Annotated in this window: 49 protein-coding genes and 5 pseudogenes (1 of these 54 running past the window's edge); 30 read left to right on the top strand and 24 right to left on the bottom strand. The window is 68.4% G+C overall.

The window, feature by feature from the left end; translation table 11 throughout:
• The 4 genes and pseudogenes from BT364_RS43585 to BT364_RS34160 all read left to right on the top strand — a co-directional run.
• A pseudogene (locus BT364_RS43585) lies at window positions 1-177 on the top strand (IS3-like element ISRhosp5 family transposase); the annotation flags it as partial.
• A gap of 74 nt (window positions 178-251) precedes the next feature.
• Entirely contained in the window at window positions 252-1,430 is a 1,179-nt protein-coding gene (locus BT364_RS42040; protein ID WP_072489086.1) for a hypothetical protein, read from the top strand.
• Window positions 1,431-1,432: 2 nt separating this feature from the next.
• Window positions 1,433-2,551, top strand: a complete 1,119-nt coding sequence (locus BT364_RS34155; protein ID WP_072489087.1) for a glycosyltransferase family 2 protein — start codon at window positions 1,433-1,435, stop codon at window positions 2,549-2,551.
• Window positions 2,529-3,092, top strand: a complete 564-nt coding sequence (locus BT364_RS34160; RefSeq protein ID WP_072489088.1) for an AAA family ATPase — start codon at window positions 2,529-2,531, stop codon at window positions 3,090-3,092. Before BT364_RS34155 ends, BT364_RS34160 begins: the two co-directional genes overlap by 23 nt.
• Before the next feature lie 33 nt (window positions 3,093-3,125).
• Here the strand turns inward: BT364_RS34160 and BT364_RS34165 are convergent.
• A pseudogene (locus BT364_RS34165) lies at window positions 3,126-4,065 on the bottom strand (cytochrome P450); the annotation flags it as partial.
• Between BT364_RS34165 and BT364_RS44445 the strand changes: the two are divergent.
• The 3 genes and pseudogenes from BT364_RS44445 to BT364_RS34175 all read left to right on the top strand — a co-directional run.
• Window positions 4,056-4,136 (top strand): annotated as a pseudogene (locus BT364_RS44445) (IS5/IS1182 family transposase); the annotation flags it as partial. The pseudogenes BT364_RS34165 and BT364_RS44445 sit on opposite strands and share 10 nt — an antisense overlap.
• Before the next feature lie 73 nt (window positions 4,137-4,209).
• On the top strand, window positions 4,210-5,586 hold the full coding sequence (locus BT364_RS34170; protein ID WP_072489089.1) for an IS1380 family transposase: 1,377 nt from the start codon (window positions 4,210-4,212) through the stop codon (window positions 5,584-5,586).
• Window positions 5,587-5,983: 397 nt separating this feature from the next.
• Complete coding sequence (locus BT364_RS34175; protein WP_256260346.1) at window positions 5,984-7,648, top strand: IS1182 family transposase; 1,665 nt, start codon at window positions 5,984-5,986, stop codon at window positions 7,646-7,648.
• Between the two features lie 127 nt (window positions 7,649-7,775).
• Here BT364_RS34175 and BT364_RS34180 read toward each other — a convergent pair whose 3' ends face one another.
• Genes BT364_RS34180 through BT364_RS34190 form a run of 3 tightly spaced genes read right to left on the bottom strand, consistent with a single transcriptional unit; the run spans window position 7,776 to window position 9,156 of the window.
• On the bottom strand, window positions 7,776-8,156 hold the full coding sequence (locus tag BT364_RS34180) for a hypothetical protein (protein WP_143166596.1): 381 nt from the start codon (window positions 8,154-8,156) through the stop codon (window positions 7,776-7,778).
• Window positions 8,153-8,443, bottom strand: coding sequence for a hypothetical protein (locus BT364_RS34185; protein ID WP_072489091.1), 291 nt, complete (start codon window positions 8,441-8,443; stop codon window positions 8,153-8,155). Before BT364_RS34185 ends, BT364_RS34180 begins: the two co-directional genes overlap by 4 nt.
• A gap of 32 nt (window positions 8,444-8,475) precedes the next feature.
• Complete coding sequence (locus tag BT364_RS34190) at window positions 8,476-9,156, bottom strand: vWA domain-containing protein (RefSeq protein WP_072489092.1); 681 nt, start codon at window positions 9,154-9,156, stop codon at window positions 8,476-8,478.
• 366 nt (window positions 9,157-9,522) lie between these two features.
• Here BT364_RS34190 and BT364_RS34195 point away from each other — a divergent pair, with 366 nt between their 5' ends.
• Window positions 9,523-12,465: an AfsR/SARP family transcriptional regulator gene (locus BT364_RS34195; protein ID WP_256260347.1), complete on the top strand. Its 2,943-nt coding sequence runs from the start codon at window positions 9,523-9,525 to the stop codon at window positions 12,463-12,465.
• A gap of 147 nt (window positions 12,466-12,612) precedes the next feature.
• On the opposite strand, the gene BT364_RS34200 is transcribed toward BT364_RS34195, so the two are convergent.
• Window positions 12,613-12,870 carry a hypothetical protein gene (locus BT364_RS34200; RefSeq protein ID WP_072489094.1) on the bottom strand — a complete coding sequence of 86 codons (258 nt, stop codon included), beginning with the start codon at window positions 12,868-12,870 and terminating at the stop codon, window positions 12,613-12,615.
• Window positions 12,871-13,283: 413 nt separating this feature from the next.
• On the opposite strand from BT364_RS34200, the gene BT364_RS41205 reads away from it, so the two are divergent.
• Window positions 13,284-13,544, top strand: coding sequence for a hypothetical protein (locus BT364_RS41205; protein WP_143166597.1), 261 nt, complete (start codon window positions 13,284-13,286; stop codon window positions 13,542-13,544).
• Between the two features lie 15 nt (window positions 13,545-13,559).
• On the opposite strand, the gene BT364_RS34205 is transcribed toward BT364_RS41205, so the two are convergent.
• Window positions 13,560-14,627 carry an IS110 family RNA-guided transposase gene (locus BT364_RS34205; protein ID WP_072489095.1) on the bottom strand — a complete coding sequence of 356 codons (1,068 nt, stop codon included), beginning with the start codon at window positions 14,625-14,627 and terminating at the stop codon, window positions 13,560-13,562.
• A gap of 183 nt (window positions 14,628-14,810) precedes the next feature.
• Here BT364_RS34205 and BT364_RS34210 point away from each other — a divergent pair, with 183 nt between their 5' ends.
• Both BT364_RS34210 and BT364_RS34215 read left to right on the top strand, forming a co-directional pair.
• Window positions 14,811-14,948 (top strand): hypothetical protein, encoded by a 138-nt coding sequence (locus BT364_RS34210; RefSeq protein ID WP_371268679.1) that lies wholly within the window; start codon window positions 14,811-14,813, stop codon window positions 14,946-14,948.
• Window positions 14,949-15,385: 437 nt separating this feature from the next.
• Entirely contained in the window at window positions 15,386-17,029 is a 1,644-nt protein-coding gene (locus BT364_RS34215) for an alpha/beta hydrolase (protein ID WP_072489096.1), read from the top strand.
• Window positions 17,030-17,114: 85 nt separating this feature from the next.
• Here the strand turns inward: BT364_RS34215 and BT364_RS44450 are convergent, their stop codons facing one another.
• The 3 genes from BT364_RS44450 to BT364_RS34230 form a co-directional block, all read right to left on the bottom strand.
• Window positions 17,115-17,375 (bottom strand): integrase core domain-containing protein, encoded by a 261-nt coding sequence (locus tag BT364_RS44450; protein WP_072489097.1) that lies wholly within the window; start codon window positions 17,373-17,375, stop codon window positions 17,115-17,117.
• Between the two features lie 73 nt (window positions 17,376-17,448).
• Window positions 17,449-17,646, bottom strand: a complete 198-nt coding sequence (locus BT364_RS44455) for a hypothetical protein (protein ID WP_371268680.1) — start codon at window positions 17,644-17,646, stop codon at window positions 17,449-17,451.
• 56 nt (window positions 17,647-17,702) lie between these two features.
• Window positions 17,703-19,385 (bottom strand): helix-turn-helix domain-containing protein, encoded by a 1,683-nt coding sequence (locus tag BT364_RS34230; protein ID WP_371268681.1) that lies wholly within the window; start codon window positions 19,383-19,385, stop codon window positions 17,703-17,705.
• A 52-nt stretch (window positions 19,386-19,437) separates the two neighbouring features.
• Between BT364_RS34230 and BT364_RS34235 the strand changes: the two genes are divergently transcribed.
• Window positions 19,438-20,568: a serine hydrolase domain-containing protein gene (locus tag BT364_RS34235; RefSeq protein WP_107408382.1), complete on the top strand. Its 1,131-nt coding sequence runs from the start codon at window positions 19,438-19,440 to the stop codon at window positions 20,566-20,568.
• 179 nt (window positions 20,569-20,747) lie between these two features.
• Here BT364_RS34235 and BT364_RS43590 read toward each other — a convergent pair whose 3' ends face one another.
• The 4 genes from BT364_RS43590 to BT364_RS34255 form a co-directional block, all read right to left on the bottom strand.
• Window positions 20,748-21,101 carry a hypothetical protein gene (locus BT364_RS43590; RefSeq protein WP_256260348.1) on the bottom strand — a complete coding sequence of 118 codons (354 nt, stop codon included), beginning with the start codon at window positions 21,099-21,101 and terminating at the stop codon, window positions 20,748-20,750.
• 202 nt (window positions 21,102-21,303) lie between these two features.
• The gene (locus BT364_RS34245; protein ID WP_072489100.1) at window positions 21,304-23,361 is read right to left on the bottom strand and encodes a trypsin-like serine peptidase; all 2,058 of its coding nucleotides are present in this window, start codon (window positions 23,359-23,361) and stop codon (window positions 21,304-21,306) included.
• 215 nt (window positions 23,362-23,576) lie between these two features.
• Window positions 23,577-24,716: a hypothetical protein gene (locus BT364_RS34250; RefSeq protein WP_072489101.1), complete on the bottom strand. Its 1,140-nt coding sequence runs from the start codon at window positions 24,714-24,716 to the stop codon at window positions 23,577-23,579.
• Window positions 24,717-24,771: 55 nt separating this feature from the next.
• Window positions 24,772-26,391, bottom strand: coding sequence for a hypothetical protein (locus BT364_RS34255; protein ID WP_079179785.1), 1,620 nt, complete (start codon window positions 26,389-26,391; stop codon window positions 24,772-24,774).
• A 229-nt stretch (window positions 26,392-26,620) separates the two neighbouring features.
• Here BT364_RS34255 and BT364_RS34260 point away from each other — a divergent pair, with 229 nt between their 5' ends.
• The 3 genes from BT364_RS34260 to BT364_RS34270 are packed head-to-tail and all read left to right on the top strand — an operon-like array spanning window position 26,621 to window position 30,833.
• Window positions 26,621-27,040, top strand: a complete 420-nt coding sequence (locus tag BT364_RS34260) for a hypothetical protein (RefSeq protein WP_072489102.1) — start codon at window positions 26,621-26,623, stop codon at window positions 27,038-27,040.
• Window positions 27,037-28,977, top strand: a complete 1,941-nt coding sequence (locus BT364_RS34265; protein WP_072489103.1) for a GMC family oxidoreductase — start codon at window positions 27,037-27,039, stop codon at window positions 28,975-28,977. The genes BT364_RS34260 and BT364_RS34265 overlap by 4 nt, the downstream gene beginning before the upstream one ends.
• Window positions 28,977-30,833, top strand: a complete 1,857-nt coding sequence (locus BT364_RS34270) for a peroxidase family protein (protein ID WP_072489104.1) — start codon at window positions 28,977-28,979, stop codon at window positions 30,831-30,833. The genes BT364_RS34265 and BT364_RS34270 overlap by 1 nt, the downstream gene beginning before the upstream one ends.
• A 573-nt stretch (window positions 30,834-31,406) precedes the next feature.
• Here BT364_RS34270 and BT364_RS39530 read toward each other — a convergent pair.
• On the bottom strand, window positions 31,407-31,634 hold the full coding sequence (locus tag BT364_RS39530; protein WP_079179786.1) for a LexA family protein: 228 nt from the start codon (window positions 31,632-31,634) through the stop codon (window positions 31,407-31,409).
• Between the two features lie 600 nt (window positions 31,635-32,234).
• On the opposite strand from BT364_RS39530, the gene BT364_RS34285 reads away from it, so the two are divergent.
• The 3 genes and pseudogenes from BT364_RS34285 to BT364_RS43600 form a co-directional block, all read left to right on the top strand.
• A complete protein-coding gene (locus BT364_RS34285) occupies window positions 32,235-33,944 on the top strand; it encodes a sensor histidine kinase (RefSeq protein ID WP_079179787.1) in 1,710 nt (569 codons plus the stop codon).
• A 74-nt stretch (window positions 33,945-34,018) separates the two neighbouring features.
• A complete protein-coding gene (locus BT364_RS34290) occupies window positions 34,019-34,672 on the top strand; it encodes a response regulator transcription factor (protein ID WP_072489105.1) in 654 nt (217 codons plus the stop codon).
• A 279-nt stretch (window positions 34,673-34,951) separates the two neighbouring features.
• Window positions 34,952-35,117: pseudogene (locus BT364_RS43600) on the top strand (IS630 family transposase); the annotation flags it as partial.
• A 197-nt stretch (window positions 35,118-35,314) separates the two neighbouring features.
• On the opposite strand, the gene BT364_RS34300 reads toward BT364_RS43600, so the two are convergent.
• Window positions 35,315-36,013: a substrate-binding domain-containing protein gene (locus tag BT364_RS34300; protein ID WP_079179788.1), complete on the bottom strand. Its 699-nt coding sequence runs from the start codon at window positions 36,011-36,013 to the stop codon at window positions 35,315-35,317.
• 76 nt (window positions 36,014-36,089) lie between these two features.
• On the opposite strand from BT364_RS34300, the gene BT364_RS34305 reads away from it, so the two are divergent.
• From BT364_RS34305 to BT364_RS34340, 8 genes are all read left to right on the top strand, one after another.
• Window positions 36,090-36,857: an IclR family transcriptional regulator gene (locus BT364_RS34305; RefSeq protein ID WP_072489106.1), complete on the top strand. Its 768-nt coding sequence runs from the start codon at window positions 36,090-36,092 to the stop codon at window positions 36,855-36,857.
• A 100-nt stretch (window positions 36,858-36,957) separates the two neighbouring features.
• The gene (locus BT364_RS34310; RefSeq protein ID WP_072489107.1) at window positions 36,958-38,166 is read left to right on the top strand and encodes a 4-hydroxybenzoate 3-monooxygenase; all 1,209 of its coding nucleotides are present in this window, start codon (window positions 36,958-36,960) and stop codon (window positions 38,164-38,166) included.
• A gap of 26 nt (window positions 38,167-38,192) precedes the next feature.
• Window positions 38,193-39,218 (top strand): amidohydrolase family protein, encoded by a 1,026-nt coding sequence (locus tag BT364_RS34315; RefSeq protein ID WP_072489108.1) that lies wholly within the window; start codon window positions 38,193-38,195, stop codon window positions 39,216-39,218.
• Between the two features lie 15 nt (window positions 39,219-39,233).
• Window positions 39,234-39,923, top strand: coding sequence for a 4-carboxy-4-hydroxy-2-oxoadipate aldolase/oxaloacetate decarboxylase (ligK, locus tag BT364_RS34320; RefSeq protein ID WP_072489109.1), 690 nt, complete (start codon window positions 39,234-39,236; stop codon window positions 39,921-39,923).
• 2 nt (window positions 39,924-39,925) lie between these two features.
• Window positions 39,926-40,846: an amidohydrolase family protein gene (locus tag BT364_RS34325; RefSeq protein ID WP_072489110.1), complete on the top strand. Its 921-nt coding sequence runs from the start codon at window positions 39,926-39,928 to the stop codon at window positions 40,844-40,846.
• A gap of 23 nt (window positions 40,847-40,869) precedes the next feature.
• On the top strand, window positions 40,870-42,177 hold the full coding sequence (gene ligA / locus BT364_RS34330; RefSeq protein WP_072489111.1) for a protocatechuate 4,5-dioxygenase subunit alpha: 1,308 nt from the start codon (window positions 40,870-40,872) through the stop codon (window positions 42,175-42,177).
• Window position 42,178: 1 nt separating this feature from the next.
• Window positions 42,179-43,153, top strand: a complete 975-nt coding sequence (locus BT364_RS34335; protein ID WP_072489112.1) for a Gfo/Idh/MocA family oxidoreductase — start codon at window positions 42,179-42,181, stop codon at window positions 43,151-43,153.
• Window positions 43,150-44,175, top strand: coding sequence for an aldo/keto reductase (locus tag BT364_RS34340; RefSeq protein WP_079179789.1), 1,026 nt, complete (start codon window positions 43,150-43,152; stop codon window positions 44,173-44,175). Before BT364_RS34335 ends, BT364_RS34340 begins: the two co-directional genes overlap by 4 nt.
• 126 nt (window positions 44,176-44,301) lie before the next feature.
• On the opposite strand, the gene BT364_RS34345 is transcribed toward BT364_RS34340, so the two are convergent.
• From BT364_RS34345 to BT364_RS34360, 4 genes are all read right to left on the bottom strand, one after another.
• Entirely contained in the window at window positions 44,302-44,760 is a 459-nt protein-coding gene (locus tag BT364_RS34345) for a MaoC family dehydratase (RefSeq protein WP_072489113.1), read from the bottom strand.
• Between the two features lie 67 nt (window positions 44,761-44,827).
• Entirely contained in the window at window positions 44,828-46,387 is a 1,560-nt protein-coding gene (locus tag BT364_RS34350; RefSeq protein WP_072489114.1) for an acyl-CoA synthetase, read from the bottom strand.
• Window positions 46,388-46,397: 10 nt separating this feature from the next.
• Window positions 46,398-47,285, bottom strand: a complete 888-nt coding sequence (locus tag BT364_RS34355; RefSeq protein ID WP_072489115.1) for an amidohydrolase family protein — start codon at window positions 47,283-47,285, stop codon at window positions 46,398-46,400.
• A 1-nt stretch (window position 47,286) separates the two neighbouring features.
• Window positions 47,287-48,198, bottom strand: coding sequence for an SDR family oxidoreductase (locus BT364_RS34360; protein WP_072489116.1), 912 nt, complete (start codon window positions 48,196-48,198; stop codon window positions 47,287-47,289).
• Between the two features lie 171 nt (window positions 48,199-48,369).
• On the opposite strand from BT364_RS34360, the gene BT364_RS34365 reads away from it, so the two are divergent.
• Window positions 48,370-48,783, top strand: a complete 414-nt coding sequence (locus tag BT364_RS34365; RefSeq protein ID WP_072489117.1) for a MarR family winged helix-turn-helix transcriptional regulator — start codon at window positions 48,370-48,372, stop codon at window positions 48,781-48,783.
• 171 nt (window positions 48,784-48,954) lie between these two features.
• Here the strand turns inward: BT364_RS34365 and BT364_RS43605 are convergent.
• From BT364_RS43605 to BT364_RS34390, 4 genes and pseudogenes are all read right to left on the bottom strand, one after another.
• Window positions 48,955-49,805, bottom strand: a pseudogene (locus tag BT364_RS43605) (transposase family protein); the annotation flags it as partial.
• 123 nt (window positions 49,806-49,928) lie between these two features.
• Complete coding sequence (locus BT364_RS34380) at window positions 49,929-51,824, bottom strand: amidohydrolase (RefSeq protein ID WP_143166598.1); 1,896 nt, start codon at window positions 51,822-51,824, stop codon at window positions 49,929-49,931.
• A complete protein-coding gene (locus BT364_RS34385) occupies window positions 51,821-53,293 on the bottom strand; it encodes a sodium:solute symporter family protein (protein WP_072489120.1) in 1,473 nt (490 codons plus the stop codon). Before BT364_RS34385 ends, BT364_RS34380 begins: the two co-directional genes overlap by 4 nt.
• Window positions 53,290-53,514: a hypothetical protein gene (locus BT364_RS34390; RefSeq protein ID WP_072489121.1), complete on the bottom strand. Its 225-nt coding sequence runs from the start codon at window positions 53,512-53,514 to the stop codon at window positions 53,290-53,292. Before BT364_RS34390 ends, BT364_RS34385 begins: the two co-directional genes overlap by 4 nt.
• Before the next feature lie 104 nt (window positions 53,515-53,618).
• Here BT364_RS34390 and BT364_RS34395 point away from each other — a divergent pair, with 104 nt between their 5' ends.
• Together BT364_RS34395 and BT364_RS44460 are read left to right on the top strand one after the other, a co-directional pair.
• Window positions 53,619-54,665, top strand: a complete 1,047-nt coding sequence (locus tag BT364_RS34395; protein WP_072489122.1) for an Lrp/AsnC family transcriptional regulator — start codon at window positions 53,619-53,621, stop codon at window positions 54,663-54,665.
• Window positions 54,640-55,329 (top strand): transposase, encoded by a 690-nt coding sequence (locus tag BT364_RS44460; protein WP_072489123.1) that lies wholly within the window; start codon window positions 54,640-54,642, stop codon window positions 55,327-55,329. The genes BT364_RS34395 and BT364_RS44460 overlap by 26 nt, the downstream gene beginning before the upstream one ends.
• Window positions 55,330-55,861: 532 nt before the next feature.
• On the opposite strand, the gene BT364_RS34410 is transcribed toward BT364_RS44460, so the two are convergent.
• A complete protein-coding gene (locus BT364_RS34410; protein WP_072489125.1) occupies window positions 55,862-56,530 on the bottom strand; it encodes a PP2C family protein-serine/threonine phosphatase in 669 nt (222 codons plus the stop codon).
• A gap of 781 nt (window positions 56,531-57,311) precedes the next feature.
• On the opposite strand from BT364_RS34410, the gene BT364_RS34415 reads away from it, so the two are divergent.
• Window positions 57,312-57,671: the 5' portion of a hemerythrin domain-containing protein gene (locus BT364_RS34415; RefSeq protein WP_072489126.1), read on the top strand. It continues 204 nt past the right edge of the window; the window shows 360 of its 564 coding nt (coding positions 1-360); the start codon lies at window positions 57,312-57,314; its stop codon lies off the right edge, out of view.

The raw sequence follows: 57,671 nt of genomic DNA on the forward strand, positions 1-57,671 counted from the left end.
GCCCTCAAGCGTGAGACGCTCCGTGGCACCCGCCGCTTCGACGGGGCCCGCGCCTGCCGCCTGGCCGTCTTCCGCTGGACCACCCGCTACAACACCCGCCGACGGCACTCGGCGAACGGACAGCAGGCACCGATCGCCTACGAGCAACAGTCAGCTACCCTGACACTCGCCGCATAACGATACGAACAGGTGTCCACTCATCGGGGACAAGGCCCGGGCTCATTCTCGGGGAGGGTGCCACGGACTTCGAGGTGCCGGAGAACACGGCCGCGATGCTGCGCGACATCGACTTCGTCATCACCCTCGATCTGCACAGTCTGCTCCCGGACCGAGGTGCTGAGCGGCTCGTGGCCAGCCTGCTGCATCCGTTGAATCGAGCACGTACCGACGCGTCGTCCTCCCGGCTGGTCTCTGGCCACGCGATGCTCCAGCCCCGCCACGTTCCTGCCCTGTCGGCGCCCCACACCTTCTACCACCAGTACGTCTACGGAATGCCGCTGCCTGCCGCCTCCCTCAGACTTCGCCCATCGATGTACCAGCGCCTGTTCAAGGAGGACTTCTTTCTGGGGCAAGGCATCTATGAGGCCCGCGTCTTCCATCACGCGTTGGAGGGGCGCATCCCGGAGAACTCGGTGCTCAGCCACGACAAGCTCGAGGGAATGCACGCGGGGGCCAACGCCGTACCAGGCATTGTGATGCATGATGACGGGGCGGCGGGGTATCGCGAGGACCGGCACCGATTCCACCGGTGGATCAGAGGCGACTTCCACTTGCTGCCGTGGATCCTCGGGTCGACGGCCGGTGGCCGCAGAAGAATGTCCGCCCTGCACCGCTGGATGATGCTCGACGATCTGATGAGTCATCTCCGTTTGGTGTCGGCGACGCTTTCCCTCGTCCTGTGCTGGATGGTGGCCGGGGCCGGCCTCGCGGCTGCGTGGACTTTCTGCCTGACGCTCTTGCTGGCCGAGTCGATCTATCTGCGTCCGCTCGTGGTGCTCTTCGGCAGGAAGGCGTCCGTGACTCAGGGCCGCCGAAATCAACCGTTCTCCGTGGAGGCGCGCAAGAGGCTGCATGCCGCGGTGACCGCCGTGCGAATGCAGTGCGTGAGATGGGCGCTCACCGGCGTCTTCATGCTCGACCGGTCGATCATTTCGTTGGACGCCGCAGTACGTGCGATACGCCGGACGCGGGTCGGCCGTGGGGTACTGCAGTGGGCGAGTTCGGCATCCGTCAGCCGCAGCCTTTCACAGGGAACGAGCCTTCCGGCGTGGAAGGACATGTGGAGGGCATCGGTGATCGCCGTCGGTCTGCTCATGCTCGTGGCGTTCTTCAACAGGACCGCTCTGCTGCCCGCCGCGCCGTTTCTGATCGCCTGGGTGTGTGCTCCGCAAGTCGCCTATCTGAGTTCTCTCCCGAGAAAGGAAGTCTGATCATGCGGAATCATGGACTCAGTGTCGTGACACCCACGTTTGGGAACCCTGAACTGGTGGACGCGATGCTGGAATCCTGTGTTGCGGCGGGAAAGCGAATCGATGTTCCCTGGGAACATATAGTTGTCGATTCCACGCCGGACCCCGAGGAAGCCGAGCTGATCCGGCGTAGTTGTGGTCGGCATGGGGCCAGCTACCACCGCAGAGTGACCGCGGTCGGCCCGAAGAGGAATGTGGGGATCGATCATGCCCAGTACTCGATCGTCCTCTTCATCGACTCCGACTGCCAGGCCACGCACGACCTGTTCGTCGAGCATCTCAAGGGGCATGAGAAGGAAAATGTCGCCGGTGTCGCCGGTCCGACCGAGATGATGGGATCCGACGCTGCCTTTGTCTGGCAGGTCGTGCGCAAGGCCAAGCAGTACAACCATTGCTATGAATGGCCTCGTCGATACAGTGTCATGGGCTGGAGCACCACGTCGAATCTCTCGATACACAGAGACGTGCTTCGTGAGGTCGACGGCTTCGATGAGTTTCCCCTGACAATTCAGGGAGCCGACGACGTCGATCTCGGCGTACGAATCAGCATGGCCGGGTATACGATCATCTCGCGTGAAACGGCAGTCGTTCGACATTCTCGAGCTCCGATGATCAGAGTGCGGCAGGTGGCGAGCCGGGTTTTCACCTACGGGCGTGCCGACGGGTGGCTCTGCAAGAAACACCCGCAATTGACGACCTATTACGCGAATCCCTTCGTGCTGGTGGCGTCGGCCTTCGTTATCGGCGGCCTGCTGCGCGGGCGGGCACCGCGTGTCGCACGCGTCGCGGGTCCGGGCACCGCGCTCTTCCTTTTGGCGCGGGAGACCTTGAGCCGGCATGAGCGCGGGTCGGGCGTGAAGGGCCTGAAGGAGGACGCGGTCTGCTCGTTGGTGGACCTGTGTTTCGACGCGGGCGAGGTGCATGCCGCGCTTTCCCAACTCGAGCCCAGTGGTCTGGTGCGCCGTTTCCGCTACGTTCAGCGGGAATGGTTCCAGCCCAGAGAGATTGAAGAGCAAGAGGCGCGCTTCGTGGCCTCGCCTCGCAACCAGGAGGAAAGAAATGAAAACCCAGGGAACCGCTGAGGATTCCTTCGTTCTCCTCATCACCGGACCAGCCGGGGCGGGGAAAAGTACGCTGGCCGATTCATGGGCGAAGAGCCGGTCCACCCCGACGGTTCATATTTCTCTCGATGACGTCCGGGACTGGGTGAAATCTGGGTACGCAAACCCGGAGGACGGCTGGAACGCTGTTGCGGAACAGCAGTACCACATGGCGAGGCGTTGCATTGCTCTCGCGGTTCGTGAATACATGAGTGCGGGCTATGCGTGCGTCGTGGACGATGCGATCTTTCCTGACTGGGACGCCGTGAGTCTCCAGGGGTGGGAGCGAGACCTGGGAGACATCGCCGTACGGCTGGTCGTCCTGATGCCGTCCATTGAAACTCTGGAGAAGCGCAACAGTCGGCGCACCGGCCATCGCCTTCTGTCATCGGAGACCATCGGCATTATTCGTGAACAGATGTCCGGTTGGGTGGAGCGCGACGTTCCGCTCATTGACAATTCGTCGATGAGCGTGGAAGACACGGTCCGTGGGCTCGATGCGGTGCTGGGCCTTGGAGAGTAGGCCGGGTTGACGGCTATCAGCCCGTGAAATGGGTTACGCCAGGCGGGGGAGCGAGGCAAGTCCGCAGACGAGACGGGTGCGCCGCCAGTCCATTTGATCAATCGGTACGGCAAGGCGAATCCCGGGGAATCGGTTCAGCACCGCTCGCAGGGCGATCTCCAGCTCGGCCTTGGCCAGGGGCGCGCCGACACATCGGTGGATGCCATGGCCGAAGGCGAGGTGAGCAGCCGCGTTACGGTCCAGGTCGAGCTGGTCCGGCGCCGGGAACCGCGCCGGGCCTCGGTTAACTGCCCCGAGGGCGACCAGGACCGGGACACCGGCGGGGATATCGGTACCGCCGAGCGTGACGGCTTCCGTGGTGAACCGGAAGGTTGCCGTACTCACTGGAGAGTCGAAGCGCAGCAGTTCGTCCAGCGCGGCCGGGACGTCGTCCGGATTCTCGCGGAGGCGACCCAGCTCGGCCGGGTGCTGGAGTAGCGCCAGGAGGGCGTTGCCAAGGGCGTTGGTGGTGGTCTCGTGCCCGGCCACGAGCAGCAGCACCGCCAAGGAGACCAGCTCCTTCTCGCTGAGACGATCATCTCCGTCGCAAGCCGAGATGAGCCGGTCAAGGAGCGCGCCACCGGGGCGTCGGCGCTTGGCAGTGATGAGGCTCGTCATGTAGTTGGCCATGGTATGCGAGGCAGCGTCGATGACGTCGGGCTTGTCTGCCGCGAGCAGCTCTCCGGACCAGCGCTGGATATCGGGCCGGTCTCCCTCCGGGACTCCGAGCAGCTCACAGATCACGATGACGGGCAGCGACACTGCCAGGCCGGCCACGAAGTCGAACCGCTCGCCGACAGGCCACCAGGTCCAGCAGCTCGTCGGTGGCCCGGCCAATGAACGGACGCAGCTCCGCGACGGCCCCTGTTGTGAACGCTCTGGTCACCAGTTTGCGTAGCCGGGTGTGCCGGGGTGGATCGCTAGCCAGCATGCTGCCACCGTCGGCGCATCAGTGACCGGATCGTATTCGACAAGATGCTGCAACTGCTGCGCTTCGGCTGCTCAGGAGTACCCCTGACCTGGGACGATGGGACTTTTCTAGGGTCCTGTTCGTCGTCAGGAAAGCTGCACTCCTCAGGTGAAGAAGAGTATCGGGTCGTACCCCCGTGTCCGTGTCGAGGGCGGCGGCCGCGGAGCGGTCTCACAGGCCGGGGCCGCGTTGTTGGTGGAGACGGTCCGCAAGAGCGGCCTGGATACGGCAATATCGGCGGCGTTGGCGCCGTGGCGCAGAACGCGGGCAGTGCATGATCCGGGCAAGATCCTACTCGATGTGGCGCTCGCGGTGGCGCTGGGCGGGGACTGCCTGTCCGATGTCGCCATGCTGCGGGCCGAGCCGGCGGTGTTCGGTCCGGTGGCCTCGGACCCGACGGTCTCCCGCCTGGTCGACACGCTCGCCAGCAGCGGGAAGCGCGCGTTGACCGCGATCCGCCGGGCCCGCGCTGACGTCCGCGAACATGTCTGGGCGTTGGCCGGGGACGCCGCTCCCGCCCAGGGCGGACAGGTGATCGTGGACCTGGACGGGGTGCTGGTGATCGCGCACTCGGACAAGCAGGACGCCGCGGCGACCTGGAAGCGGACGTTCGGCCACCATCCGATCATGGGGTTCGTCGACCACGGGGCGGGCGGTGCCGGTGAGCCGGTGGCGGGCCTGCTCAGAGCCGGGAACGCGGGCAGCAACACTGCCGCCGACCACATCACCGCCACCCAGTTGGCCCTGGCCCAGCTCCCGAAGAGATTCCGGCGCGGGCGCCGCACACTGATCCGCACCGACTCCGGCGGCGGCACTCACGAGTTCGTCAACTGGCTCGCGGCGCGGGGCCGGTGGCTGTCGTACTCGGTCGGCATGACCATCACCGACGCCATCCACCAGGCTGTGCTCCAGGTCCCGGCCACTGCCTGGACGCCGGCCGTCGAGCCCGGCGGCGAGGTCCGCGACGGCGCCTGGGTGGCCGAGATCGGCGGTGATTGCCTGAAGGGGTGGACGAAGGGGATGCGGCTGATCGTCCGCAAGGAGCGCCCGCACCCCGGAGCCCAACTCCGCTTCACCGACGCCGACGGCATGCGCCTGACCTGCTTCGCCACCAACACTCCCGGCGAGGCGATCGCCGGGCTCGAACTGCGCCACCGTCAGCGCGCCCGCTGCGAGGACCGCATCCGAGACGCCCGCTCCACCGGCCTGCGCAACCTTCCCTTGCACGCCTTCGCGCAGAACCAGATCTGGCTGGAGATTGTCCAGCTCGCTCTGGACCTGCTGGCCTGGATGCCGATGCTCGCCCTGACCGGCAAGACCCGCCGCTGGGAACCGAAGAAGCTTCGCCTCCGCCTGTTCTCAGCCGCCGCACAACTCGTCACCACCGGCCGCCGCCGCTACCTCCGCCTCGCGGCGCACTGGCCCTGGACCGACGTGATCAGCGCAGCGGCCGACCGGCTGCACGCCCTGCCGAACCCCGGCTGACCAGCACCTTCAAGTCCCTCCGAGCAGGATCACCCCACCGGAACAGTGGAACCCGGCGCCCACCCGACGCGACAGCCGGGCCACCAGCATTCCCACGACCAACCCACAACAGCGAAACGGCCCGACGGAAGAACCGACGGACCGTCATGCAAGATTGAGGCTAGGCGCGCGAAGCCCGCTGACACCCACCCCGCTGCCGCCACCCCACACATCCACAGACGACGAGTTAGCATTTCAGCCGTACTTCTCGACTCTCAGCTTGACTCTGTCGGGGATCTTGGAGTTTCGCGGTGCAGCAGCCTGGTCAACAGGCATGCTCGTGTCGTTCCGATGACCGCTGTAGCTGCCGAGGTGCCCGTTGTCCCTTCGCCCCCGTTCCGGTGAGCAAATCCCGCCTTTGACCACGAGGGTCGCGCGGGCGAGCAATCCGAAGGGCACGACAGCGATGTGGGTGAGAGACCGGCTGGATGGGCTGTGGTGCGACGAGGACTTCGCCGACTGGTACCCACGGGACGGGCGTCGGGGCCTCTCGCCCGCTCAACTGGCCACCGTCTGCGTGCTGCAGTTCCTGCTCGGTCTGTCGGACCGGCAGGCCGCCGAGGCGGTGCGCTGCCGCATCGACTTCAAGTACGCCATGGCCATGGAGCTGGACGACCCCGGCTTCCACCACAGCGTGCTGGCCGACTTCCGTCACCGTCTCGCCGAGGGCGAGCGTGCTGACCGCCTCCTCGACCTCGCACTGGCCCGTCTCAAAGCCGCCGGTCTGGTGCGCGAGCGCACCACGCAGCGCACCGACTCCACCCATGTCTTGGCCGCGGTGCGTGACCTGACACGGCTGGAACTGATCACCGAGGCGGTGCGGGCCGCGTTGGAGGAAGTCGCCGGTGCTGCCGGGCACCTGCTCGTCGGCCTGGTCGATGAGGAGTGGGGGAACCGCTACGGACGACCGGTCCGCCTGGGTAAGAATCCGACCCGGCCCAAGACCAGGATCCTTGCCACCGGCAACGACGCCGCCCGACTCCTGGAACACCTCTATCGGCACGGGGCAGGCCGGGCATTCGGCCGCCAGGTCCAGGCCCTGCGGCAGATCATGGTCCAGAACTACTACCGCGATGCTGCGGGCCGCCTGCTCTGGCGCACGGAGGAGGACGGCAAACCCGGGCTTCCGCCATCGTCCCGGGCGATCGTCTCCCCCTACGACACCTCGGCCCGCTACGCACGTCACGGACACATCGTCAGCTGGAGAGGGTTCTCGGCCCATCTGACCGAAACCTGTGCTCCGGACGGCCCCAACGTGATCACGGATGTGGCCACTACTGCGGCCACCACGCACGACAGTCAGGTCCTGCCCGGCATCCACACCCGGCTGCGGCGCCGTGGTCTGCTGCCCGCCGAGCACCTGGTCGACAGCGGCTACACCTCCCTGGTCCATCTGGAACAGGCCGCCCGCGAACACCGGGTCACCCTCACCGGACCGATGCCTGGCAACCCCACCCGTCAGCACCGCCGAGGCGAGGGCTTCAGCCGTGACGACTTCCACATCGACTTCGACCGCCGGCAGGTCACCTGCCCCCAGGGCCAGGTCAGTCAGGGCTGGCACGGCCCCTACCCAACGTCCTCACCCACCGCGGCACCCCTGATCGTGGCGCGGTTCACCAAGGGCCAGTGCCGACCCTGCCCAGTCCGCGCCCAGTGCACCACCTCCCGCGAAAGCGCCCGCAACGTCGGCTTCCCACCGCGAGAACTCCGCGACCTGCAGCTCCGCGTCCGTACCGAGCAGCAGACACTCGAGTGGAAGACCCGGTATGCAGTCCGTTCCGGGGTGGAGGGCACCGTCAACGAGTTCGCCCACGGCCACGACATGCGCCGCTGCCGCTACCGAGGCCAGGACAAAACCCACATCCAGCATGTCCTGACCGCCATCGCCGTCAACATCGAGCGACTCAGCGGACTGCCGCCAGCCGGAGGAACACCCCCGCCCCGACAGCCCACCGCCTTCCAGAATTTCCTGGACCAGCACAATATCCACCGGCCGAAGTCCTGGAGAAGCAGCCGTGGTTGACACCACTGATTCCAAGATCCCCGACAGAGTCAAGCTCAGGACAGCGAAACGGGGAAGTTCGAGGTGGAGCTGAGCGGTGACCCGACGGTCGAGCCGTGGGATAATTTCCTGAACCTCCTTCTGGCGCTCACCTGGCCCACCGCTCGTCGTGTACCCTCCATGCGTTAATGAGCTCCATAAAGTCATCGATGCTTGCGATACCTAGCAGTGTAAATGCGGTTACGGTGATGCTGGCCATGGTTGTCCAGTATGTCGCCCATGAGATATTCCCCCGCTTGGCTTCTTTGCTTAGCTGATTCGAGATCCCCGCAAAAAGGAAAATGGGACCGAGAAACAGGGACAGGAGTAACGCAGTTTCCTTCAGCGGCAACGGTTCGCCAGTGGGGATATCCTCGGAGACGATTACCTTCGCCAACAGGGCTACCCCGGCAATGATCCCTAGAAAAATCCAGATCACTGTAGCGGTAGGTTCATCCTCGTTTCCGCCATCACTATCCGATTCAGTCATCGCATTCCCCCCGATCCCAGCATTGCGGCGCACACGATGTTGCCGGTGGCTTCGTGGACCGCGGCACGCGCCGCGTCCTGGCGGGGCTGGCGGTAGTGACGGTGCTCGGCGCCGCGGACCGACGTGAAGTGAAGGCGGAGAGCCGACGTCGACCAGCTGTCGCACTTGGTGTCGGGGAAGTCGTACGCGTACTGACCCGATGGCCGGGCCTCGAACTCGGGGCCCGGCGTGCCCACGGTGACCTGCTGCCACGGCAAGGTCCACGCCACGGCGGGCGGGGCGGGCATCGGCGGTTGGTGGCAGTGTACGGCTGCGGGCATCATCCGGCCTCGTCAATTGCCATGCTGAACTGGTCCGGGCGGTTCACCACGAGCTCCGGAACGCCCGAGCCCAGCGCGTGGCTGGAGGCGACGAGGCTCGCGGTGAGCGCGTGGAAGAATTCGGCGACCGCCTGCCCGATGTTGGTTCCGGGCTTGGCCACGAACGCGAACTCCGGTCGTGTGACCACTTCCACCATCGTGGGGGCCCGGGCGTCACCGATCCCGCAGGCCACGATGGTGGGGGCGGTCGGCGTTTTTTCCCGGTCGGTGAGCCGGCCGTGCGGCTGCCGCCAGGCCCCCTTGTCCGTCGGCTGCCCGTCACTGAGGAAGAACACCACCGGTCGGTGCACCTTGTAGCCCTCACTGCGCAGCCGCCGGACGTCTGCCGGGATCCGGGTCAGCAGGTCCTCGAAGACCGCCTCGTAGCTGGTCAGGCCCCGGAACTCGATCTTGGGCAGGCTGGTCTCGTGGCGCATGTCGGCCGCCGCCAGGCGTACCTGCACGTCGTCGGAGAAGCCCAGTACCGTCAGCCGCAGTTTGGCCGCGACCACGGGCTCGGCCCGCAGTCCCTCGCACAGCAAGTCCAGGCCGCTGGAGAGATCGCCCTCGTAGGGGGCCATCGAGCCGGATTCGTCGGCCAGCACGTAGGCCGGCAGCAGTACACCCTTGGTTTCCGCCATGCGGACCTGCTTCTCGCTTCCGTTGCGCTCGTCGCAGCGCGATGGCCTGCTTCCGGCCAACCAGCTGCTGACGGCTGGGACTTGCCTCATTTGTGCGCCGACCGCAGGTGTCGCAGCGCTACCCTTCGTAGGAGAAGGGCGATCTTGCGGACACCCAGGAGCCGGGACCGCGCGGCGCGGACAGGCTGAGCAGAACGGGACAGGAAGGTCCCCTCATGGTCTTCCGTCCCCGCCCGGAACGGCCGAGGGATGGCATGCCGAACTCCGTTACACGTAGGCGACTTCGCCTCGGGCCCTGCGCGGTCTCGCCAACCATGACCGCAGGCGTTTCAGCGCGGATGAAATTTTGATGATGTGCGAGGTGGCATGAGGGGAAGCCAGGGGACCGCGATGGGCGGCGGGGCGTCGGAGCGGCTTCATATCGAAGTACTCGGCCCGGTCTCCGTACGCCGCGGAACGACATCGCTGGACGCCGGTCCCGTGCGAAGGCAGGCCGTGCTGGTGGCGCTGGTCCTGCGCCGGAGCGGGCCGGTCAGCTACGAGCAACTGCTCGACGATGTATGGGGTACACACCCGCCGGAATCGGGCCACCGCGTACTTCCCAGCTACGTCTTCGCGTTGCGCAAAGCACTCGACCCGCAAGGAGCCGGCCCGAGGACCTCGGTGATCCGCGGCGGTGGCGGCGGATACCGCTTCGTTCTCGCCAACCTCGAACTGGACACCGCGGAACTCGAGGCACACACCCAGGCGGCGCGGCGGGCCAAGGACGCGGGCGACCTGGCCACCGCCACCGACAGGTTCACAGCCGCACTTGCTCTGTTCCGAGGAGAGCCTCTGGCCGGGCTGCCCGGCCCGTTCGCCCAGGGCGAGCGGCAACTGCTGACGGAACGCCGCGGCGTGCTCCAGGCGGGAAGACTGGAGTGCCTGGTCGGACTCGGGCGCGCCGGCGACGCACTAGACGAGCTGGCCATGCTCACGGCGGCCGACCCCCTCAACGAACCGCTGCTGGGCTTGCGCATGCGTGCCCTGTACGCGGTCGAGCGGCAGGACGAAGCGCTGAAGGCCTTCGTCGCCATGCGCGTACGGCTTGCCGACGAACTGGGCGTCGACCCCGGTAAACAGCTCCAGCGCGTCCACGAGGCGGTTCTGCGACGCGACGACGCGTTCCTCCTCGGCAGCGCGCCGACCCGCTCGGCCCGCCCTCGGCGTCCGGTGAACGACCTGCCCGGCAGCGTCGGGCACATCGACGGACGCACGCACGAACTGAACCTGCTGACCACACCGGCCCCGAGCGACACGGTGTCCCTCACGACCGTTGACGGCACCGCAGGCGTCGGCAAGACCACACTTGTCCTCCACGCCGCCCGCCAACTGCGCACCGACTACCCGGACGGATGCCTCTACGCGGACCTGCGGGCACACAGCGAGGAACAGCAGAGCCTCACACCGCAACGGGTCCTGCACAGACTCCTCCGATCCCTCGGCGAACCCAACAGTGAGGCGCTGAGCGACCTCGACGAACTCACCGCGGCGTGGCGCACCGCCACAAGCTCGCTGCGGCTCCTGCTGGTACTTGACGATGTCGCGAACGCACGACAGGCCGCCCCGCTCCTTCCGGCCGGGCCGGGCAGCCGCGTACTGATCACCAGCCGCCGTCGCCTGGTCGAACTCGACGCCGACCTCAGGATCACCCTGGAACCTCTGGAAGCCGGCGGTGCGGTATCACTGCTGCGGCACCTGGTCGGAGAAGAGCGCGCGGACAGCGAGCCGGAGGCCATGGGCGAACTGGCCCGGCTCTGCGACGGCCTGCCACTGGCACTGCGGATCGTCGGGGCACGGCTGCAGACCCGGCCCACGTGGACACCCGCGTTCCTGGTGGAGCGGATGGCCGGCGACGAAGACCGGCTCGCCGAACTCAGCGCCGGGGACCGCAGCGTCGAAGCAGCATTCCGCCTCTCCTACGACCAGCTCCCCCAACAGCTTCAGCACGGATTCCGGGTCCTGGGACTTACTCCGACGACCGAGGTCGACAAACTGGCGTCGGCGGCCATGCTGGGCTGCCCGCCCGCCGAAGCGGAGAACGTACTGGAGGGCCTCGTCGACGTCAGCCTCCTCCAACAGCCCGCACCAGGGCGCTACCGCTTCCACGACCTGGTCCGGGCACACGCACGCCGCCTCGCCCGGACCACGCCCGAGGAACATTCCCCGGCACGCACCGCCCTGCTCCGCCTCTACCTGGACGCGGGCCGCCTCGCCAGCGACTGGGGCCCCGGCGGATTCCCCACGGGACCGCAGCCTGTCGGTGCACCGTTCTCGGACTGGCAACATGCGGAGCGGTGGCTGGACGCGGCAGGCACCGAACTGCCCGACGTCGTCACACACGCCGCCGAACTGGGCGAAGCCGATCACGCCTGCTGGATCGCCGAGGCACTGACCGACTGCTTCCTGCGCCGAGGCCACTATCACGAGTGCCGGACCACCCTCGGGACTGCGCTTGCCTGCGCCGGCGAAGCGACCGACCGGCGGATGCCTCCCGCCCTGCGAAGCAGTATGGGGATGATCGATCTCTACCAGGGCCGGCTCACAGAAGGACACACATGGTTCACCACAGCCCTGGAGATCAGCCGCCAGAACGGTGAAACACGCGAAGAGGCCCGCGCTCTGGCCGGGCTGGGAGCCGTCGCCTTCAACCTGGGCCGGGGAGAGGACGCCATCCCCCAACTGACCACGGCCTTGAACCTTTCCGAAAGGGTAGGCGACAGCTGGCTCACCGGCATGACGCTCAGCCTGCTCGGCTCAGTCCACCACCACCACGGACGCATCGAAACCGCACTGGACTGCTTCGGCCTCGCCTACACCTACGCCGAGACCAGCGGCAGACCCAACCTGCTGAGCCAGACGCTCTACTGCATCGGGGACGTCCACCTCAGCCAAGGCCGCCACCGCGAGGCATACGGCATGTTCCGCCGCGCCCTCGACCAGGTCGCACAGAACGCACACACCTTCCAGCAGGCATTCCTGCTGGCCCGGCTCGGCACCGCCCAGGAGACCACCGACCTGGACAGCGCCTTGTCCCTCCACCACGAAGCACTCGCCCTGCACGAACAGCTCGACCCCCTGAAGGAACCGCATTACGACCGACTCGAGATGGACATCCGCTGCCGGCTCGGCCAGACATACGCCACCGCAGGCCTCCTTCACGAGGGACGTGAACAGTACCTGGCCGCGCTCGCCATCCCCGGCGCCGAAACACATACCTTCGAATACGCACGGGCAGAAGCGGGCCTGGCAACCTGCCAGACCGCCTGACCCCGGCGACCTGGCGAAAGGACGGAAGGAGCGGGGCTGGCGCACACCGCCGTAAGAAGGCGGGTGCGGAAGGCAGGACGGCTCGCCCTGCCGGCCTGGTAGACGCAGTGCGGACCAGGCGGCCGGCCGTCCGGGCGATGCACGGGGTCAGGTGGCGGCAGGCGACGGGGTGAGGGAGGTGAACAAGGCGTAATAGGTGTTCATCAGCGCCACGAAGCGGTCGGTGGGCAGCGCCGCGAACTCCTGAAGGTCTACCTCGCGACCTCCATCCGCTTCAGTGCCGACGATCGCAGCGGCAGGCCCCACGGGCGATGGCGCTGGGGCATAGCACCAGCAGAGCTGGGTCACCTCCGACCGCATCATGCCAATGCCGAACAGCCTTGCCGTCGCAACACCGTGGGCCACCCAGTCTGAGCTGTCCCGTGGTCCTTTCTCCTCCACAGTGGGAAACGATCTTCAAAGTCGTGGGAACGAATGCCTCAACGTCAGCTAAAGTCGCAGGTCGACGGATTGTGTCGGTTGGCCCCGGACAGCAAAGCCCCATTTCACCTGGGAGCCGCAGTGGTGCCGTAGGCCGAACCCGCAGAAACACGACGCCCCCAGCTGCACGTTCACGCGGCCGTGCTGCCGCAGGGGTGCTTGGTCGGCCGTCGCTGGCCCCGACGGCGTCCGTGACGAGGGGCTGACCAACTCGGACGCCGCGCCGGTTCTCCCGCTTCCGCCCGAGGGTGAGGCCAAACCCAGGGCGGCCACGGAGGTCCACCGCTGACAGACTCAACCCCGGCCCGACTGTCAGTGCCGTAGGTCAGGCTCATCTCATGGCCAGCCTGGACGAACTGCCCCCGTACCGACGCGCACAGCTGCTGTGGCGCTGCGTCCATCAGGGGGTCGCGTTCGTTGCGGCGCTGGTCCGCGATGCCGAGAAGCTGCCCTGTCGCCTGCCGTCTCCCCCGCCCGGGCCCCCTGGAAAGACCGTCGCGGTGCCCGGCGATGACGGCCGGTTCCACCTCGAACGGGCAAGCCGGATGCTGTGCGGGGAGCTGAAGGCCGCTGCCGCCTGGCGCCACCGACATCACTGAAGCTCCTATAGATCGTCAAGTCGCGGTGGTGAGTTGTTCGCGAGTGATCTGGAGGTGGGGCAGGTGGCGGTAGACCTCGCGGGCGACGAAGCGTTTCAGGCAGCGGATGATGTCCCTCTTGGCGAGTCCTTCTGCGGTTCGGCGGGCGACGTATTCCTGGGTGCGTTGGTCGTACTTCATCCGGACCAGGACGATCGTGTAGAGCGCGGCATTGGCCTGACGGTCACCACCACGGTTGAGTCGGTGGCGGTTGGTGCGGTCCGAGGACGCGGGGACGGGAGAGGCCGCGCAGAGTTGCGCGAACGATGCTTCGGAGCGGAGGCGTTCGGGGTTGTCGCCCGCGGTGATGAGGAGTTGGCCGACGGTCTCGGGGCCGATGCCGGGCAGTGCAACGAGCTTGGGGGCGGCCTGGGTGACCAGTGGGCCGATCTGTGCGTTGGCGTCCCTGACTTCTTCGTCGAGCATCTGGTAGCGGCGGGCGAGGCGCTTGAGGACGGTCTTGATGGTGAAGGCGGGGTCGGCCGGGTCGCCGGTGGGCCGGGAGCGGGCGAGGGTGTCGATCAGTTCCTTGAGTCGCAGGCCGCGGAGCTTGTCGCGGACTTCGCTGGGGGCGCTGATGATCAGCGTGCGGATCTGGTTGATCGCCTGGGTGCGGCCCTTGACGGCGCTCTTGCGGACGATGCGCAGGGCGCGGATGGCTTCGACGATTCCGTCACGGGACTTGGGGGTGCCCTTGGCGCGGCCGGAGAGTACGGCGGTGGCGGCTGCGTAGGCGTCGACGGGGTCGGACTTGCCGTTCGCGCGGCGGGCACGGCGGTCGGGGCGGTCGACCTCGATGAGGGGGATGCCGTTGCCGCGCAGGAAGCGGGCGATCTCCGCGCCGTAGCTGCCGGTTCCTTCCATGCCCACCGCCAGGACCTCGCCGTGGGAGCACAGCCACTCCAGCAGTCGCTGGTAGCCCCTGGGGGTGGTCTCGAACGACTCGGTGGCCAGGTGACGGCCGACGGTGTCGATGATGCCGAGCTGGTGGAAGTCGGTGTGGGAGTCGATCCCGCCGATCACCGCTATCTCGTTCGCTGTCATGCTGGTTGTGCTGTCCTTCCGTGCGACGTGCGAAGGATGGCACGGGCCGGTCGGGCGGACGGACAACACAGTGATGGGACCTTGGTCGAGCTCCTATTAGGTCACGCACGCCCGACCGGCCACGCGTACAGCGGCATCGTCCGAAGGGCCGACAATTCACGAGACGGACAGCCAACGGCGTCAGTGAGTGACTGGGTCAGCATCACGCAGCCCACGGAGATCGGGCTGTATGTCCGGGCATTCGAGGAGCTGCGGCGCACAGCGGTTTACGAGGCCGAGACGAGGGCTTTGATCGTGAAGGCGATCGACGCGCTGGGCTGAGAGGTACCCGCGGGCAGTCAGCCTGCGGCCGTACGGTCCAGCCGCGGCAATCGAACTGACAGACGACCTGATCGGTCTGGAACGCGCGGCGTGGGCCGAGCAGCAGGAAACCGACTGACGTCGTTCTTCGGTGGCGATGATCAAGCTCCGACCGCACAGGACACCCACTGTCCTACGCCATCGGACCCCGACCGATTGCCACCGAAGACCGACAGACGATGGCTTTTGTCATCAAATCCTCAAGGTCGCCTGGGTGGCACCCGATCGGCTGGCGGATCGCTGAGGGCGGCTCCTCCCCCTACAACTCGGGTACCACCCAGGACTGTTGTGTCATCCCCAGGGTGGAGGAGAGGTGCAGCCCGGCGAGGGATCCGCATGCGTGGTGGGTTCCTGAAAGATCTTTCCTGTCCGAACGTTCGACCGGAAGGATCGATATCGTGCGCAGACGATGTCTCGCGCCCCTGTTGGCCGTGAGTGTCACGGCAACGCTGGCTCCCGCGCTCGCCACCTCAACGGCCACTGCCGCTCCGGCCGCCACCCCGTCGGCTGTCTCCTCGTCCACCGCCACGGGCGCGCTGAACTGGTATGTGAAGCAGAAGCCGCAGTGGAAGCGGTGCGAGGCCGCTTCTCCGGCGGAGTTCGAGTGCGCCACGATCAAGGTTCCGCTGGACTACCGGGTTCCTGGGGGCAAGCGGATCGACTTGGCCATATCCCGGATCAAGAGCACCGCGCCCGACAAGCGGCACGGTGTCCTGTTCTCCAACCCCGGCGGCCCTGGGGGACAGGGGCTCTACATGCCGCTGGGGATGCAGGAGAGCCTCCCCGAGTCCGCACAGCAGGAGTACGACCTCATCGGCTTCGACCCGCGCGGTGTGGGACAGAGCAGCCCGGTTTCCTGCGATCTGGAGCTGGAGGAAGAGAATTGGCTGCGGCCGTACAAGGAGGAGACGTTCGACAAGGACGTCGCCTGGGCACGCGATGTCGCGAACAAGTGCAAGGAGAAAGCGGGCGACACGCTCCCGCACATCACCACGCGCAACACCGCACGCGACATGGACCTGCTCCGGGCGATCCTCGGTGAGAAGAAGATCTCGTATGTGGGTTACTCGTACGGCACCTACCTGGGCGCCGTCTACACCCAGCTCTTCCCGGGCCGGGCCGACCGGTTCGTGCTGGACAGCGCGGTCGATCCGGCGCGTGCCTGGCGAGGGATGATCCAGTGGTGGGCGGAGGGCGCCGAGCCCGCGTTCGACCGGTGGACCGAGTGGGCCGCCGAGCGATCAGAGAAGTACGGCCTCGGTGACACCCCGAAGCGGGTCGACCGGACCTTCTGGGACCTGGTCGCGCAGGCAGACGAGAAGCCCATCGAGCTGGACGGGCAGCCGATCAATGGTGATGACATCCGGAGCGGTATGCGCGGGGCCGTCTTCAGCCCGGAGTACGCCACCGAGGGGTTCGTGGAGCTGAAGAAGGCCGCGGCTGGTGAGCCCGCCTCCGCGAAGAAGCTCGCGGCGTTCGCCGGATCGGAGGGGACCGGGACTTCAGGCGTCTCCGATGCCGCCGAGGTGCCGTCCGACAATATGACGGCGAGCTTCTGGGCCGTGGTGTGCGGCGACAACTCGGCCGCGTGGTCCCGCGACCCTGAGCGCTACCGGCGGGACGCCATCGAGGACAAGGGCCAATACCCGCTCTACGGTGACTTTGCGTCCAGCATCAAGCCATGCGCATTCTGGGACAAGTCCGTGGAACCGGCAACCAAGGTGAACAACAGGGTCGGCTCCCTGGTCGTCCAGAACGAGTGGGACTCGCAGACCCCGCTGCCCAGCGGTCAGGCCCTGCACGCCGACCTGAAGGGCTCCAAAATGGTCACTGTCCTCAACGGCGAGGGCCATGGCGTCTACCCGAACGGCAACGCGTGCACGGACGGCACGGTCACCGCCTACCTGCTCACCGGCAAGCTCCCTGTGAAGGACGTGACTTGCAAGGCGACGGCCGACTCGAACGCAGAGGCACGGAAGAACCAGAAGCGGGAAGCGCTCCCCGGGTCTCCGCTCCCGGAGCGTGCCCTGGACCGTTTCTGAACCCGGTCGCGTGGTCCATTTCCGCATGACCCATTGAAGATGGGGGGCGGGACCTTGTGGCGGCTCGAAAGGTCGTCGTTGCAGGTCACGCAGCGTATCGATACTCGTTGATGAGGCCGCCGAGGACCCTGGTGCGGAGCATGCTTCGGTCGTCGAGGTCGTGCACGATTGCGGGCTGCTCGGTCGCGCTGGGCGGTAGCTGCTGCCGGGATCGGTGCGGCCGGTGTCCGTTGCAGTGGTCCTGGTAGTCAGTCAGGACCTTCCTGGCGTGGTTCCCGCCCAGGATCAGGACGTGGTCGAGGGCCTCGCGGCGGATGGCGCCGATCACACGTTCGCGCGCGTTCATGCGCGGTGGGGTGCGCGGTCACCCCGGTGATGTGCAGTCTCCGGGTGCCGTGCTCGATGAACGCCCCTGGCGATCAGTTTGCGGTGCCAGGCCAACGAAGTGCCGGGGTGACGGGGAAGACGGCGGCCCAGCGGCCGCGCGGTATCAGCGAGCTGAGGGCGGCGAACCGGAATCGGTCGGCCGGCTCATAGCGCACCCTGCCCTTCACATGCCTGTACAGGATGGCACTCTCGTGCCGCAGCACCAGCGTGAACGCGAGCACGTAGGACATCGAGCCTCCCAGCCCGCCGACCGCCCCCACGAGCAAAGCCCATTCCAACGGCCAAATCACTGCCCAGGGCAGAACCTGCTGGAGCAGGCGGACCACGACGTACCCGCCAAGGGCGCATCCGAAAGTGATTGCCGGAACGAGCACGAGGAGCTGCCGGACCGCCGCAGCACGGTTGACGGACAGCAGCCGGATCGGCGTAGCCGCGGCGGCGATGTCCATGGGGGCTTCGAACGCCGCGAGGAGCCCGAAGGCCAGTCCGGCCGGACGCTCGCCGGTGTGTCATGGACCCGCAGCCGCTCCAGGACGGCGTCCCACAAGCCCGCGTCACCTTGGCCGCCGGGGGAGGCGGCAAGGCGGTCGGTCCGGGGGAGATACGCGGCGAGATCCTCGACGGTCAGGTCAGTGAGTTCGATGCAGGCGGCCCACACCAGAGGTGCGTGAACCTCGCGGACCGCTTGGGCGTACTCGTCCCGGCGGCTGGTCAGGACCAGCGGTAGGGAAGTGGCGTTGAGCGCTTCGAGTGCCGGGCCGCGCAGGGCTTCAGCCAGCTCGTCGAGTCCGTCCAGGACCGGCAGTACCAGGTCAGCGTCCACGAGCGCGGCGGCCAACGTTGTCCGGTCAGATGTGCGGTGGGCCAGATGAGGGTGGTCTCGGAGGAGATGGTTGACCAGAATGTCACGCAATGTGGTGGTGGTCGGGTCCCAGGATCCGATACTGAAAATCACCGGCACCTGGACCGAAGAGACGGGGGCCGCGAGGAGATCGAGGACGAACTTGATGGCCAGGACGGACTTTCCGGAGCCGGCGCGGCCGAGTATGACCAGCCTCTGCGACTCAACGCTCCGGTAGGTGCCGACCACACTTCGCAGCTCACCGCTCAGGTCCAGGTCCCGGGGTACGGCGCCTGGCTGCAGGCGCTGGATGTTCTCCGGACGGTCCATCAGGTCGACGGGAGCTGGCTGATGCCGCACCGGCAGCGGGAACGGGTCGTGGACTCGGCGGTGTTTCTCTTCGCATTGCCAGCGGCGCCTGACCTCACGGGCCAGCGACGCGGCGGCGTCGGCGATCGCACCAGCCGGGGGCTCGGCCGGAGCGACGGGGAGCGGGGCGGTCGGTACCGGTTCCTCTCGCCGGCCGGCCGGTCCCGGCTGTGCCCCGTCAAGGATTGCGGTGAGCCGTTGCCGCTCCTCCGCCTCGACCTCAAGAGCCTCTGCCAGCAGGTGCAGCGTCCTCAGCCGGTGATCAGTGGACTTGCCCGTCTCCAGTCGGCGGATCGTGCTGACGCTCACCTGGGATCGCTCCGCCAGCTGCTCCTGCGTGAGGCGGGCACGTCTGCGTAACTGGCGCAAGAGCGTGCCTAGCTCGTTGGTCACTCTGGGCTCCCACTTCCTACGGATATTGCGGGACGACCGAGCGTAGCGTGACGACCGGTCACACATGCCCTCTCCCTGACCTGTCCCTGAGCTGTTCTCTGAGCTGGGGCGAACCCATCGCGGTGGAGCCGGCAGCCCGCCGGTCACCTCGCACAAGGGAGACACCGGCTTGAGACCCCCATCGCCCCCGCCGTCGTGCCACCGGTGTTCTGCTCGCCCGGCAACGGGGCGTCTCTGTCGCCCTGTTGCGACGGCGGCCATCACTACGGCTGCGGGGCCCCGCGTTCGCGGACTATGTACCGGGCTTGGAGGCCGCGTCCGAAGCTGCTGCAACGAACTGACCAAGCAAGGACCCGACCGAGCCATGACCTTCTCGGAGGAATGAACACCATGACGATCACACGGAAGAGCAAGAAGCTTGCCCCCGTCATCGGTGTGCGCGTCGGTGCCGGCGCTGTCGAGCCCGGCGGCGCACGCCGGTACGACCGAGGCCGACCACCCCGCCACGCTTGCAGCGCTCAAGGCATTCCAGTCGGTGGCGGGACCGGGTGCCGCGGTCCATGCCGGGGTCGGCGGCGAATCCTGGACGCTGTCGGCGGGTACGGGCACCATCAACACCGACCGGCCCATCAGGTCGGACGAGCACTTCCGCATCGGCAGTCCGACCAAGAGTTTCACCGCGGTGGTGGTGCTTCAACTGACCGAGACAGGCCGCATCTCCCTCGACGCGCCGATCGAGGACTACCTGCCCGGCGTCGTCACCGGCAACGGCTACGACGGTACGCGGATCACCGTGCGCCAGCTGCTCCAGCACACCAGCGGAATCGCCGCCTACAACCCCTACCCCGGATTGAGTACACCTCAGCCGAACCCGGACGGCACCTTCGGCCTCACGGCGCTGGTGCGGCACGGGCTGAGTTCCTCGCCCCCGGTCGGCGAGCCCGGTGCCAGCTTCACCTACTCCAACACCAACTACTACATCCTCGGCGTGCTCGTCGAGGAGCTGACGGGGCAGCCGGTGCACCAAGCCGTGACCGAGCGCGTCATCAAACCCCTCGGTCTGCCCCACACCGTCTTCCCCGCGCCCGGCGAGCGCGCCCTGCCCACCCCGGCCGTCAACGGCTACCACGGCGCCCGGGTGGGCCCCATCTACCTGTGGATCCCCGTGACCTCCTACGACCCCTCGCTTTACAGCAGCATGGGCGAAATGGTCTCCACGATGGAGGACCTGACCGCCTTCTACCAGGCCTTGGCGGCCGGAGATGTCCTCTCCCCCACGAGCCTTACCGAGATGCGCACAGTGCGGACTGTGAACACCGGCTCGGCCTACGGCCTGGGGATCCAAAGGCGTGCACTGTCGTGTGGCGGAACGGCCTGGGGCCACTCCGGTGTGGTGCCGGGCTACGAGAGCTACACCCTGACCACCGACGACGGTCGCCACGCCTCGGTGGTCACGAACGTGGCGATCATGATCGGCCAGCTTCCGTCTGCGCAACTGCTCGAACTGTTGGACAAAGCCCTGTGCGAGGACGCGCCGCAGCGCTCCTGACGGCCGGGCGTCAACGCCCAGGTACCGAAGCTCGCCGAGGCACCCCTGCACCCAAGTGGCCGTCTGCTGTCCGCGTGTGAGCGGGGTCGCGGCGTCATTGGGCGGCGCGGCCCCGGGCCCGGGCCCGGGAGATGTCATTGGTTGATTCCCGGGGCCCGTGGTGTATCCGAGCGCGAGTCTCAGCCTGTGCGTTCGTAGCGCACGACAGCTTCGCCCAGGTAACGCTTCGCCAGGGCAGGCAGTGCGGTGTTCCCCGTGTCCAGGAACATGCGCTTCGTCAGCGGATCCGGCGCGTAGGAGGACACGTACTCGCCCTCGCGCTGCGGGCTGATGCCGTTGTCGAGCCAGAAGCGGCCCGCTGTGCCGTTTTCCAGCAGCAGGACCGGCGACTCCATCCAGTCGTCCTCCAGCTCACCGTCCTCATCCTGTCGGCGGCCGGACATACGAGCGAGGTCCCAGCACCGCTGTTGCGCGATGCGGCGGAAGCGCTGACCGTTCGCGGTGTACTCGCCGAAGAACAGCGCGGGCTTCACCTGAACGAGGACCTCGGAGCCGTACGGCCTCAGCCGCCCTACGCCTCCGCCAGGAGCTGCTGGACCTCGGCTGCCTCGCTCTGTTTGATCTACGCGATGCTCCGAGACGGCACGTTCTACGACCCCGCACCCACCGCCGCTGCTTGACGAAAACCATAAGGGCCGGTCCGATTCAAAACTCACCCGGTCAACCAACGGCACATCATGCCGAAACGATCGTGTGTCCGATCCGGGTGGCCACCTCCTGTTGGCCGAGGTACTCCTCGATGCTGTGTGCCCGGTCGCGCGCGTTGGCGACGGCCAGATCGGTCAGTTCGCCCTGCCATCTGGCCCCCAGCGGGCATCCGATGGCGACCGCGTCGGTCGGGCACCATGCGTTGAGCCAGTGGGCCACTCGTTCCGGACGCTTGGGGCCACCGACGAGCAGGCGGCTGTAGACCGTGTCCAGGCCCAGGGGGCTGCCGGCGGTGACGAGCAGGGTGAGGTCCAGTTCCGGGGAGAGCCGGGTGATGAGGTCCATGCCGACGACCGTGCCGAGGCTGTGTGTCACGAGGACGAGTTCGCCGGAGGTGGGCATCGTTTCCAGTACGCAGTCCAGGACCGCATCCCGGACGCCCGGGTCGTCGAGGTACGCGGCGACATCCCGGAGGATCGTGGCGATGACCCACTCGTCCAGGTCGGTCTTGGCCGCCAGCCAGCTCAGCTGCTGTTGCAGGTCCCCGACCAGGGAGCCCCCGAACCGCTCGGTGGCCAGGCGGTCCTCCCGTGGCATGTCCGACTTGCGCGCCGCCTCGGCGATCAGCTGTTCGTACGTGCTTCTGGCCGGGCCCGCGGGCGCACATGCCTCCGCCACCGGCGCGGCCGCCAGCTCCTCGAAGGAACGGGGGATGGCTTCATGCCGCCGGATGACTTGCGTGAGCCTGTCACCGTAGTACGGGAACCAGGTGTCCGCCGGATCGATCGGAGTGATCCCGGCGCGGGTGAGCCCACGATTCAGCCCTGCGGTCCAGTCCCGGCGGAGCTGCTCGGGGTCCTTGCCCTGCTGGCTTCGGCCGTGCAGGAAAGCCAGGTGCCGGCCACCGCCGAACGCCGTTCTCCGGGCGCTGAGGCCGACGTGTGCCACAGCCGCTTCGCGACTGGGCTGTGGCGTGGCGAGGGCTGCCGCGGCGACGGCCGCGGGTTGCGGAAAAGGCTGTGGAAGAGGCTGCGGCGCGGCTGCTGCCTCCTGGAGGCCTGAGTCCATGCCCATCTCGGCCAGGAGCGCGCGTCGCGTGGGATCGAGCGGCACGGTTGCGAGGTGCTTGAGGATGGAACTGATGCGTACGCCTTCGTTCGACACCCAGTCGATGGCGTCGTCGCCGTCGCCGGGCTGCCAGACCTGCCCGTCCTTGCGCAGGGTGCGGCCCTGGGCGTCCTTCTTCGGCACACCGCTGTGGTGCAGGGCCACGACTTCCCACTGGTCGTTGTGGACCGGCGAGCCCGAGTTCCCGGGTTCCGTGTCGGTCTTGTAGTGCAGGAAGTCGTCGAGGCGGACCTGGAGCGCGTTGTCGCGGACGGCGATCTCCTTGAGGCGGCCCATCGGGTGGCCGATGACGTTCACCGGCTCGCCGATGACCAGCTTGCCCTGCTGGACGCTGAGCCTGTTCCAGCCGAATGTCTCTCCCGGCGCCCGGTGGTCGCCGCCCGGGACTACCAGCACAACGGCGCAGTCGAGCCCCTCGTCCGCGTGAAAGAAGGCGGCGGGATCGAGCTCCAGCCGGATCGGCGCGGCAGGAGTGTTGTCGACGGTGACCTGGGCGTCGAACTCGACAAAGCACTGCTGCGCGGTCGCCGCGTCGGGCAGTACATGGTGATTGGTCATCAGCAGGCGTGGCGACACCAGGAAGCCGGTGCCGAGCGGCAGCTCCCGGCCGTTCTCCCGGACGGAGATACGGGCCACGGTGCGCGCCGCCCGTGCGCCGCGCGGCAGAAAGCTCCAGGCCTGCAGCTCCTTGGAGAGGCCGAGGATACGTTCGTACGCGGCGGGCGCGTCCAGCGGCTCCTCACGGATGCTCTCCACCACCGCCGCGGCGGGCACCCCGTGCCGGTCGAGCAGCCGTGTGACGCGGGCCGCGATGGCCTCCGGTGAGTCCGGGAACTGCAACCCTGCGTCCTGTTGCGCCTCGACGGCGCGCCGCTCCGCGCTGGTCCTGGCGTATCTCTGGGCCGCGGCCTCGGCGTGCTTCAGCTGTTCCGCGCGTGCGTTGTCTGTCACTGCCATGGGAAATCCACCACTCTTGTTTCTTCGTAGGCCCCGCTTGCCGGCAGGCACGTGATCGGAGGTGCGGCGCAACACGGAGAGGTGTATTCGAGTAGCCGGCGGGCGGGCCCCGTGGGGCGGGCCGGCCGACGCTCTCGTGGGGCCCCGGCCCGGCTGCCCGCACCTTGAGGTCGGAACCGTCCTGACCTGGCGCTTGGATCGGTGATCGGTCACGGCTACGACAGCCGGGTGCTCCGGGACGCCAGGTCGGGGTGGACCCCCAGGTACCCGTGTGCCGAAAGCGCGTGGGGGGAGAAGGCACCCGGGGAGAACTCGCGTGCCGGGGGTTCCACGCAGGCCGTCTGCGGCTCGGTCGTGCTCCGACCGAACCGGCAGGCGACCGCCGTAAGTTTCATGGTGATGAAGTCCGCGATCTGGGCGCCGTACTCGATGGGTTTGCCGCTGATGGTGATGTCGCCGACGGTGAAGTTCCTTTCTGCGACTTCGTAGACGGCGCGCACGGGATGGCCGGTGTCGCCGCGTTCATAGGTCCAGTAGCTCTTGGCGTCGGAGCCGTCCGGCGTACTCCACCCGTCGGTGGCCAGGTCGTCGAAGTAGAGTCCCACGGGGTCGGAGAGCGCGAGGTCGGCCTTCTGCCGGGCGACGGAGTTGACCACCTCACCGATGTGGGGGTCGCTGTTGCGGTCGGCCACTCCGTATTTGCTGCAGGCGATCAGCTCCTGGGCGCCGGTGAGTTGCCTTCCCTCGATGACGCGCCGGATCGTGGCGGCGGCGGCGAGTTCGATTTCCGCACCGAGGGTGTTGGACGGCTGGATGAGGTGCATGGCACCGTGCGTCGTGGAGTCGTTCCACTTGTTGCGACGCAGATAGCGGCCGTCCGGACCAAACAGGTCACTGCTCTGCACACTCGGGCTGATGTGGGCACGGTAGAGCTCGAGCGCTGTTTCCGGGCTGGTCTGTGCCAGCACGTCCCAGTACTCGGGACCCTCACAGGTGAACGCGACGCGGATGATCTTCCCTGCCTCGTTCCGGGTCACGCTCCATTCACAGTACTCGTCCTGCACGTCGCGGCTGGCGTCGGCACGTTGCCAGCGCTGTCTGTCGGAGACCGCGGACCTGAGGCGGTTGGGAAACGCGGTCCAGGTGACAGTGGCTTCGGCTGCGTCCGGTGCAGTCTCGGTTTTCGTGAGGTTGTAGAACTGCGACCGGGGGCTGTCGTGCAGCACCTGGCTGGGATCGGGGCCGTTGATCGCCTGGTCGACGCTGTCGGCGATGAAGACATGCCACGCCTTCAGGCCGACGTCGCTCAGATCGGTGAGTCGGCCAGGTGGTCCATACCTGGTGATGGTGCTCATGAGACACTCCAATGGTCGGATCTGCGGGGGTGGGCGTGGCCCGGCGGGCGATCCGTCAGTTCACGGCGGTGACGGTCGCGTCCTCGTTCATGCGCAGCCGGGGCGCATCGGCAGCGATGTCGGTCATCGGCAGGGTGAGTTCGAATTCGTTGAGTCGCATCGCCTTGAATTCACGGCGACGTGACTCCGCCAGCCGGGTGAAGTCGTCGAAGCCCGATGCTGTGCGGATCCGCGCCGTGGCCTTCTCCAGGTAGTCGTCGATACGTCGGGCGAGAACGGCCCGCCATTCGGCTTCGGCCAGTGACCAGTTCTCTGCGAACTGGCTTTCCGGGCTGCCGGCCGGCAGCGTCGACGCCGCGGCAACGATCGATGTGGCGATCTCGGCGCACCAGGTGGCGGTGGAGGCGGACGCCATCGGCACGTACTTCATCAGGCGGGCGCGGACCGGGCTGAACACGGGATTGGTGAAGTCCACCATCAGGACGCAGGCTGCGAACTTCGCCGGGACGAGGGACTTCTCCACCAGTTGGCGCACCACCTCGTTGTCCTCGTACGCGGCCTCCGGGACGACAAAGGCGAAGAAGGTGTCTCCCTGCCGCGAGAATCCGCTCGTCCGTTCCTCCAGCCGGAAGCCGAAGGTGGCGAGGCTGTCGGCATAGAACGACGCGGGCGCCGACGGTGCGGTCTCCACGCTCACCGGCAGCCCAAAATCGTTGATCAGGGCATCGGAGTTCAGCCAGAAGCCCATGGGAAGTACGAGGTCTCTGCCATCGTGTGTGACGGTCGCGCTCTGGGTGGACGAGCTGGCGAGGTTGACCGTGGTGCTGGTGAAGAGCTGGCGCAACACATGGTCGGGGTGTTCCACCATGCCGTCACACGCGACGGCCGCGAGGCGTGCGGTCGTCCATCGGGCGATGAGCCCCCTGACGGCGAGTTCCAGTCGTTCGGCGCCGATGACCTGGCGATACAGCGGGTTGCCCCGCAGCGGGTCGTCCGGGGCGAGCTGAATCGTCGCCGACATGGACTGCCAGTTGTTCCAGGGCTGTTTCAGCTCCTTCATGACGACACTGCCGTTGGCATGGCTGTCGAAGCAGCCCTTCCCCCGGGATCCGGGCTCCAGCGCGGACCAGGAGTTGCCCGTCCAGACCCACGCCGGCGAAATCCGCATGTAGTAGTTGAAGACCTGTGCGGTCGAATCCCAAGCCGCGACCTGGAGAAAAGCCGAGGTCGGATCGCTGCTGACCAGGAGGTCGGGGTCCTTGCCCGAAGATGCGCGAGTGATTGCGAAACGGATGTCGCGCGACAGCTCACAAGCCTCGTCCGGCGGGATCTGACCGGCTTCACCGATCATGTAGACGGCCTGTGCCAGCAGCACGTTCGCCTGTGTGAGGCCGTCGAGCAGGTCCTCCAGCGTCATGGGCCACCTGGCCTGCCGGAAGAACACCACGGCCATGGGGTCGTTCAGGCCGGCCAGCTCCTCCGTACTCATCGGCCGGGGGCCCTGATCCACGCCGCTGACTCCGCGGTACAGCCTTCCCTCCCGCAGCCTTCCGCCGTCGTCCGCCGACGTACCGGCTGTGAGGGCCTCATCGGCGCCGACGTTGCCGTCAGGGATGCCGGCGGCCGCCCAGGCCGTCGCCCGCCGACGTTCAGGGGTGCGCTCCCACACGGACATGACTCTCCAACCCTCTTCGCGTCCGGCCAGTCTTCTCGATGCTCACAGTCAGGACATAGTCATGCAAAATATTTCGAACTGTCATAACTGCTGCGCGAACGAACCGGTGCGTCAGCAGGAGCCCGCGCATAGCGATCTCAAAGTGCGTGCACCCGCGCCTCCCGCTACAGTCATTGGGGGAATAGCCTCTTATGTCACGAGACAACGCGCCGCGTCCTCAGGAGACGCCATGGCCAAGCAACGGACGGCTCGCCGTCCCGCATCGGTCTATGCACTCGCGGGGGTCAGGCTCTTCAACGGGGTCACCGGCCTCCTGACGCCCACCGTGCTCATCAGTCGCTTCGACCCCGGCCGTGAGCTCAGTCCGGCCGCCGTCTACGCCTTCCGGCTCTTCGGCATACGTACGATCCTGCTCGGCCTCGACCTGCTGACCAACCGCGGCGAGCGGCTCCGCGCAGATCTGCGCGAGGGCGTGCTCATCCACGGCAGTGACACCGCGACGGCGGCCATGCTCGCGATCCGCGGGCAGGTCCCGCCCCGCACTGGAGCCCTGACCACTCTCATATCGGCCACCAACACCATCCTGGCCGCCACCGCCGGCGCCGCCGTCTCCGCCCCCGGCCGCTCCAGGAAGGGAAAGCGGAAGTGACCGCCGGATCCCCGTCCGGCACCGTCGAGACGGGCTTCGACTACGTGGTCGTCGGCGCCGGGGCCGGCGGCGGCCCCTTGGCGGCCAACCTCGCCGCGGCGGGCATGCGGGTGCTGCTCCTCGACGCGGGCGGCGCCGAGGAGAACGACAACTACCTGGTGCCCGCCTTCCACGCCGACGCCTCCGAGGACCCGGTCCAGCGCTGGGACTACTTCGTCCGGCACTACGCCGACGACGAGCAGCAGCTACGCGACAGCAAGTTCGTGCCGGACCGGGACATCCTCTATCCGCGGGCCGGAGCGGTCGGCGGCTGCACCGCGCATCACGCGCTGATCACCGTCTATCCGTACAACAGCGACTGGGACGCGATCGCGCGGGAGACCGGCGACGCGTCGTGGCACAGTGCGGCGATGCGCCGGTACTTCGAACGGCTGGAACGCTGTACGTACCGGCCCCACCCCAAGGAGCCGCCCCGGAACCGGCTGCTGGCCGCGGTGCTGAAGCGGCTCCCCCTCACCGCGGAACGCTACCGCAACGACGGACGCCACGGGTTCGACGGCTGGCTGCCGACGAACCTCGCCGATCCCGAGCTCGTCATCCATGACAAGCAGCTGCTGAAGGTGATCCTCTCGGCCGCGCAGGACTCGCTGGCCGACTTTCTCGGACGTCCCCTCTCCCCACTGGAAGGGCTCGGTCCCCTCGTCGACCCCAATGACTGGCGCGTGCAGACACACGCCCTGCAGGGACTGTGGCAGATCCCGATCTCCACCGCGGACGGACGGCGCAGCGCCGCCCGCGAGCGCGTCCAGGCCGTGCGGCGCAGCCACCCGGACAACCTGGTCGTCCGTACGCACGCCCTGGTGGCGCAGGTGGTGCTGGACGAGACCGGCACGACCGCGGTCGGCGTCGACTACCTGGACGAGCCGCACGCCTACCGAGCCGACCCCCACACCCCCGACGGCTCCGGAACACTGGTCCGGCGCAGGGTCCTCGCCTCACGTGAGGTGATCCTGGCCGCGGGTGCCTTCAACACTCCCCAGCTGCTGATGCTCTCGGGCATCGGCCCGCGTGAGGAGCTGGAGCGCCACGGCATCCGCGTACGGGTCGATCTCCCGGGCGTGGGCGCCAATCTGCAGGACCGTTACGAGGTCGGCGTGGTCAGCCAGATGGACCGCGAGTTCCCTGTCATCAAGGACTGCGACTTCCATGCGCCTCGGCCCGGAGCCGACCCGGACCACTGCTATAGGGCCTGGCAGCGCGGCGAGGGGCTGTACACGACGAATGGCGCCGTCCTGGGCATCACCCGTAAGTCCCGCCCGGAGCTCGACGTCCCGGATCTGTTCATCTTCGGCGGCCCGTTCGACTTCCGCGGCTACTACCCCGGCTACTCGCTCGACCTGACCCGCCACCGGGACCGGTTCACCTGGGCGATCCTCAAGAGCCGCACCCGCAACACCGGGGGCCAGGTGAGGCTGCGCTCCGCCGACCCCCGTGACACCCCCCTGGTGAACTTCCACTCGTTCGCCGAAGGCACGGATGGCAACGGTCTGGATCTCGAGGCGATGACCGGCGCGGTGGAGTTCGTACGCAGGATGAACCGCAAGGCCGGCTCGGTCACTCTCAAGGAACTGTGGCCCGGCGAGGAGATCCGCGGCCGCGAGGACGTCCGCCGCTTCGTACGGGACGAGGCATGGGGGCACCACGCCTCGTGCAGCTGCAGGATGGGCCGGGCCGGCGATCCCTCGGCCGTCGTGGACAGCCGCTTCCGCGTGTTCGGCGTGGACCGCCTGCGGGTCGTCGACGCCTCGGTCTTCCCCCGCATTCCCGGATTCTTCATCGCCACCCCGGTCTACATGATCAGCGAGAAGGCGAGCGACGTGATCCTCGGAGCCGCGTCGCACTCCTCCAACCGAGCAGGGACCCAAGGAGCAGCGTGATGACCAAGAAACGAACGGCCCGACAGCGATCCGGCTCCGGATACCGCGGGTCACTCCCCTGGCGTGTCGTCACCGGCCTCGCCGAGTACGCGGACCGGCGCGCCGGCTGGAACCACCTGGCGGTCACCCCCGGTCTGCTGACCCTTTTCGGGCTACGCGTGAGACTTCGTCAGAATAACCTCCACGACACCACTGTGCTGCCGTCCGTCGGGCTCCCCGAACCGGCGCCACCTTCCGCGAGCCACAAGGTCAACCGGACCGCCGACGGCAGCCACAACGACCTCGACGAGCCACGCATGGGCATGGCGGGAACCCGCTTCGGCCGCAACATCCCGCTCGACAGGATCGTCCCGGCCACGCCCGAGTGGGTGCTGTCCAGGCCGAACCCGCGCGAGGTCAGCCGTGCCCTTCTCACCCGGGACGAGCTGATCCCGGCCGAGTCGGTGAACTCGCTGGTCGCCGCCTGGCTCCAGTTCATGATCCGCGACTGGTTCAGCCACGGCACGAGCCCCACGGAACAGCCCTGGGAAGTGCCCCTCATGGACGACGACCCGTGGCCGGAGCGTCCGATGCGGATCATGCGGACACCGAACGACCCGACCCGCGACCCGCAGGCGCCGACGGGGACCCCCGACACCCGCGTCAACGTCTCCTCCCACTGGTGGGACGCGTCCCAGATCTACGGTACGAGCGAGGAGGAGCAGCTCCGGATGCGCAACGGCACGCTGGGCAAACTGCGCCTGTGGGACGAGCAGTCCATGCTGCCCACCGACCCCGATAGCGACCCGTCGCGCGTACCCGGCTTCTGGCTCGGTCTCGCCATGATGCAGAACCTGTTCACCCGGGAGCACAACGCGATCTGCGACCATCTCCATGCCGCCTACCCGTCCTGGGACGACGAGGAGCTGTTCCAGAGGGCCCGGCTCGTCAACGCCGCGCTACTCGCCAAGATCCACACGGTCGAGTGGACCCCCGCAGTGATCAGTCACCCCACCACGGTCAAGGCCCTGCGGGCCAACTGGTGGGGCATCGCGGGCGAACGCGTCCACAATCTCTTCGGCCGGATCAGCGAGAGCGAGGTCCTCAGCGGTATCCCCGGCGGAGCCACGGACCACTACGGCATCCCGTACAGCCTCACCGAGGAGTTCGTGGCCGTCTACCGCATGCATCCGCTCATTCGCGACGACTGGCATCTGCGCTCCGCGGCCGACAATGGCACCCTGGGCCACTGCACCTTTCGTGACATCGCCGGTCCCGAGGCGCTGAAGGTCCTGAAGAGCACGTCGATGAGCGACCTGCTCTACAGCTTCGGCACGCTCCACCCGGGTCTGGTCACTCTGCACAACTTCCCGAAGTTCCTGCAGGGGTACGAGCGCCCCGACGGTCAGCTCCAGGACCTCGCCGCCACCGACATCCTGCGCAGCCGGGAGCTGGGCGTCCCCCGCTACAACGAGTTCCGCCGGCTGCTGCGGCTGAAGCCCGCCGAGACCTTCGAGGAACTGACGGGCAACCCGGCGTGGGCCAGGGAGATCAAGCGGCTCTACGCGGACGACATCGAGAAGGTCGACCTGACGGTCGGGATGTACGCGGAGCGCCTTCCGGCCGGGTTCGCCTTCAGCGACACGGCGTTCCGTATCTTCATCCTGATGGCCTCGCGCCGGCTGAACAGCGACCGCTTCTTCACCGAGTACTACACCCCGGAGGTGTACTCCAAGGCCGGTATGGCCTGGATCGACGACAACAGCATGATCACCGTACTGCTGCGCCACCACCCGGAACTGCGCACGGCCCTCGCGGGGCTGGACAACGCGTTCGTGCCGTGGCACACCCCACGGAGCAGCGGTACGAACGGCTGACGGTGAGTATGGTTGCCCGCCGCCGAAGTCCGGCCACCATACGGGGCGCGGATGGGCCCGGATGGGGCAGCCGCGCGGCACGATCCGCATCATGAGCTCACCTGCCACTGGCCCTGGCCGCCACCTACCTCATCGACACCGGCATCGACTGCGCCACCTACCGACAACTGCTGACCGACCGCGCCCGCACACTCAAGGACGCCCTGCCCGAGCCCGACGCGCTTCCCGACGACCACGCCACCACAGCCGCCGCCTGGTCCCTGTCCATCGAACGCGCCAACCACCTACGCCCGGCAGGCCTGGCCCACCCCATGCTGCAACTGGCCGCGATGCTCGACCCCAACGGCATCCCAGCACCCGTCCTGACCGCACCTGCGGCCTTGGACTACCTCACCGAACACCGCACCCCCGGCCAGGAACCCAGCACGAGCGACAGCGGCAGGTCAGCGCGCAGGACGCATCTATCTCAAGGCGTTCAGAGCATTTGCGTACGTCCAGCACCGACGAGGGCCAACATCCACGCTGTGGCGGTGGCCGGTGAGTGCCAAGACATGCCCCGTCTGTCCGAAGGCCTCATGGGCCAAGCCGACCGTACGCATCCACCCGGCACCCTGCACGGCCACCACCACTCGAACGACCTGCCGGACTGCTCGTCCTGCTGGACCGCTCTTGACTCCGGATTAGGCCGACCCGTACGCCGAACTGCCGGACGGAAGGGCTCTCGCCGGTCTCGGCGATCCAGTCCCGAATCATGTGCAGGGCCGCTTCCTGCCGGGCGGACAGAACGTCCGGCCGGGTCATGCCGCTCTCGTCTCGCGCTGCTCCTGGCGGTGAGCGAGCCGGCGCGGCTCGACCCGGGCGGCAGGTGTGCCGGGCGGTGTGGACCAGAACGGATGCCGCAGCAGGTAGGCGGACAGGTCCAGGAGGTGGCGGCGCAGCGCGGTGGTGTGGCGGGGGCGAGGTTCGGCGAGCTGCCGGTAGGTGGCGAGCCAGTCGCGCTGGGCCCGGACCAGGTCGTCAGAGATGGGAGAACGTCATACTCCGATTAGCCTCACGATTTCACGAAGTGGGCTGTCCGGCAGGTGATCAGCAACGCAGAAAGCGCCTCTGAACAGCAAGAATAAGGATTGCCGGGTCCGGCAAGCCCGTCGGCGCTCTGCTGCGGCCGCGGTCTTGTGGGTGGCCGACCGATGCCGGGCCGCCGCGCCAGGTTGGACTTTCGTCGTTGGCCGTCGCGACCAATGGCCGACTCGGAGCGGGTGGAGAGGGTCTTAACCTAGCCGGGTGACTCGTGTGGAATCTACGGCCCTTAAAGCATCGGCTCGCCAGGCACTGGCGGCGAGGCTGCGTTCGGCGATCCCGCGGCTGGCTGCCCCGGGCAGGGCTCTCTTGGCTCCCGGAATGTGGTCTCCCTGGCGCATCGTGGGCGAAGCGCTGCTGAGCGTAGCGTTCGGGCTGCTGGGAGCAGGTCTCGCGGCCCTGGACCACGGCGGCGCCGTACGGATCGCTGCCGCCGGGCTGGCGATCGCAGCGCTGTCACTTTTGCGCCGGACGCTGCCCACGACCGTGCTGCTGGTGACCGCCGTCGGCTCTGTCCTGTTCGGCGGTCTCGCTCCGTTGGTCCTTGTCGCCGCATGGTCGGCGGGGCGGCGGATCGACGGGGTCGGCAAGGCCGTCGGCACCTTCGCCCTCGCATACGTCCTCAACCTCGGCCTGGCAGTCGTGCAGGCGCTGCCTCACCTCTCACTGCCCCGCTTGGTCTTCGACGTCCTGTGGCCGCTGGTCGCGATCATCGCGCCCGGCCTAGCCGGCCGCCACCGGTCGCAGCACCATACGCTGGCCGACACGCTCCGGGAGTACGACGCCCAGCAGCAACGCGAGCGCGCGATGATCGCCGGACAGGCCCGGGCGCGGGAGCGTCAGCGCATTGCGCAGGACATGCACGACAGCCTCGGCCATCAGCTGGTGCTCATCTCGGTGCACGCGGGCGCGCTGGAGGTGGACCGCGAGCTGACCGGACGGCAGCGGGAGGCAGTGGGGGTGCTGCGCGAGGCGTCGGTGGCCGCGATGCACGAGCTGCGCGAGGTGGTACAGGTGATGCGGGACAGCATGGAGGCCCCACACGAGGACCCCCGCACCACCCCAGGCGTCGCGGCTGCGGCGGCGGAGGACACCACGGCGCTGTCGCGCGGGGTGGCGGGCATCGAGGGCCTGGTAGGAACGTCCCGGAGCGCGGGCGCGGCAGTGGAGCTGCGGCACTCCGGCGAGCCGTGCCCGCTCCCCCCGACCGCCGGTCACGCGGCGTACCGCATCGTCCAGGAGGGCCTGACCAACGCCCACAAGCACGCCCCGGGCGCCCCGATCACCGTCGAGCTGCGGTATGAGCCGGACTCGCTGGTCGTGGAGGTCGCCAACGGACCCGCAACCGGTACGACGGACGACGGCCGAGGCGTGGTGAGCGGCGGCCAGGGGCTGACCGGGCTCGGTGAGCGGACCAGGCTCATCGGGGGCATGGTGCACGCGGGCCCGACGGCGGACGGCGGCTTCCGGCTGGCGGGCGTGCTGCCGTACACATCGCCGGAAGGCGGTGTCCCGAGCCCCGCGCCCGGCAACGTGGCAACGACGTTCGTCGATCCAACAGGCGCCTTTTGGCAGCAGACCCCGGGGGACTCCTTGGACGAGGGTGGTCCTGTCATGAACGGGAACGGTCTGAAGGAGTTGGCCAAGGCAATGAGCAGGAAGAACGGAAGCGGCGTAGCCATCGGCTGCGGGATGGCGGTACTGATCCCTCTGCTGCTGGTGATCGGCGCCGTCGGCGTCGGGGGATACGTCCTCCTGAACAAGGCGGAAAAGGCCAGGATCGAGCCGAAGCAGTACGACGCGGTGAAGGTGGGCCAGTCCGAGGCAGAGATCCGCAAGCAGTTGCCCAAGGAGAACTCCTTCGTGACCGACGGCCTGGAAATGGGTGCGCCGCCCGTGCCCAAGGGCGCGAAGTGCCTCAGCCTGACTTCCACGGAGCCCAGCAGCAATCCGGACATGGAGCCGGTCTTCCGGTTCTGCTTCAAGGACGGCAAGTTGATCGAGAAGAAGTCCTTCGAGGTGGAGAACTGAGTAGTATCGGGCGCTCGATCAGGAATGATGGCGAGTGACCGCAGGTAGACACTCAAGGACCGCGCAGGAGAGTCATGATCAGGGTTCTCGTCACGGATGACGAGCCGCTCATCCGGGCAGGCGTCAGGATGATTCTCTCCTCCGCCGACGACATCGAAGTCGTCGCCGAGGCGGCGAACGGCCGTGAGGCGGTCGAACTGGCCCAGACCAGCCGCGTGGACGTCGTGCTGCTCGACATCCAGATGCCGGTCATGGACGGGCTGACGGCCCTGGCCGAGCTGCACCGGACCGTGCCTGACACGCGGGTGCTGATCCTGACAACCTTCGGGGAACAGCAGAACGTACTGCGCGCCCTGACCGGGGGCAGCGTGGGCTTTCTGCTCAAGGACTCGGCGCCCGCGGAACTCATGCGCGCGGTCCGGGCTGCCGCGGCCGGAGACGCGTACCTGTCGCCGGGTGCCACCCGCCGTGTCGTGGACTCGTTGGCGTCCAGCCAGAGCGCTCACCGTGCCGAGCGGGCCCGCCGCCGGCTGGACGCGCTGACCAACCGCGAGCTGGAGGTCCTGGCGCTGCTGGGTGAGGGCCTGTCCAACGCGGACGCCGGTCAGCGGATCCATATGAGCGAGGCCACGGTCAAATCGTACGTGAGCCGGATCCTGACCAAGCTGGACTGCGGGAACCGGGTGCAGGCCGCACTGCTGGCACGAGACGCCGACCTGGGAACCTGACCACACGATTCGATGACGTTGATGCAGAGCCCGCTGCGGATGGATCTCAACGGACAGGTCCGAGCCTCATTTGGCTTGTCCTACCTTCCAGACGTGGGTTTGAGGCGGTCATTCGTAAGATCGTCGGGCTCCAGGGGTTCTGGGTATGGCTGTCAGCTTGTCGCCGTCCGATGGCTCAAATGACTTGGCCGCCCGGAGCCCCGCGACGACTCGACCGCTAATTGGGATATGCGACTCGATCGCTTCGCAGGACAACGTCGGCGAGGTCGGGCCTTGCCCGAAGGCCCCTGGTCCCTGCTGCGGCGCGGTTGGCTCTCCAACGTCGCCTTCACCACGCCGGAACACCGCAGGCAACGAATCCGAAGCGGCCTGCGGCAACATCCAATACCGCAGCAACCTCGTAGACGGCTGCCTCACCGAAACGGGACTGCCGATCAACCCCTGATCGTCGCAGACGACATCACGAGTTTCAACCGCAGTAACCACCCCTCGGCGTTAACACCGATCCGCAGCCGTGATCCAAATCGCCGCGATCAACCTCACGGCCCGACGCCTCACCCAACAGAACACCCGGAACCGGCGCGACACCTGACCCCGAAGAAACCAACAGCCGAGAATCAAACACTCACTTGCACGACAAGGTCAGTGCCCACACGCCCGCATGCCTCTGGCTCGGGCTGTCCTCGACGCCGTGTCGGAGCCGAGGAGGTCGAGGACTTCGAGGGCACGGCTCGGCTGGGAAGCTGCGGAAGCCAGTACGCCTCCGCTGAATGTCGAACTGATGGCGGTGTCGCCTGGCAGCGGGCCGACGATGGCGACGCCCGGCAGGTCCATCAGCTCGCTGTGCTGCTGGAAGGCCAGGTCGGCCTGGCCGGATGACAGCAGGCTGCCGGCCGGAACCCCCGGTGGTGCCTGGACTTGCCGGTCGGAAAGCTCGTCGGCAAGACCCAGCCGGCTGATCAGATCGATCAGGGCCGTCCCGCTGGGACCGGTTGAATAGGCGATCTTCTTTGCGGACCTCAGAACGGCCCGCAGGTCGGATTCCGAGCCGAGCACTGGAACCGGTGATCCCTCCGGCACGGCGGCGACGACCTGGGAGATCCACAGCGGTCGCGCCGTGCCCGCCAGGAGGTACCCGTCCTTCTCCAGCGCGGTCAGCGCTCCGTCGGCGAGCACGAGCAAGTCGGCCTCGGCACCCTCGCGCACCCGTCGGGCGATCTCGACCCCGCCGCCGGCCTCGAAACGCACGGGAAGCCCGTGCGTGAGCCGGATGTGTTCGGACAGCTCGGCCAGTATCGACCGCGTCGCCATCGAGGACAGTCCGGAGATCTCTCGGTCCACAGCGCCTCCTTGGTGTTCCGGCAGATGGTACGGCGCTCGTTCGGGGAGCTCAACGCCGGTCTGCGAGACTGACCGCGTGAGCACAACCCGGAGCACGGCAGCTGGAAAAGTCCTTGAGGTTCTCTCGGTCTTCGGCCGGGAGAACCCGTCGCAGACTCTGTCGGAGATCGCGCAGCGCACGGGCCTGGCCTTGAGTACGACGCACCGGGTGGTCGCGGAGCTGGCGGGATGGGGAGCGCTGGAACGCGGGGAGGACGGGTCCTGGCATGTTGGACTGCGTCTCTGGGAGATTGCCTCGGGGTGCCCCCGTACCCAGATCCTGCGTGATGTGGCTCTGCCGTTCATGCAGGACCTTTACGAGGCGACCCACGAGAACGTCCAGCTCGCGGTGCGCGAGGGCACGGAGCTCGTGTTCGTCGAGCGGATCGCCGGGCACCGGTCGGTGGAGCTGCTGACGATGGTCGGGACGCGGTTCCCCGTCGGCTCCACCGGAATGGGGCGGGTGCTGCTGGCGCACGCGCCGTTGGAGATCCAGGAGGAGGTCCTCGAATCACCGCTGCGGGCCTGGACTCCGCACACCGTCACTGACCCGAAGACACTGCGCACGCAGCTGGACCGTATCCGCCGTGAGCAGGTCTTCGTCAGCGACCGGCAGCTCTCGGAGAGCACCGTCGCGGTGGCCGCACCGGTGAGGATCGGCCGGACCGGGCCCGTCGAAGCCGCTTTGGGGATCGTGATCACGGCGCGCAGCGCGGACCGTACTCGGGGGCTGCGTGAGCCGCTGCTGCGGGCTGTGTACGGGATCTCCGACGAACTCGGCCGACGTACCCGTACTACGGCCTGACATGCGAGCTTCCGCCTGACGGAAACACCGGCGACCGGCTGTGGCCCCGGGTGTCACCGTTCGGGGTGTTCGGAACGTTCGCACTTGCTCAGGAGATGTCATGGCCGACGCCGCCGTCGACACCGTTGCCTCGGTTCCCGTCGCTGTCATCGGTGCCGGTCCAGCCGGCCTGATGCTGGCGCACCTGCTCGGGCGTGCTGGAGTCGAGACGATCGTCGTCGACACCCGCACCCGCCGCGAGATCGAAACGACCCAGCGGGCCGGCATCCTCGAGGCCGACGCAGCCCGGGACCTGGTCGAGACGGGCGTGTCCGACCGGATTCTGCGCGACGGCTGTGAGCACGAGGGGGTGGAGCTCCGCTTCGGCGGCCGGCCGCACCACATCGACTTCAAGCAGCTGGTGGGCGCGTCGGTGTGGCTCTACCCGCAGACCGATGTGTTCATCGACCTGGCCGACGCCCTGGACCGCGACGGCGGCGCGGTCCACTTCGGTGTCAAGGACACCGAAGTCCTCGGAGTCACGACCGATGCTCCCCGGGTGCGCTATACCGCACCCGACGGGTCCCGCCACGAGATCCGGGCGCGGTACGTGGTCGGTGCGGACGGGTCGCGCAGCATGTGCCGCGATCTGGTGCCCGAGGACAGGCGGGTTCGGTACGGCAAGGAGTACCCCTTCGCGTGGTTCGGCATCCTGGCCGAGGCTCCGATGAGCGCACCCGAGCTGGTCTATGCCCACTCCGAGCACGGTTTCGCGCTGATCAGCCAACGCACCGAGACCGTGCAACGGATGTACTTCCAGTGCAGCCCGGAAGAGTCCGTCGATGCCTGGCCGGACAACCGCATCTGGGAGACGCTCCAGGCCCGCGTGGCCGGCCAGGACGGCTTCCGCCTCAAGGAAGGACCGGTCCTGGAGAAGACGGTCCTGCGGTTCCGCTCGTTCGTTCAGGAGCCGATGCGCTGGGGCTCGATGACGCTGGCGGGCGACGCCGCGCACACGGTGCCGCCGACCGGTGCTCGCGGGCTCAACCTCGCGCTGCACGACGTGAAGGTGCTCGCCGACGTCCTCCTGAAAGCACTCGGCGGTGCGGGCGAAGCCGCGCTGGACGAGTACCAGCCGCGTGCCCTGCAGCGAGTCTGGCGGGCGCAGAACTTCTCCTACTGGATGACCCAACTGCTGCACACCGCGCCCGGCAGCACGCCGTTCGACCTGCGACGCCAACTCGGCGAGCTCGACAACGTGGTCGGCACCCGCGCCGGTCGCACCTATCTCGCCGAGCAGTACACCGGCTGGCCCACCCGTCCCCACTGACCAGGACGACCACCAGGAGACAACCCATGATCATCGACTGTCACGGTCACTTCACCACCGCGCCGCCGCAGCTGGCGCAGTGGCGGGACCGGCAGGTGGCGGCGGTCGGCTCCCCCGAGGCAGCGCCTGACCCCAACGACCTGGTCATCACCGACGACGACCTGCGCCAGGCGATCGAGGGCAACCAGCTGCGGCTCATGAACGAGCGTGGCAGCGACCTGACGATCTTCTCCCCGCGGGCCAGCTTCATGGCCCACCACGTCGGCGACTTCCAGATCTCCTCGGTGTGGGCCCGGATCTGCAACGACCTGGTCCACCGCGTCAGTACGCTTTACCCCGACCGTTTCGCGATGGGCGCGATGCTGCCGCAGTCGCCGGGCGTCGCCCCCGCGACCTGCCTGCCCGAACTGCGCCGCGCAGTCGAGGAGCTCGGCGCGGTGACCGTCAACCTCAACCCCGATCCGTCGGGCGGCAGGTGGACCGCGCCGCCGCTGACCGACCGCAGCTGGTACCCGGTCTACGAGGCAATGTCCGAGTACGACATCCCGGCCATGATCCACGTCAGCACGTCGTGCAACCCGGCCTTCCACACCACCGGCGCTCACTACCTCAATGCCGACACCACGGCGTTCATGCAACTGGTGCAGGGCGACCTGTTCTCCGACTTCCCAACTCTGCGGTTCGTGATCCCGCACGGCGGCGGCGCGGTGCCCTACCACTGGGGCCGGTTCCGCGGCCTGGCGATGGCGCTGGGCAGGCCGGACCCCGAAACGCTGCTGGACAACGTCTTCTTCGACACCTGCGTCTACCACCAACCCGGCATCGACCTGCTCACCGAGGTCATCCCCAGCCACTCGATCCTCTTCGCGAGCGAGATGATCGGCGCGGTGCGTGACATCGACCCGCGCACCGGCCACCACTTCGACGACACGAAGCGGTACGTCGAGGCCACCGCGAACCTCTCCGCCGAGGAACGCGCCGCTGTCTACTGCGGCAACGCCCTGCGCGTCTACCCCCGACTCGCCGCCCGCCTCACCGCCGCCGGCCACTGACCCAGGAGAAGAACCATGGAACACACCGAAATCGGTGTCGTCCACACCTCGTTCACCCGCGCCGACCCCGAGGACGTCGCCGCGCTGTCGACATTCGGCGTCGCCACGATCCACGAGGCCATGGGACGGACCGGGCTGATGCGCCCCTATCTGCGCCCCGTCTACCCCCAGGCCCGGCTGTGCGGCACCGCGGTGACCGTGCTGCTGCAGCCCGGCGACAACTGGATGCTCCACGTCGCCGCCGAACAGATCCAGGAAGGCGACGTGGTGGTCGCGGCCTGCACGACCGAGAGCGAGGACGGATTCTTCGGCGAGCTGCTCGCCACCTCCTTCCGTGCCCGCGGTGGCCAGGGCCTGGTCATCGACGGCGGTGTACGCGACGGGGCGGACCTGGAGAAGATGGACTTCCCGGTCTTCTCCCGGGCGATCAATGCCAAAGGCACGGTCAAGGCCACCCTCGGCTCGGTCAACGTGCCGGTGGTCTGCGCCAACGCTCTCGTGCGGCCCGGCGACATCGTCGTGGCGGACAGCGACGGTGTTGTGGTGGTGCCGCGCGAGCGGGCCTCTGAGGTCGCCGAGGCGGCGGCCCGGCGCGAGGCGGGCGAGGAGAGCAAGCGGGCACGGTTCCGCGCAGGCGAACTCGGCCTGGACATGTACGACATGCGCGGCCCGCTGGCCGAGCTCGGCCTGCGCTACAAGGACTGATGATGACGACGGACTTCGAGAAATCCCCTGGCTGGCTGGACTGGTACGCCGGTCCGAGCCGGCCACGATTCCGGATGCCCGAGGGAACCGTCGACGCGCACTGCCACGTCTTCGGCCCGGGAGCCGAGTTCCCGTTCGCGCCCGAGCGGAAGTACACCCCGTGCGACGCGTCCAAGGACCAGCTCTTCGCGCTGCGCGACCACCTGGGCTTCGCCCGCAACGTCGTGGTCCAGGCGACCTGCCACGGCGCCGACAACAGCGCCATGACTGACGCTCTGCGGGCCTCCGGAGGACTGGCCCGGGGCGTTGCCACCGTACGGCCCGGGATCTCGGACACCGAGCTGCGGGAACTGCACGAGGCCGGTGTCCGCGGCGTACGTTTCAACTTCGTCAAGCGACTCGTCGACACGGCACCACGACGGGACCTGCAGGACGTCGTCGAACGGATCGCCCCCTACGGCTGGCACGTCGTCCTCTACTTCGAGGCAGCCGACCTCGCCGACCTGCGCGACTTCTTCCTCTCGATCCCGGTACCACTGGTCATCGACCACATGGGCCGGCCCGATGTCACCAAGGACCCGCACGGCCCGCAGTTCGAGACGTTCCTGCAGTTCCTGCGGGCAAGACCCGACATCTGGTGCAAGGTGACCTGCCCGGAGCGGCTGTCGGTGAGCGGCCCGCCGGCCGTCGACGGCGAGCGGCAGGCCTACCGCGACGTCGCACCGTTCGCCCGACGCGTGGTCGAGGAGTTCCCCGACCGGGTGCTGTGGGGCACCGACTGGCCCCACCCGAACCTCACCGACCACATGCCCGACGACGGTCTGCTGGTCGACTTCATCCCGCACATCGCACCGACCGCGCAACTGCAGCGCAAGCTCCTCGTCGACAACCCGATGCGCCTGTACTGGCCGGACACCGACTGACCCGCCCACGACCGGAGGCCACCATGTCACTGGACAAGACCTACAAGCTGGTGCCGGGAACCACCATCTTCGACGCCGAGCAGTCCGCCAAGGGCTACCACCTCAACCAGTTCTGCATGTCACTGATGACGGCGGAGAACCGCGAGCGCTACCTCTCCGACGAGCGCGCCTACCTGGACTCCTGGCCGCTGCGGGAGGAACAGAAGCAGGCACTGCTCGACCGCGACCTCAACACCGCCATGCGCGAGGGCGGCAACATCTACTTCCTCGCCAAGTGGGGCGCGACCCTGGGGTTCTCGTTCCAGCAGATGGCGGGTTCGATGACCGGCATGACCGAGGAGCAGTACCGCGCCATGATGGTCGGCGGCGGCCGCTCCGTCGAGGGCAACCGCATCGACCACGCCGTCCTGGAGGCGGCGCACGCCGACCCGACGCCCCCGGCCGAGCACGCCACGATCACCAGTGCGGTCTTCACCTCCCACGTGCCCGCGATCGGTGCGGCGATGGACCACGACAAGACGGACGAGCCCTACTGGCGGCCGGTCTTCGACGGGTACGAGTTCTCCAAGGAGTGGGAGCAGGAGAACCTCCCCGACGTGGTCTTCCTGGTCTACAACGACCACGCCTCCTCGTTCGACCTGTCCCTGATCCCGACGTTCGTGCTCGGTACGGGCGCGGCCTACGCCACCGCCGACGAGGGGTACGGGCCCCGTCCCGTCCCCGGCATCGAGGGCGACCCCGACCTGGCCGCGCACATCGCGCACTCGCTCATCAAGGACGACTTCGACCTCACCCTCGCCAACGAGATGGCCGTGGACCACGGCCTGACCGTCCCGCTGTCGCTGATGTTCGGCGACGTCGAGAAGTGGCCGTGCAAGGTGATCCCGTTCCACGTCAACGTGGTGCAGTACCCCGTGCCCTCGGGCGCCCGCTGCTTCGAGCTCGGCCGGGCGCTGCGCAGGGCGATCGAGTCGTACGACCGACCGCTGAAGGTCCAGGTGTGGGGCACCGGCGGCATGAGCCACCAGCTCCAGGGCCCCCGCGCCGGTCTCATCAACCGCGAGTGGGACAACGCATTCCTCGACCGGCTGGTCGAGGACCCGGCCGGCCTGGCGCGGGTGCCGCACCTGGAGTACGTCGAGGAGGCGGGCTCGGAGGGCATCGAGCTGGTCATGTGGCTGATCGCCCGCGGTGCCCTGAGCGATGTCGACGGGACCGGGAAGATCGAGGTCAAGCACCGCTTCTACCATGTGCCGGCGTCCAACACCGCCGTCGGCCACGTGATCCTGGAAAACCGCCCGCGGGCCGAGGAGCCCGCCGTGAAGGAGTGACATGACTGAAGACCGAACCCTCCGGGTCGCCTTGGCCGGAGGCGGCGCCTTCGGCGCCAAGCACGCCGCCGCGCTCCGGCGGATCGAGGGCGTCGAGGTGGCCGCCGTGGTGAGCAGCTCCCTGGAGAACGCCCGGAAGTTCGCGGCGGAGCAGGGCATCGGCCGCGGCGTCGCCACCCTCGACGAAGTGCTGGCCATGGACGGCATAGACGCCGTCGTCCTCGCCACGCCTACACCGATGCACGCCAAGCAGACGCTGGCCTGTCTCGAAGCGGGCAAGCACGTCCAGGTCGAGATTCCGCTGGCCGCCTCCCTCGGCGACGCCGAGGCCTGCCTGGAGGCGCAGCGGCGCACCGGGCTGGTCGGGATGGTGGGGCACACCCGCCGCTTCAACCCCAGCCACCAGTGGGTGCGGCAGCGGATCCGGGCCGGCGAGTTCGGCATCCAGCAGATGGATGTGCAGACGTACTTCTTCCGCCGCACGAACCTCAACGCTCTCGGCCGGCCGCGGTCCTGGACCGACCACCTGCTGTGGCACCACGCCGCGCACACCGTCGACCTGTTCGCCCACCAGACCGGTTCACCGATCGTGCAGGCCAACGCCGTCCAGGGCCCGATCCACCCCGAGCTCGGCATCGCGATGGACATGTCCATCCAGCTGCGCGCGGAGAACGGCGCCATCTGCACCCTGTCTCTGTCGTTCAACAACGACGGGCCGCTCGGTACCTTCTTCCGTTACATCGGCGACACGGGCACGTACATCGCGCGGTACGACGACCTCTTCACCGGCAAGGACGAGCCGATCGACGTCAGCGGTGTCGACGTGTCGATGGACGGCATCGAGCTCCAGGACCGCGAGTTCGTCGCCGCCATCCGCGAGGGCCGCGAGCCGAACTCCTCCATCGCCCAGGTGATGGCCTGCTACCGGACGCTGGCGGCGCTGGAGCAGCAGCTCGCCTCCTTCTCGCGCCCGTGACCACAACGGGGGCGGCCCCGGGCCGTGCGTCGCGCCGGATCGCTTCCTTCGAGGTGCCGGCGCTCGGCCTGGGCTGTATGAACCTGAGCCACGCCTACGGCGTCGCGCCTTCGGCGGAGGACGCCGAGCGCTTGCTTCTGACGGCGCTGGAGGAGGGTGTCACGCTCTTCGACACCGCCGCGCTCTACGGTTTCGGTGCCAACGAGGAGTTGGTCGGCCGGGTGCTCGCCGGCCATCGGGACCGGATCGTGCTGGCCAGCAAGTGCGGGATGACCGGTGTCGGTGGGCGGCGCGTCATCAACGGCAGGCCCGAGACCCTGCGGCGTACCGTCGACGAGGCGTTGGCCCGGCTGCGTACCGATGTCATCGACCTCTACTACCTGCACCGGCTCGACCCGCGGGTGCCGGTGGAGGAGAGCGTCGGGGCGATGGCCGGGCTCGTCGGGGCAGGCAAGGTACGGGCGCTCGGCCTGTCCGAGGTGTCCGCCGCGACCCTGCGGCGGGCCCACGCCGTGCATCCGATCGCCGCACTGCAGAACGAGTACAGCCTGTGGTCGCGCAATCCGGAGCGGGGGACGTTGCAGGCGGCCCGTGAACTCGGCGTCGCCCTGGTGGCGTTCAGCCCACTGGCCCGGGGGTTTCTCACGGCCGCCCCGCCGGACCTGGCGGTCCTTCCCGCCGACGACATCCGGCGGAACATGCCCCGCTTCGACGAGCGCCACTATCCGGCCAACCTGGCGTTGCGGGGCGAGCTGGAGAAGATCGCCGACGAGGCCGGGCTCACCCTGCCGCAGCTGGCCCTCGGCTGGGTCCTTTCCCGGGGACCCCACGTCGTGGCCGTTCCGGGGACCCGGTCGGTGGACCACCTGCGGGAAAACCTGTCCGTACTCGACACCGAGATACCCGCCGGGGTGCTCGACGCGGCAGGACGAGTGCTGAACGCCACGACGGTGCACGGAGCCCGCTACAACGAGGCCACGCTGACCGAGATCGACACCGAACGCTGCGGCCGTGTCGGCTGAGGCCAGGCTCGTCCGCGTATGTTCGTGGCGGGATGAAAGGGGCGCGGTACCGGGATCGAAGTGGTCCGGTACCGCGCCCCTTTCGTGCGGTTGGAAGGCCGTCGGCCCGGGGCCGACGGCGGTCCGTCAGGCGTAGTGGCGGTAGACCGCCTCCGCAACGCAGGCCGGCTTCTCGCTGCCCTCGACCTCGACGGTGAACGTCAGCGGCATCTGCACGCCGTTGCCCTTGACCTGCTCCACGGTACCGACGGCGCCGTGCAGGCGGATCTTCGCGCCGACCGGCACGGGGCTGGGGAAACGGACCTTCTCCAGGCCGTAGTTGACGCTCATGGAGGTGCCGGTGATCTCCAGCAGCTCGCCGAAGAGCGGGATGATGAGGGAGAGGGTGAGGTAGCCGTGGGCGATCGGGCCGCCGAACGGGCCGTCCTTGGCCTTCTCCGGGTCGGTGTGGATCCACTGGTGGTCGTCGGTGGCGTCGGCGAAAGTGTTCACCCGCTGCTGGGTGATGTCGAGCCAGTCGGTGCGGCCGAGGTCGGCTCCGGTGAGGGCCTTGAGCTCGTCGAGGCCGTGGGCGGTGGTGGGCATGGTGGATCCTTCCGATGGCGCGGGCGGCGAGGGGCGCCGCCCGCGGAGGTGGGGTGTCGGGTGCCTGTCAGGCGTACGGACGGTCTCCGGGGCCGTCCGCGTACGCGTCGCGCACGGCGGGCTTGATGATCTTGCCGGAGGCCGTGCGGGGCAGTTCCCCGGTCAGGACGAGGGACTTGGGGATCTTGTACTTGGCGAGCCTGCCGTGGAGATGACCGAGGATCTCGTCCTTGTCGGCGTCGGCGCCGGGCCGGAGGACGACGACGGCACGGCCGACCTCGCCCCAGACCGGGTCGGGAACGCCGATGACGGCGCACTCGGCGACGGCGGGGTGGGTGAGGAACACGTCCTCGACCTCGGCCGGGTACACGTTCTCGCCGCCGGAGACGAACATGTCCTTGACCCGGTCGACGATGTACGCGTAGCCGTCGTCGTCCAGCCGGGCGACGTCTCCGGTGCGCAGCCAGCGCCCGCCGTCGTCCTCCCGGGTGAAGGCGGCCTCGGTGTCCTCGGACCGTTCCCAGTAACCGGTCATGACGTGGGGGCCCTGGACCAGGATCTCGCCGCGCTCGCCCGGTCCGGCCTCGCGGCCGTCCGGGAGCACGACGCGGGTGTCGGTGAAGAAGTGCGGCACCCCGGCGGAGCCCGCCTTGACCGAGGTCTGTTCCCGGTCCAGGAAGAGGACGCCAGGAGACGCCTCGGTCATGCCGTAGCCCTGGCTGAAGGCGAGGCCGCGATCGAGGTACGCGGCGATGGTGCGGGCGGGCACGGGGGCGCCGCCGCAGTTGAGGGTGCGCAGGCTGGACAGGTCCGTGGTCGCCCAGCGGGGCCGGGCGGCCATGGCGTCGTACATCGTGGGGACGCCGAACATGTACGTCACGCGCAGGTCCTCGATCAGCTCCAGGACGCGCTCGGCGTCGAAGGCGCCGAGGAGGACCACCCGGCCGCCCTTGAGCAGGGTCGGCAGGCAGGTCATGTTGAGCCCGGCGGTGTGGAACAGCGGGGCCACGACGAGGGTCACCTCGTCGCTGGACAGATCGGTGTCGACAAGGACGTTGACACTGTTCCAGGTGATGTTGGCGTGGGAGAGGACGGCGCCCTTGGGACGGCCCGTGGTCCCGGAGGTGTACATGATCAGGCACGGGTCCTCGGGTGCCACGGCCTCGTCCAGCGGGTCCGTCCCCGCGCCGGCGAGCAGCTCCTCGTAGCCGAGGGCTCCGTCCCCGTCGGGTCCGGTGAGCGCGATCCGCTGCCGTACGCCCGCCTCGTCCGCCGCGGCACGGGCCGCAGCGGCCTGCTCGGGGGCGTGGACGAGGACGACGCTGCCCGAGTCGGACAGGTTGTAGGCCAGCTCCGGCGCCGCGAGCCGGGAGTTGAGCGGTACGAAGACCGCCCCCAGCGTCCCGGCGGCGAACAGGGTCTCCAGGAAGGCAGGGTGGTTGGGCCCGAGGTACGCGATCCGGTCGCCCCGCGCCACGCCGAGCGCGCGCAGGGCGTGGGCGAGGCGCAGGACGCGCAGGTGCAGCTCGCGGTGGGTCAGGGTGCGGTCCTCGTGGACCACGGCCACCCGGTCGGGAGTCTTGCGGGCCCGGCGCGCCGGCCAGGAGCCGATGCCTTGGTTCAACACGGCGTCTCCTTCAGCCCGTGGTCAGACCGAGCAGGCGGGCGGCGTTGTCCTTGAGGATCTTAGGCCGGACCTCGGGCTTGATGTCGAGCTTCTCGAAGTCGGCGAGCCAGCGGTCGGGCGTGATGACCGGGTAGTCGGAGCCGAAGAGCACCTTGTCCTTGAGCAGTGTGTTGGCGTACCGCACCAGCTGCGGCGGGAAGTACTTCGGCGACCAGCCCGACAGGTCGATGTACACGTGCGGCTTGTGCGTGGCCACGGCCAGGGCCTCGTCCTGCCACGGGAAGGACGGGTGGGCCAGGACGATCCGCAGTTCCGGGAAGTCCACGGCGACGTCGTCGACCAGCATCGGGTTCGAGTACTTCAGCCGGATACCTCCGCCGCCGGGGACGCCGGCACCGATGCCGGTCTGGCCGGTGTGGAACAGCGCGGGCACGCCGAGTTCCTCGATGGCCTCGTAGAGCGGGTACGCCATCCGGTCGTTCGGGGAGAACGCCTGGATGCTGGGGTGGAACTTGAACCCGCGCACCCCGTGCTCCTCCACCAGGCGACGGGCCTCCCGCACGCCCGCCCGGCCCTTGTGGGGGTCGACGCTCGCGAACGGGACGAGCACGTCGGCGTGGGCGGCACAGCTCTCTGCGACCTCCTCGTTGGAGATGCGGGGATGGCCCGTGGCGTGCTCGGCGTCCACCGTGAACACCACTGCGGCCATGCGGCGTTCACGGTAGTGGGTGGCCATCTCGTCGATGGTCGGCTGCCGGTGACCATGCGCCTTGAAGTACTCCTCGGAGGCGCCGAACAGCTCCGGGCTCAGGGCCCCGTGGCCGTCTTTGGAGATCTCCGCGTGCGTGTGCACGTCGATGGCGGTCAGCCGGTCGAGGTCGAGCGCGAGGTCGCCCATGTCACGCCTCCGGGGCCTGGGGCGCGGGGATGCCGTAGGTCTCGGGCTCGGCGCCGACGCCATTCGGCCACTCGGCGGCGATGGCATGGGCGCTCCACCCGCCGTCGGCGAAGGCGACCGCCTTCTCCTTGGGGTGCGCCCACAGGGCGAGCCGGTCGCCGCCGATGCCGATGGCCTGGCCGGTGACCCCGTCGGAGTCGTCCGAGGCGAGGAAGGTGATCAGGGCGGCGACGTCCTCGACGCTGCCGAGGCCCTCGTCCTTGCGCAGCCAGTCCGGCAGCGGCTTGCCAGAGCGCTCGGACTCCTCGATGACCGGGGCGAACGCCGGGATGGTCTTGGTCATATCGGTGGCGGCGACCGGCACGACGGCGTTGACGGTGATGCCGGCGCGGCCCAGTTCCATGGCCCAGGTGCGGGCCATGGCGACGATGCCCGCCTTGGCGGCGGCGTAGTTGGTCTGGCCGAAGTTGCCACGCTGTCCGGCCGGGGAGGAGATCAGGACGAGACGGCCGCCGGTGCCCTGCTCGCGCATCCGGACCGCTGCGGCACGGGCGCAGGTGAAGGTGCCGCGCAGGTGGACCTTGACGACGGCGTCGAAGTCGTCGTCCGTCATCTTCCACAGCACGCGGTCGCGGAGAATGCCCGCGTTGGTGACGAGCACGTCCAGGCGCCCGAACTCCCGCACTGCGGTCTCGACGAGTTGCTCGGCCGCCTCCGTGCCGCCCACGGCCGCCACGACGCCGGCCGCCCTGCCGCCCGTGGACGTGATGGTTTCGACGGCGGCGTCCACCGTGTCCTTGTCGACATCGTTGACGACAACGGCGGCGCCCGCGGCGGCGAGGGCCTGCGCGTATGCCAGACCGAGACCGCGTCCGCTGCCGGTGACGACAGCGACCTTGCCCTGAAGATCCATGAGAGGTGCCTCTCGTGAGTGATGAAAGAGGAATACCGAAAGAGCCGACCCGAACCGGGATCGACAGGAATCCTGATGACCGCCAGTCTGAACAATCAGCAGGATTCCTGTCAATGCCCTAAGGTGGGACCGCTGCCGCCCCACACGGACCGACACGACGGGAGGACGAACGTGAGCACGTCACTGCTCTACCTGGTCAAGAGAACGGAGCTGGCGGTGCGCGCCCGCCTGGAGGAGCTGCTCAAGCCCGCCGGGGTAACGGCGCTTCAGTACACCGCCCTCACCGTGCTGGACCGACACGACGGGATCTCCGCGGCGCAGCTCGCCCGCGACTCCTTCGTCACCGCCCAGTCGATGGCCGACATGGTCCGCGCCCTGGAGAGCCGCGGCCTGATCCGCCGCGAACCCAACCCCGCCAACCGCCGCGAACGCCTCATCCTGCTCGCAGCCCCCGGGCGGCGGCTGCTCTCCGAGTACGCCGAGCCGGCACGCCGCCTCGAGGAGCGCATGACCGCCGGCCTGAGCGCGAAGGAGACCGACGCGTTCCGGGAGGCGCTGAACGAGGCATGGCGGACCCTGTCCTGACCGGGCAGAACAGCCTTCGCCGCAACGACCGGTACCGTGCTGTCTGCCGCATCACGAGCCCACCGGTATGAACACCTGCCGACAGACAACATCCCGGGATTCCGGCCGACCACTGGGTTCGAAGAACCGCCGCCCAGCCACCCGCCACGACGTGGGCAGAGTGCTGGCCGCCAGCGAGGCGAAGTCGCGTACGAGCTTGGCCAGTGTGGTCATCTCGGGGCAGGCGATGAGGAGTTCGCCGAGGTGGGTACGGTCCTTGTCGGGCAGGTGCTCGGGGCTCGTCATGATCCAGGAGATGAGGCGGCGTGGTGAGGGCATGATCCGGTCGCCTTCCGGGCGGCCCTGGTTGATGTACTTGCAGAGCAGGTTGAGGCTGCCCGTGTATCCGAGGTCGTGGATCTCCTCGAGCAGGCGCTTGACTGGCATGCCGGGCTCCTCCGTCCGGCGCCGGCGCAGGTGGTGTCGGTGGGCATCGACCTGGCAGGCGCGGGACTGGGGCGGGCGGCGCAATCGGTCGGGCTCGGAGGCACGTGCGTACCGTTGGACGGTGTTCAGCGCCAGGTCCAGCCTGCGGGCGCAGTCCAGCAGTCCCACTCCCTTGCCGAGCAGGTCGTGGACGGCGTGCCAACGTTCCAGGGTGGTGCGCTCGCAGGTCAGCTCCCGTCGCTGCGGCCCGGCCTTCGCCCAGCAGCCGCTTTGGGGCACGACCGCCTTGACCTGACTGGTCGGGCGGGCAGTACGACGCCGGTGACGCTCGAGCAGCACGGGTATTTGCTCGCGCAAGGTGTGACGGCAGGCGTGGGGCACACCAGACGGCGCACACGCACCCGGACCACCACACGCCGACCATCCACCGGCACGTCGGTCACCGTCCGCTCGTGATAGTCATGCACCCGTACCGACCCGGCTCCGCAGACCGGGCAGGCTGCCACCCCGTCCGGCGTCCGCGCCAGCACCATGATCCGCCCGCCCTCATCGCCTACACCCTCGATGATCAGCGGCAATAGCCCAGAAAACACCATGTTCACACGCTCGTTGGCATCTCGCGTGTCATGTCAACGACACCAACCACACTGCGTCACCACCGAAAGTGAGACAGCCCCGTTCGTTTGGCAGACCCCTTGGCATACCTCGGTGGGGCAAGGCTAAACCTGCCATACGCGTTGGGCGCCTACCCAGGTCGAGAGGATGGGGATGTCGGCGATGCGTTCGGGGGCGACGGTCAGGGGGTCGTCGCCGAGGACGGTGAAGTCGGCGAGCATGCCAGGGGCGAGGCGGCCTTTGATGTGTGCTTCCCCGGTGGCGTGCGCGGAGCCGGACGTGTAGACCTCCAGGGCCTCGCGTGCGGTCACCCGCTGTTCGGGGCCGAGGACCTCGCCGTCGCCGGTGGTGCGCGTCACCATCGTGCGGATCGCCAGCAGCGGCGGGAGCGGTCCGGCGGGGTGGTCCGAGGATCCGCCGACGCGGATGCCCGCGTCCAGGAACTTCCGGTGGGCGCACGCCGCCGCGGCGCGCTCGTCTCCGTAGTAACCGCGCAGCTTGCCGCCGTGCTCGTGCAGGAAGGCCCCGAACGGCACGGGAGTCACCCCGGCGGCGGCGATCCGGGCGACCAGGTTGTCGTCGACGAGGCTGCAGTGCTCGATGCGGTGGTTGGTCCCGGCGTACGCCGGATCCTCCGCGCGGGCCGCCTCGATGGCGTCGAGCACCTTGCCCACTGCCAGGTCGCCGTTCGCGTGCACCGCCACTCGGCTGCCCGCGCTGTGGACGGCGCGTACCGTCGCGCCGAACTCCTCGTCCGTCATCACCTGGATGCCGTTGTCGGCGCCCGTCTGGCTGGGGTACGGCAGGCGGCACAAACACGTGCCGCCCGCGAGCGCGCCGTCGATCATCAGCTTGACGCCGACCAGGCGCAGGTGTTCGTCGCCGAAGCCGGAACGCATGCCGACCCGCGCCAGGTCCTCGAAGTACCGGTGCCACACCAGCATGCCCACGCGCGCGGTGAGGACGCCGCGCCGCGCCGCCTCCTGGTAGAGCCTCAGCTCGCGGGGCGAGACCAGGGCGTCGCACCAGGAGGTGATGCCTGCCGCGTGGAAGTCGCGGCACACCTCGGCGAACGACCGGACCCGGTCGTCGAGGGTGAACTCGCCGAGCAGTTCGGGGACCCCGCTGGGGCGGTACCACTGGTCGAACCAGGCTCCTTCGTACATCCAGCCGTCGAGCCGGCCGTCGGTGTCGCGCCCGAGCGTGCCGCCGGAGGGGTCGGCGTCGGTGTCGCGGTAGCCGGCGAGTTCGAGGGCCCGGGTGTTTGCGACGGCCATGTGGCACGAGAAATGCACGGCGATGACGGGGTGTTCGCGCGACACCGCGTCCAGAGCGGCGCGGGTGAGCCTGCCTTGCGGGTCGGCCGCTGGGTCGTAGCCCTCGGCGACGACCCAGCGGCCGGGCGCGGTGGCCCGCGCGCGTTCCGCCAGCAGGCCGCGCGAACCGCCGGCCGCGGACATGGCGTGCGCGGTCAGGGAGACCCGCAGACGGGTGTCGGCCAGGACGGCAGGGTGGCAGTGTGCGTCGTTGAGCCCGGGAACGACGACGGCCTCGCCGAGATCGACCCGTTCGGCGCCCGGGAAGCGGGAGCGCAACTCGTCCCAGTCCCCCGCGGCCACGATGCGGTCCCCGAGGGTCGCGAGCGCCTCCGTTTCGGCGCGTGGGTCGGCGTCGGCGTTCGCCCCTCCGTCGGCTCGGGCGAGCGTGATGATCCGCCGCGCCCGGAATATCTGCACCTGCGGCGGTTCGAAGCAGGATCCCGCGATCTGCGCGCGGGATCCCGCGGTGGACTTGTCGCCCGTGTTCATGTCGCTGCCTCGCCCATCATCGATCTCTTCGGTGGTTTGTTCCTTCGCCGCGTCGGCCCCGTCGGCCCCGTCGGCCGCGTCGGCCGCGTCGGCCTTGTGCGGGTCGGGTTCCTCCGTCGCCCGGTCGGCCGTGCGCGCGGAGGGTGTGCCGTTCGACGCGCCGGGCGGGACACCGTCCCTTCCCGCGCTCACGCCGCCGTCCCCTTCACCGGGCACATCGTCGCCGGGGCCTCGGGGCGAGCGGATCCCGCCAGCCGGAACACCACCTCGACGAGGATCCCGACGGCAAGGTTGACCCCGATTCCGATGAGGCCGACGTTCACGTGGCCGACGTCGACCGCGTGGCCGTCGTTGCCGAAGGTCAGCCAGATCACGACCGCTTCCCCCGCGATGATCCCGGCCGCGACGGACCACGCGCGGGCGAGCGGGCGGTGCCCCTTCAGCGCGTACAGCAGGCCCGGCGCCAACTGCGCCAGTCCGGCGTAGGTGAGGAGCAGGAGGTTCGCCAGCGCGTCCGGCCGCTTGATGCCCAGCACCAGCGCCAACGCGACCGCGCCGATCACCGTGGCGTGGTTCACCAGCAGTCCCGACCGCTCGGTGCGCGTGCGGACGACGTTCCGGGCGACCATCGACGACATGCCCAGGACGATCCCCGCGGACGGCACCATCGCGCACGCTGCGGCGGCGGTGACGACGACACCGACCACCCAGCCGGGCAGCGCACCGTTCGTGAGATGCAGGAGCACACCGTTCGGGCCGCCGGAAGCCGCGCCGGCGACGAGGATGCCGGTGAACCCGACGAGCATCGGGATCGCCTGGCTCGCGCTGTAGAACGGGATCCAGATGCTGTTGTGCCGAAGTGCCTTCTCGTCCTTGGCGGACAGCACCGCGGGCCAGCTCTGCGGCATGGTCATGAACATGACGCTCAGCAGGCTCGTCACCATGCTGGTGAAGAACCAGGTGCGGTCGAACGGCCCGTCGTGGATGGAGAGCTTGGCCGCGTGCGTGTCGGCGAGCTGGCGGCTGACGTCGCCGATGCCGCCCGCGAAGTGCACGGGAATGGCGACCGCCAGCACGACCAGGACGAGCACCATGAGCGCGTCCTTGAGGTACGCCGCCCGCGCCACGCCGCCGATCCCCGACCACAGAACGAACGCGGTGATGAGGACCGACGCGGCGATCATGCTCGCGGTGCCGGAGCCGCTGTTGCCGGTCGCCAGTTCGACGACCAGGCCGAGGCCGGTGATCTGGAGCTGCAGGTATGGCAGCAGGAACAGTACGCCGAGCACCGCGGTGAGCGTGCCGAGGGCTTGGCTGCCATAACGGTCGGCGAAGAAGTCGCCCTGCGTCAGGTAGCCGCGATCCCTGCCGAGGCGCCAGACGAGCGGCGCGATCACATACAGGCCGACGTAGGCCAGCGGGAGGTACGGCAGCGCGTAGGCGACCCCGACGCCCGAGGCATACGCGAGCCCGGCCAGCCCGAGGAAGGTGAACGTGGTGTACACCTCGCCTGCCTGGAGGAACCATGTGGTGACCGCACCGAACCGGCGTCCGCCGACCGTCCACTCCTCCAGGCTGGCCGCGGGCTTGCGGCGGCCGAGCACGCCGAGCGCGGCAATCACCAACATGCCCACGACGGACACGGTCAACGTGGCGCTCATCGGCCGCCTCCGTTCTGGAGGTGCTCGCGCCGGCGCTCGACGCGGCCGCGCTGGTACTCGACGTAGCCGAGTGCCGGAGTGAGGGCCACCACCCACCCCACGCTCCAGGTCAGGATCGACGGCATGCCGAGCCAGACATTCGGGGCGTTGACGAATGGCAGCCACACCGTCGACAACAGTGCCGCTACGGGCACGAGTAGCAGGAATACCGCGACACGCATGGACCGCTCCTGGGGGTCGTCGGATCTCGCGAACCCTTGGAGCATGAAACTTCCCGGGTAAGATCAATCAAAATCTGTCGAGAAGATTCACATAGAGTCGAGATATGAAGCATTCCGTCGAATCGCCGACCATCGGCTCGCCCCGCCCGCACCCTCTGGACGAGACCGACCTGGCACTGGTCAACGCCGTCCAGGCCGCACCGCGGGCATCGTGGACGCTCGTCGGGCAGGCCCTGGGCATCAGCGCGGTCACCGCCGCCCGCCGCTGGGAGCGGCTGCGCTCGCGCGGCCTGGCGTGGGTGACCACGTACGGCGGCCCGTTCGTCCAGCAGGTCAACTGCGCCGCGTTCGTGGAAGTCGACTGCGTGCCGTCACAGGTTCCCGCGGTCACCGAGCGCCTGGTCCGCGACCCCCGCATCACCGGCATCGAGCACGTGTCCGGCGGCACCGACCTCTTCCTCACGGTCATGGTCGCCGACCTCACGGCGCTGTCCCGTCTGGCCATCGATGTCATCGGCGCCCAGGAAGGCGTGACGGCCACCCGCAGCATGATCGCCACCCACCTGTTCACCGAGGGCAGCCGCTGGGACCTGCGTTCCCTGGACCCCGGCCAACGCGGCCTGCTGCGCCCGGCGGACGACACGGCACCCACCGGCGCCGCGACGCTGGCGCCGGAGGACCGCCCGCTGCTGCTCGCGCTCGGCAAGGACGGGCGGCTCGGCTACGGCGAACTCGCCGAGCTCACGGGCATGAGCGAGTCGACCGTACGCCGCCGCGTGACCCGGCTGCTGCGCGAGGGCAGCCTCGTGCCCCGCTGCGAAATCGCCCACGGCGTCTCGGGGTTCCCGGTGTTCGTGCACTATCTCGCGAACGTCCCCAGCGCGGATCTCGCCCGCGTGGGCGCGTCGATCGCCGCGGCGAGCGAAGTCCGCCTGTGCGCCGCCATCGCCGCCCGGCACAGCCTGCTGATCACCGCGTGGGTCCGCTCCGTCCCGGACACCCGCCGCTTGGAGGCCCACCTCACCGAGCGTTTTCCCGAGCTCACCGTCGAGGACCGGCGGTTGACGCTGGCCAACCCCAAGCGGATGGGGCACTTGCTCGACGCCGAAGGCCGGAACACGGGTTTTGTGCCGATGGACATGTGGGCGTGAGCGGCGGAACCGGCAGCGGTCGCCCACCGAGGTCGCCCGGGAGGTCGGCGTCAGCGCCGAGGGACTGCGCAACTGGGTCAAGCAGGACCAGGCCGACCGCGGGCACGGGCCTGCGGGTGCCCTGACCAGCGACGAGGAAGAAGAGCTCCGGCGTCTGCGCCGGAAGAATCGGGAACAGCAGCAGACCATCGAGGTCCTGAAAAAGCCGCGGCCTTCTTCACGCGGGAGTCGACGAAGTAGCCGTGCGCTACGCGTTCATCGATGCGGAGAAGGCCACCGAGCACAACCCGAACGGCCACGGCGTCAGCCGATGTGCAAGATCCTGGGGGTGTCCCGCTCCGGCTATTACGTCTGGCGGGCTGCACTCCCGGCCGCCGAGGCGCAAGCGGGCGAGGAGACCGAGCTGGTCACGGAAATCCGGAAGCTCCACACGCAGTCCCGCCGCGCCTACGGCTCCCCGAGGATCACGGCCGCACTGCGCCGCAAGGGACGGAGGGGCGAGGGGGCGCCGCGGTGGAGGTGGCCTTGGGTCCCGGTGCTTCGGGGTGGTGCGTGGGGGCTGGACTACCAAGATTACGCACCGCAGCCTGCAGGACGGCTCGAAGGTGCCCGGCCCGGTACCTGGACGCCTGGATCGAAGCACTCGGCCTGGATCGTCGAATGACCATCGGCAAAAAAAGGGGGGAGAGAACACTACGCAGTTGGAAGCGGGTTCCGCTCGCTTTCACCCCAGCCGATCCCGTGGGACCAGCGGCAAGAGAGTTCGCATCGCCTTCTCAGGATCGGGGACAGAGATCGCCAGTCGGCTGAATGACGCGCTCCGGCGGAGTTCCACACACAGCACTGGTGTGCCGGCCCGTACCAACGTGAAGTCCTGCCCCTCCCGTAGGTGCCGGACGCCCGCGCACAGCTGTCCGGGGATGCACGTGCCCCGATCACGCTCACCGCGAAGCGCACGCCACCAGTCGGGCTCGATATGGAGTTGGCGCAGCGCCGACACCGGAACCCGCACATTGCGGTGGCGTGCCAGCGCCTTCTCCCGCCAGGACAGGTGTACGACGATATCGGTCCCCTCGACTACCACCCTCGCCATAGCCTCTCCCTCATGGTCGGAGTGCCCCGGCGTATCACGATGCTTCGGGACCCGTTCCAGGTCTGCGTCGTCGGCTAGGTGTACATCGGGCCGTTGGATTTTCCTAGGCGCGACACTCCTGCCTCCACAGGGCAGTTCCGGGTTCACGTGGGCAGGCGTACGGCGATGCGATGTCGTCGGTGCTTCCGGTGCCGAAGTCGGCGAGGATTTCGTCGCAGAAGATGCTGAGCGATTCACGCGCATGTGCGGCTGCGTCTTCGCGGAGGCGGTGCAGCCGGTCCTCGACATTTTCTCCGGGGCGTTCGATCAGGCCGTCGGTGCAGAGGAGGAGTGTGGCCGCAGGCGCCAGGATCTCCTCGTGGTCGGAGCGGCTCTGAGCGGTGTCGACGCCCAGCAGGAGGACGTGTGAGTCGTCGAGGTAGCTGGTGTCACCGTCGCGTTCGACGAGCAGTGGGGGCGGATGTTCGGCGTTCGAGAAGTGCAGGTGCCAGCGGCCGTGGCGGGAGGCTTCGAGGCGTGCGTGGATGCAACTGGCGACGTGTCCCGGGTAGAGGGTGTCCGAGATGAGGTCGAGGCGGCGCAGGATGTCGCTGGGGGGATCTTGCCGGTCGCAGGCGAGGGCGCGGAGCATGTTGCGCAGCTGGCTCATCGTGACGGCGGCCTGCGCGTCGTGGCCGATCACGTCGCCGATGATCAGGGCGCTGGCGTCGTCGGGCAGGGGGAAGCCGTCGTACCAGTCCCCGCTGCCTGCTCCCCTGCCCCAGTGCGGCATCGACGCTTTCGGTGTTCACAGTGTGGTCCCTCTCGCGCTGGCGGAGGGCACAGCCGCAGGGGACGGTCTTCGGCAGAGCGGCCGGAGTGCACTGCTTCGGGCCGCGGTCGGCGGTTACTGCCTCAGAACATTGTCCTCGCTTGTCGTACGGCCGGTCTGCTCGTGCCTTTTCGGCGGCATCGGGGCCTTGCAGCAAGCGCCGGGGGGCGCCTGCGCCGGGGCGGCTGCGCCGCACAAACGCAGGGCCCGGCGAGATATGGGCTGAATGCATGGCGCAACACCCTCCTGGGCGGTGCGCGATCAGGCGGAGGGCCCTGCGGCGCTGACGTGCGGCGGAGCATGAGCGGGGGCAGGGTGAGGGCATGAAGCTGCCGCCACCGATCGTGATACACAGCCCCTTGTCGGCGGGCGGTCGAAGGGGCACGGCGGTCGAAGGCCAAGGCCGGTCATGGCGGCAAGACGAAGGTGTTGGGCCCGGCCCGCTCCGCCCGTGACGTCCTGTTCTTCCTGGAGCGGGCGGACCCGATGCCCCGGAGGCGACACCCGACAGCCCGATCCGGGTCGAATGGCGCGGAACAGGAGCCCACCGGTACGAGCAGCCGTAACCCCGACCGACCCCGCGGAAACGGGCCGACAACGCGGCTCCCGACGTGGCTGCGCCGAGGAGGTGAGTGCCTGGACTGTTCCCGTGCGCGTAGTGCAGGTTTTGTGTCCAGGGCGTGTTGTCTATGTGCTTGCACCCTCCTTCCGAGGGGCGGTGAACCCGAGGAAAGGCACTGTGATGGAACCTGGCGGCGATGTGATCGCGGAGCTCGCGGCCGATCACCGTGAGCTGGAGGCCCTGTTCGAGCAGATCGAAGTGCAGCCGGTCGATGATCCCCAACGGCGGGTTCTGGCGGACCGGCTGACTGCGGAACTGGTACGGCATACGGTCGCCGAGGAACTGCACCTTCATCCGGTGGTGCGCAAGCACGTACCGCACGGTGCGGCGCTGGTCGACAAGGAACTGGCCGATCACGCCAAGGTCGAGCAGATGCTCAGGGACCTCGAAGACCGGAACGTCGATGATCCGCAGTTCAACGACGTGATCGCGAAGCTGAAATTCGAGGTCGCGTCCCATATGCGCGAGGAAGAGCACGAA

The sequence above is a fragment of the Streptomyces atratus genome (assembly GCF_900119365.1).
GTDB lineage: Bacteria > Actinomycetota > Actinomycetes > Streptomycetales > Streptomycetaceae > Streptomyces > Streptomyces atratus_B.

Coding starts and splice junctions, on each gene's coding strand:
- BT364_RS34155 (WP_072489087.1), top strand. CDS start 1,433: ATGCGGAATCATGGACTCAGTGTCGTGACACCCACGTTTGGGAACCCT.
- BT364_RS34160 (WP_072489088.1), top strand. CDS start 2,529: ATGAAAACCCAGGGAACCGCTGAGGATTCCTTCGTTCTCCTCATCACC.
- BT364_RS34180 (WP_143166596.1), bottom strand. CDS start 8,156: ATGACTGAATCGGATAGTGATGGCGGAAACGAGGATGAACCTACCGCT.
- BT364_RS34185 (WP_072489091.1), bottom strand. CDS start 8,443: ATGCCCGCCCCGCCCGCCGTGGCGTGGACCTTGCCGTGGCAGCAGGTC.
- BT364_RS34190 (WP_072489092.1), bottom strand. CDS start 9,156: ATGGCGGAAACCAAGGGTGTACTGCTGCCGGCCTACGTGCTGGCCGAC.
- BT364_RS34195 (WP_256260347.1), top strand. CDS start 9,523: ATGAGGGGAAGCCAGGGGACCGCGATGGGCGGCGGGGCGTCGGAGCGG.
- BT364_RS41205 (WP_143166597.1), top strand. CDS start 13,284: ATGGCCAGCCTGGACGAACTGCCCCCGTACCGACGCGCACAGCTGCTG.
- BT364_RS34205 (WP_072489095.1), bottom strand. CDS start 14,627: ATGACAGCGAACGAGATAGCGGTGATCGGCGGGATCGACTCCCACACC.
- BT364_RS44450 (WP_072489097.1), bottom strand. CDS start 17,375: ATGAACGCGCGCGAACGTGTGATCGGCGCCATCCGCCGCGAGGCCCTC.
- BT364_RS44455 (WP_371268680.1), bottom strand. CDS start 17,646: ATGTCCTACGTGCTCGCGTTCACGCTGGTGCTGCGGCACGAGAGTGCC.
- BT364_RS34230 (WP_371268681.1), bottom strand. CDS start 19,385: ATGGCTCGGTCGGGTCCTTGCTTGGTCAGTTCGTTGCAGCAGCTTCGG.
- BT364_RS34245 (WP_072489100.1), bottom strand. CDS start 23,361: ATGGCAGTGACAGACAACGCACGCGCGGAACAGCTGAAGCACGCCGAG.
- BT364_RS34250 (WP_072489101.1), bottom strand. CDS start 24,716: ATGAGCACCATCACCAGGTATGGACCACCTGGCCGACTCACCGATCTG.
- BT364_RS34255 (WP_079179785.1), bottom strand. CDS start 26,391: ATGTCCGTGTGGGAGCGCACCCCTGAACGTCGGCGGGCGACGGCCTGG.
- BT364_RS34260 (WP_072489102.1), top strand. CDS start 26,621: ATGGCCAAGCAACGGACGGCTCGCCGTCCCGCATCGGTCTATGCACTC.
- BT364_RS34270 (WP_072489104.1), top strand. CDS start 28,977: ATGACCAAGAAACGAACGGCCCGACAGCGATCCGGCTCCGGATACCGC.
- BT364_RS39530 (WP_079179786.1), bottom strand. CDS start 31,634: ATGACCCGGCCGGACGTTCTGTCCGCCCGGCAGGAAGCGGCCCTGCAC.
- BT364_RS34285 (WP_079179787.1), top strand. CDS start 32,235: ATGTGGTCTCCCTGGCGCATCGTGGGCGAAGCGCTGCTGAGCGTAGCG.
- BT364_RS34290 (WP_072489105.1), top strand. CDS start 34,019: ATGATCAGGGTTCTCGTCACGGATGACGAGCCGCTCATCCGGGCAGGC.
- BT364_RS34310 (WP_072489107.1), top strand. CDS start 36,958: ATGGCCGACGCCGCCGTCGACACCGTTGCCTCGGTTCCCGTCGCTGTC.
- BT364_RS34315 (WP_072489108.1), top strand. CDS start 38,193: ATGATCATCGACTGTCACGGTCACTTCACCACCGCGCCGCCGCAGCTG.
- ligK (WP_072489109.1), top strand. CDS start 39,234: ATGGAACACACCGAAATCGGTGTCGTCCACACCTCGTTCACCCGCGCC.
- BT364_RS34325 (WP_072489110.1), top strand. CDS start 39,926: ATGACGACGGACTTCGAGAAATCCCCTGGCTGGCTGGACTGGTACGCC.
- ligA (WP_072489111.1), top strand. CDS start 40,870: ATGTCACTGGACAAGACCTACAAGCTGGTGCCGGGAACCACCATCTTC.
- BT364_RS34335 (WP_072489112.1), top strand. CDS start 42,179: ATGACTGAAGACCGAACCCTCCGGGTCGCCTTGGCCGGAGGCGGCGCC.
- BT364_RS34345 (WP_072489113.1), bottom strand. CDS start 44,760: ATGCCCACCACCGCCCACGGCCTCGACGAGCTCAAGGCCCTCACCGGA.
- BT364_RS34355 (WP_072489115.1), bottom strand. CDS start 47,285: ATGGGCGACCTCGCGCTCGACCTCGACCGGCTGACCGCCATCGACGTG.
- BT364_RS34360 (WP_072489116.1), bottom strand. CDS start 48,198: ATGGATCTTCAGGGCAAGGTCGCTGTCGTCACCGGCAGCGGACGCGGT.
- BT364_RS34385 (WP_072489120.1), bottom strand. CDS start 53,293: ATGAGCGCCACGTTGACCGTGTCCGTCGTGGGCATGTTGGTGATTGCC.
- BT364_RS34390 (WP_072489121.1), bottom strand. CDS start 53,514: ATGCGTGTCGCGGTATTCCTGCTACTCGTGCCCGTAGCGGCACTGTTG.
- BT364_RS34395 (WP_072489122.1), top strand. CDS start 53,619: ATGAAGCATTCCGTCGAATCGCCGACCATCGGCTCGCCCCGCCCGCAC.
- BT364_RS34410 (WP_072489125.1), bottom strand. CDS start 56,530: ATGCCGCACTGGGGCAGGGGAGCAGGCAGCGGGGACTGGTACGACGGC.